Annotated in this window: 50 protein-coding genes (1 of these 50 cut by a window edge); 28 read left to right on the forward strand and 22 right to left on the reverse strand. The window is 42.4% G+C overall.

The annotated features are described in order from the left end of the window. Positions 1-109 precede the first annotated feature (109 nt). Positions 110-1,393 carry an ankyrin repeat domain-containing protein gene (locus FD724_RS00385; RefSeq protein WP_179071210.1) on the reverse strand — a complete coding sequence of 428 codons (1,284 nt, stop codon included), beginning with the start codon at positions 1,391-1,393 and terminating at the stop codon, positions 110-112. Positions 1,394-1,668: 275 nt separating this feature from the next. On the opposite strand from FD724_RS00385, the gene FD724_RS00390 reads away from it, so the two are divergent. Continuing rightward, on the forward strand, positions 1,669-2,139 hold the full coding sequence (locus FD724_RS00390; RefSeq protein WP_179071211.1) for a DUF4079 domain-containing protein: 471 nt from the start codon (positions 1,669-1,671) through the stop codon (positions 2,137-2,139). Positions 2,140-2,244: 105 nt separating this feature from the next. Here FD724_RS00390 and FD724_RS00395 read toward each other — a convergent pair whose 3' ends face one another. Next, on the reverse strand, positions 2,245-2,916 hold the full coding sequence (locus FD724_RS00395; protein ID WP_179071212.1) for a DUF1997 domain-containing protein: 672 nt from the start codon (positions 2,914-2,916) through the stop codon (positions 2,245-2,247). A gap of 178 nt (positions 2,917-3,094) precedes the next feature. Between FD724_RS00395 and FD724_RS00400 the strand changes: the two genes are divergently transcribed. Together FD724_RS00400 and FD724_RS00405 are read left to right on the forward strand one after the other, a co-directional pair. Beyond that, positions 3,095-3,754 carry an NAD(P)H-binding protein gene (locus FD724_RS00400; protein WP_179071213.1) on the forward strand — a complete coding sequence of 220 codons (660 nt, stop codon included), beginning with the start codon at positions 3,095-3,097 and terminating at the stop codon, positions 3,752-3,754. A gap of 235 nt (positions 3,755-3,989) precedes the next feature. After that, entirely contained in the window at positions 3,990-4,640 is a 651-nt protein-coding gene (locus FD724_RS00405) for a glycoside hydrolase family protein (RefSeq protein WP_256874409.1), read from the forward strand. A gap of 14 nt (positions 4,641-4,654) precedes the next feature. On the opposite strand, the gene menH is transcribed toward FD724_RS00405, so the two are convergent. From menH to metG, 5 genes are all read right to left on the reverse strand, one after another. Further along, the gene (gene menH, locus FD724_RS00410; RefSeq protein WP_179071214.1) at positions 4,655-5,473 is read right to left on the reverse strand and encodes a 2-succinyl-6-hydroxy-2,4-cyclohexadiene-1-carboxylate synthase; all 819 of its coding nucleotides are present in this window, start codon (positions 5,471-5,473) and stop codon (positions 4,655-4,657) included. Positions 5,474-5,711: 238 nt separating this feature from the next. Further along, positions 5,712-6,113 carry a metal-sensitive transcriptional regulator gene (locus tag FD724_RS00415; protein ID WP_114080231.1) on the reverse strand — a complete coding sequence of 134 codons (402 nt, stop codon included), beginning with the start codon at positions 6,111-6,113 and terminating at the stop codon, positions 5,712-5,714. Between the two features lie 120 nt (positions 6,114-6,233). Beyond that, positions 6,234-7,445: an LPS export ABC transporter periplasmic protein LptC gene (gene lptC / locus FD724_RS00420; protein ID WP_179071215.1), complete on the reverse strand. Its 1,212-nt coding sequence runs from the start codon at positions 7,443-7,445 to the stop codon at positions 6,234-6,236. After that, positions 7,445-8,074, reverse strand: coding sequence for an NYN domain-containing protein (locus FD724_RS00425; protein WP_041565095.1), 630 nt, complete (start codon positions 8,072-8,074; stop codon positions 7,445-7,447). Before FD724_RS00425 ends, lptC begins: the two co-directional genes overlap by 1 nt. A gap of 166 nt (positions 8,075-8,240) precedes the next feature. Then, positions 8,241-9,845 carry a methionine--tRNA ligase gene (metG, locus tag FD724_RS00430; RefSeq protein WP_179071216.1) on the reverse strand — a complete coding sequence of 535 codons (1,605 nt, stop codon included), beginning with the start codon at positions 9,843-9,845 and terminating at the stop codon, positions 8,241-8,243. A gap of 379 nt (positions 9,846-10,224) precedes the next feature. Here metG and FD724_RS00435 point away from each other — a divergent pair, with 379 nt between their 5' ends. From FD724_RS00435 to fabD, 9 genes are all read left to right on the forward strand, one after another. After that, entirely contained in the window at positions 10,225-10,950 is a 726-nt protein-coding gene (locus FD724_RS00435) for a 1-acyl-sn-glycerol-3-phosphate acyltransferase (protein ID WP_114080229.1), read from the forward strand. Between the two features lie 89 nt (positions 10,951-11,039). Continuing rightward, positions 11,040-11,867, forward strand: a complete 828-nt coding sequence (locus FD724_RS00440; RefSeq protein WP_179071217.1) for an alpha/beta fold hydrolase — start codon at positions 11,040-11,042, stop codon at positions 11,865-11,867. Between the two features lie 94 nt (positions 11,868-11,961). Next, a complete protein-coding gene (locus FD724_RS00445; protein WP_179071218.1) occupies positions 11,962-12,558 on the forward strand; it encodes a Uma2 family endonuclease in 597 nt (198 codons plus the stop codon). Positions 12,559-12,714: 156 nt separating this feature from the next. Beyond that, positions 12,715-13,881: an EcsC family protein gene (locus tag FD724_RS00450; RefSeq protein WP_179071219.1), complete on the forward strand. Its 1,167-nt coding sequence runs from the start codon at positions 12,715-12,717 to the stop codon at positions 13,879-13,881. A 795-nt stretch (positions 13,882-14,676) separates the two neighbouring features. Further along, a complete protein-coding gene (locus FD724_RS00455; protein WP_179071220.1) occupies positions 14,677-16,158 on the forward strand; it encodes a leucyl aminopeptidase in 1,482 nt (493 codons plus the stop codon). A 121-nt stretch (positions 16,159-16,279) separates the two neighbouring features. Then, positions 16,280-16,612: a hypothetical protein gene (locus tag FD724_RS00460; protein WP_179071221.1), complete on the forward strand. Its 333-nt coding sequence runs from the start codon at positions 16,280-16,282 to the stop codon at positions 16,610-16,612. Positions 16,613-16,668: 56 nt separating this feature from the next. Next, a complete protein-coding gene (plsX, locus tag FD724_RS00465; RefSeq protein WP_179071222.1) occupies positions 16,669-17,691 on the forward strand; it encodes a phosphate acyltransferase PlsX in 1,023 nt (340 codons plus the stop codon). 119 nt (positions 17,692-17,810) lie between these two features. Beyond that, positions 17,811-18,803, forward strand: a complete 993-nt coding sequence (locus tag FD724_RS00470) for a beta-ketoacyl-ACP synthase 3 (protein WP_179071223.1) — start codon at positions 17,811-17,813, stop codon at positions 18,801-18,803. Between the two features lie 81 nt (positions 18,804-18,884). Continuing rightward, positions 18,885-19,781, forward strand: a complete 897-nt coding sequence (fabD, locus tag FD724_RS00475; RefSeq protein ID WP_114080221.1) for an ACP S-malonyltransferase — start codon at positions 18,885-18,887, stop codon at positions 19,779-19,781. On the opposite strand, the gene FD724_RS00480 is transcribed toward fabD, so the two are convergent. Together FD724_RS00480 and FD724_RS00485 are read right to left on the reverse strand one after the other, a co-directional pair. Beyond that, positions 19,747-21,942, reverse strand: a complete 2,196-nt coding sequence (locus tag FD724_RS00480; RefSeq protein ID WP_218651489.1) for an ATP-binding protein — start codon at positions 21,940-21,942, stop codon at positions 19,747-19,749. The two genes, fabD and FD724_RS00480, sit on opposite strands and share 35 nt — an antisense overlap. A 163-nt stretch (positions 21,943-22,105) precedes the next feature. Further along, positions 22,106-27,484, reverse strand: coding sequence for an ATP-binding sensor histidine kinase (locus tag FD724_RS00485; RefSeq protein WP_179071224.1), 5,379 nt, complete (start codon positions 27,482-27,484; stop codon positions 22,106-22,108). 132 nt (positions 27,485-27,616) lie between these two features. Between FD724_RS00485 and FD724_RS00490 the strand changes: the two genes are divergently transcribed. From FD724_RS00490 to FD724_RS00520, 7 genes are all read left to right on the forward strand, one after another. Further along, positions 27,617-28,255 (forward strand): 1-acyl-sn-glycerol-3-phosphate acyltransferase, encoded by a 639-nt coding sequence (locus tag FD724_RS00490; RefSeq protein ID WP_179071225.1) that lies wholly within the window; start codon positions 27,617-27,619, stop codon positions 28,253-28,255. Between the two features lie 156 nt (positions 28,256-28,411). Then, complete coding sequence (locus FD724_RS00495) at positions 28,412-29,449, forward strand: AI-2E family transporter (RefSeq protein WP_114080358.1); 1,038 nt, start codon at positions 28,412-28,414, stop codon at positions 29,447-29,449. A 107-nt stretch (positions 29,450-29,556) separates the two neighbouring features. Beyond that, entirely contained in the window at positions 29,557-29,856 is a 300-nt protein-coding gene (locus FD724_RS00500) for a DUF2288 domain-containing protein (RefSeq protein ID WP_179075364.1), read from the forward strand. Positions 29,857-30,053: 197 nt separating this feature from the next. Continuing rightward, complete coding sequence (locus FD724_RS00505; protein WP_179071226.1) at positions 30,054-32,453, forward strand: endonuclease MutS2; 2,400 nt, start codon at positions 30,054-30,056, stop codon at positions 32,451-32,453. A 626-nt stretch (positions 32,454-33,079) separates the two neighbouring features. Beyond that, positions 33,080-33,685 carry a DUF3038 domain-containing protein gene (locus tag FD724_RS00510; RefSeq protein WP_114080213.1) on the forward strand — a complete coding sequence of 202 codons (606 nt, stop codon included), beginning with the start codon at positions 33,080-33,082 and terminating at the stop codon, positions 33,683-33,685. A gap of 251 nt (positions 33,686-33,936) precedes the next feature. Continuing rightward, positions 33,937-35,598, forward strand: a complete 1,662-nt coding sequence (locus FD724_RS00515) for a DUF4335 domain-containing protein (protein ID WP_179071227.1) — start codon at positions 33,937-33,939, stop codon at positions 35,596-35,598. A 367-nt stretch (positions 35,599-35,965) separates the two neighbouring features. Continuing rightward, positions 35,966-36,250 carry a YiaA/YiaB family inner membrane protein gene (locus FD724_RS00520; RefSeq protein WP_114080211.1) on the forward strand — a complete coding sequence of 95 codons (285 nt, stop codon included), beginning with the start codon at positions 35,966-35,968 and terminating at the stop codon, positions 36,248-36,250. A gap of 124 nt (positions 36,251-36,374) precedes the next feature. Here FD724_RS00520 and FD724_RS00525 read toward each other — a convergent pair whose 3' ends face one another. From FD724_RS00525 to FD724_RS00545, 5 genes are all read right to left on the reverse strand, one after another. After that, the gene (locus FD724_RS00525) at positions 36,375-36,836 is read right to left on the reverse strand and encodes a ferredoxin (protein WP_114080210.1); all 462 of its coding nucleotides are present in this window, start codon (positions 36,834-36,836) and stop codon (positions 36,375-36,377) included. Then, the gene (locus FD724_RS00530; RefSeq protein WP_012406942.1) at positions 36,836-37,222 is read right to left on the reverse strand and encodes a DUF1257 domain-containing protein; all 387 of its coding nucleotides are present in this window, start codon (positions 37,220-37,222) and stop codon (positions 36,836-36,838) included. The genes FD724_RS00525 and FD724_RS00530 overlap by 1 nt, the downstream gene beginning before the upstream one ends. 39 nt (positions 37,223-37,261) lie before the next feature. Then, positions 37,262-37,471 carry a DUF2997 domain-containing protein gene (locus FD724_RS00535; protein WP_114080209.1) on the reverse strand — a complete coding sequence of 70 codons (210 nt, stop codon included), beginning with the start codon at positions 37,469-37,471 and terminating at the stop codon, positions 37,262-37,264. A gap of 703 nt (positions 37,472-38,174) precedes the next feature. Further along, positions 38,175-38,519: a type II toxin-antitoxin system PemK/MazF family toxin gene (locus FD724_RS00540; protein WP_256874410.1), complete on the reverse strand. Its 345-nt coding sequence runs from the start codon at positions 38,517-38,519 to the stop codon at positions 38,175-38,177. After that, on the reverse strand, positions 38,492-38,752 hold the full coding sequence (locus FD724_RS00545) for an AbrB/MazE/SpoVT family DNA-binding domain-containing protein (protein WP_179071228.1): 261 nt from the start codon (positions 38,750-38,752) through the stop codon (positions 38,492-38,494). The genes FD724_RS00540 and FD724_RS00545 overlap by 28 nt, the downstream gene beginning before the upstream one ends. A gap of 470 nt (positions 38,753-39,222) precedes the next feature. Here FD724_RS00545 and FD724_RS00550 point away from each other — a divergent pair, with 470 nt between their 5' ends. Then, on the forward strand, positions 39,223-40,227 hold the full coding sequence (locus FD724_RS00550; RefSeq protein ID WP_179071229.1) for a saccharopine dehydrogenase-like oxidoreductase: 1,005 nt from the start codon (positions 39,223-39,225) through the stop codon (positions 40,225-40,227). Between the two features lie 127 nt (positions 40,228-40,354). Here the strand turns inward: FD724_RS00550 and FD724_RS00555 are convergent, their stop codons facing one another. From FD724_RS00555 to FD724_RS00570, 4 genes are all read right to left on the reverse strand, one after another. After that, complete coding sequence (locus FD724_RS00555; protein WP_179071230.1) at positions 40,355-40,915, reverse strand: hypothetical protein; 561 nt, start codon at positions 40,913-40,915, stop codon at positions 40,355-40,357. A 128-nt stretch (positions 40,916-41,043) separates the two neighbouring features. Next, positions 41,044-42,267 carry a type II secretion system F family protein gene (locus FD724_RS00560; RefSeq protein WP_179071231.1) on the reverse strand — a complete coding sequence of 408 codons (1,224 nt, stop codon included), beginning with the start codon at positions 42,265-42,267 and terminating at the stop codon, positions 41,044-41,046. Positions 42,268-42,371: 104 nt separating this feature from the next. After that, the gene (locus tag FD724_RS00565; protein ID WP_114080205.1) at positions 42,372-43,499 is read right to left on the reverse strand and encodes a type IV pilus twitching motility protein PilT; all 1,128 of its coding nucleotides are present in this window, start codon (positions 43,497-43,499) and stop codon (positions 42,372-42,374) included. A gap of 114 nt (positions 43,500-43,613) precedes the next feature. Then, positions 43,614-45,620, reverse strand: a complete 2,007-nt coding sequence (locus FD724_RS00570; RefSeq protein ID WP_179071232.1) for a GspE/PulE family protein — start codon at positions 45,618-45,620, stop codon at positions 43,614-43,616. 457 nt (positions 45,621-46,077) lie between these two features. Here FD724_RS00570 and grpE point away from each other — a divergent pair, with 457 nt between their 5' ends. The 5 genes from grpE to rsgA all read left to right on the forward strand — a co-directional run bounded on the left by grpE (position 46,078) and on the right by rsgA (position 52,177). Then, the gene (grpE, locus tag FD724_RS00575; RefSeq protein ID WP_114080203.1) at positions 46,078-46,827 is read left to right on the forward strand and encodes a nucleotide exchange factor GrpE; all 750 of its coding nucleotides are present in this window, start codon (positions 46,078-46,080) and stop codon (positions 46,825-46,827) included. A gap of 226 nt (positions 46,828-47,053) precedes the next feature. Beyond that, positions 47,054-49,012, forward strand: a complete 1,959-nt coding sequence (gene dnaK / locus FD724_RS00580; RefSeq protein ID WP_114080202.1) for a molecular chaperone DnaK — start codon at positions 47,054-47,056, stop codon at positions 49,010-49,012. A 683-nt stretch (positions 49,013-49,695) separates the two neighbouring features. Beyond that, entirely contained in the window at positions 49,696-50,823 is a 1,128-nt protein-coding gene (gene dnaJ / locus FD724_RS00585) for a molecular chaperone DnaJ (RefSeq protein ID WP_114080201.1), read from the forward strand. Then, the gene (locus FD724_RS00590; protein WP_179071233.1) at positions 50,823-51,080 is read left to right on the forward strand and encodes a sulfurtransferase TusA family protein; all 258 of its coding nucleotides are present in this window, start codon (positions 50,823-50,825) and stop codon (positions 51,078-51,080) included. The genes dnaJ and FD724_RS00590 overlap by 1 nt, the downstream gene beginning before the upstream one ends. Continuing rightward, positions 51,077-52,177 carry a small ribosomal subunit biogenesis GTPase RsgA gene (gene rsgA, locus FD724_RS00595; protein WP_179071234.1) on the forward strand — a complete coding sequence of 367 codons (1,101 nt, stop codon included), beginning with the start codon at positions 51,077-51,079 and terminating at the stop codon, positions 52,175-52,177. The genes FD724_RS00590 and rsgA overlap by 4 nt, the downstream gene beginning before the upstream one ends. 43 nt (positions 52,178-52,220) lie before the next feature. Here the strand turns inward: rsgA and FD724_RS00600 are convergent, their stop codons facing one another. Further along, the gene (locus FD724_RS00600) at positions 52,221-52,439 is read right to left on the reverse strand and encodes a hypothetical protein (protein ID WP_179071235.1); all 219 of its coding nucleotides are present in this window, start codon (positions 52,437-52,439) and stop codon (positions 52,221-52,223) included. A 663-nt stretch (positions 52,440-53,102) separates the two neighbouring features. Between FD724_RS00600 and FD724_RS00605 the strand changes: the two genes are divergently transcribed. Then, positions 53,103-54,692, forward strand: coding sequence for a glycoside hydrolase family 57 protein (locus FD724_RS00605; protein ID WP_179071236.1), 1,590 nt, complete (start codon positions 53,103-53,105; stop codon positions 54,690-54,692). A 118-nt stretch (positions 54,693-54,810) separates the two neighbouring features. Further along, entirely contained in the window at positions 54,811-54,945 is a 135-nt protein-coding gene (locus tag FD724_RS40495; RefSeq protein WP_256874411.1) for a hypothetical protein, read from the forward strand. 227 nt (positions 54,946-55,172) lie between these two features. Here the strand turns inward: FD724_RS40495 and petA are convergent, their stop codons facing one another. Together petA and petC are read right to left on the reverse strand one after the other, a co-directional pair. After that, positions 55,173-56,174 (reverse strand): cytochrome f, encoded by a 1,002-nt coding sequence (gene petA, locus FD724_RS00610; RefSeq protein WP_179071237.1) that lies wholly within the window; start codon positions 56,172-56,174, stop codon positions 55,173-55,175. A 106-nt stretch (positions 56,175-56,280) separates the two neighbouring features. Then, the gene (petC, locus tag FD724_RS00615) at positions 56,281-56,820 is read right to left on the reverse strand and encodes a cytochrome b6-f complex iron-sulfur subunit (RefSeq protein ID WP_114080194.1); all 540 of its coding nucleotides are present in this window, start codon (positions 56,818-56,820) and stop codon (positions 56,281-56,283) included. A 228-nt stretch (positions 56,821-57,048) separates the two neighbouring features. On the opposite strand from petC, the gene FD724_RS00620 reads away from it, so the two are divergent. Further along, a complete protein-coding gene (locus tag FD724_RS00620) occupies positions 57,049-57,357 on the forward strand; it encodes a DUF3067 family protein (protein ID WP_114080193.1) in 309 nt (102 codons plus the stop codon). Between the two features lie 72 nt (positions 57,358-57,429). Here FD724_RS00620 and FD724_RS00625 read toward each other — a convergent pair whose 3' ends face one another. Beyond that, positions 57,430-57,671: the 3' portion of a tRNA-binding protein gene (locus FD724_RS00625; RefSeq protein ID WP_179071238.1), read on the reverse strand. It continues 91 nt past the right edge of the window; 242 of the gene's 333 nt are visible here — the last part of the coding sequence; its start codon lies beyond the right edge, outside the window — the gene reads right to left on this strand; its stop codon occupies positions 57,430-57,432.

Raw genomic sequence — 57,671 nt, forward strand, 5'->3', positions numbered from 1 at the left:
AACTTGGCCGTTTTCAACTTACTTGGTCTTTAAGTTATTAACCTTCATTTAATCATTTGTCAAGATATTTCTAAAAAGATTTTAGGTGAAAAATTCCGAATTAAAATAGCTATTCTTGCGCTCCAGCTTTTTGCAGACTCCGCACTACATTTTTATAACCATTAAATTCTGCAATCATCAAAGCAGTATAACCACCACGGTTTTTTAAATTCACATCTGCCCCAGCTTGGAGTAATAACTGCACAATTTCGCCATAACCTGCTGAGGCAGCCCACATCAATGATGTTGCCCTCGCTGAGTCTTGAAAATTCACATCTGCCCCCTTTGCCAGCAGCAAATGTATGATCTCTGTGTGCTTGCGTTCGGTTGCTTTAATCAAAGCAGTTTTGCCATCGTCCCCCAGAGTGTTGGCATCAGCACCATAGTCTAATAACACTTTCACTGTTTGAGTATGTCCTTGTGATGCAGCCAACGTCAAAGGTACTTCACCAAGATTTTTCCCATTAATATCTGCCTCAGAACACAGTAGGGCCTCGACAATTTTGCTATGTCCCTGCAACGCTGCTACAAGCAGTGGCGTATCACCCAGACGGTTCCTAATTTGGACATCTGCACCCCTGTTAAGTAATACTTGCACGACATCAATGTAGCCTTCCACAACGGCAAGGTGTAGGGCAGTTTCACCATCTTGGTCTTGGAGATTAATTTCAGCACCTCGATCCAGTAAAGCTGCTGCGATCGCACTATGTCCCCCTGCTGCTGCTGCCAATAATGCAGTTCCACCATCAGCATTTTTCAGATTCACATCAGCCCCCGCCGCTAGCAGTGCTTCCACAACCTCCAGATGCCCCAAGTCTGCGGCTAATGTTAAGAGTGTCTCACTCTCTTGATCTGGGATATTGACATCAACACCAGTTTGGAGAATTGCTTGTAAAATTTCTATGTTTCCCTGCTTAATGGCGAGTTTCAAGGCAGTATCATCATCTTTATCGGCAATACTCACCTCCGCACCAGCAGCCAATAAGACTCGCACTACATCGATATGACCTTTGAGGACTGCGGCCATTAAAGCTGTGCTGCCATCTTCATTAATGGCGTTGACATCAGCACCTTTGGATACTAAAAGTTTCAAAATGTCAAGTTGTTTAGCACTAGCGGCTAACATCAAAGCCGTCAAACCATAGAGTTTTCTAGGCAAGTTGATATTTGCCCCGGCATCTAGGAGCGATCGCACAATTTCGGTGTAGCCTAAATTGGCAGCAAACATTAACGCCGTAGTACCTTGGCGATCGCACGCATCTACCCTCGCGCCAGCAGCCAGTAGCGCACACAGCCCCTTAATATCACCACTTTTAGCAGCTTTTAGCAGCAAAGTATCGTTGTTTTCAGTCATGAATGAGATCCCACACAGGGGGTTTTGTTCGTCTACCCTCAAAACTCAGTCTGAGATTGTTTATGCACTTTGGCAAGAGGGTTATGCAATTAAAAATTGAAAATTAAAAATTAAAAATTAAGAAATGCAGTCTTGGCAAGCATTCTAAGGTAAGGGAGGCTTAACTCTTGTCTTCTCTCCTCATCCCTTAGACTCTTTTAATTTGTGCAACTTGAAGCACAGAGAATAGAGTTATGCTAATTTTTATGAAGATTTAATAATTAGGCGAGAACACTATGAGCTTGGAACTTTCTGCGTCGGTGAAATATTGGCTGAATTTTTTCCATCCGGTGCTGATGTGGGCGCTATTAGTACTCTCAATTTATGCTGCCTACTTGGGGCTGCAATTACAGCGTACCAGAAATGCTCAGGGGGAAGAAAAGAAAGAACTGATTAAAGGTAGATACAACGTCAGACACTACCAAATCGGGTCTATACTCTTAGGTTTGATGGTAGCAGGTGCAATTGGAGGGATGGGTGTCACTTACATCAATAATGGCAAGTTATTTGTCGGCCCTCACCTGCTGGCAGGACTGGGTATGACGGGTCTGATTGCATTTTCTGCTGCTTTGTCCCCTTATATGCAGAAAGGGGCAAACTGGGCACGCGCAACCCATATTTTGATAAATTTCACCCTTTTGGGACTTTTTGCTTGGCAGGCTGTTACTGGCGTGCAAATTGTCCAAAGAATTCTTACTAAAGCTTAGTCATTTGTCCTCTCTGACAAAGTTCTGAGCGTAGAAAACCTCCGCTCGGACTTTGCGCTTTGTCCTTTGTCATTAGTGTATGAGAAATGACAAAGGACTGTTGACTTAGCGCTTTTGTTTGGAATTCCCAGAAAAGGGTATTTCCAAAGATTTCTGAAAATCTTGCTGAACTTTGCGTGTTAAGCGACGAGAAACTTGGCGGACGATTTGGTTAAGTAAGCGATCACCTGTAGATTGAATTATAGACTTGGGTAATCGCTGAATAAAGCGGGGAAAGTGCAAATCAACTACTAAATCTAATTCCCATTCAACTCTCGTAACCTCACCGCTACTGCAAACATCGTTTTCTATTAGCTGTAGAGATGCCCGATAGTCTACGTCATAACCAGGCGCTTGGTAATCAGGAATGGGGATTGTACGGATGCGGTAAATACCCTCCTCTGGGGGCAACAATTCCAAACCAATTTTCGGTTCTACTTCATAACCGAAAGCACCAAAACGACCAATTACTAAAGCATAGCCATTTTCCCCAAGTAATTGCACTTTCATGGGTTCAGCACAACGAGAAAACCATAAGGCGTGAGCATTAAGATACTCAGCAACCTTCTCTGCTGGGGCAGGCATTTCCATACAATCTTGATAACGACCGTAAAATTTTGTAATCGTCGCTACATTTATGTCTGTTAATGTGTCCTTCGCTTCTTCTTGGTTGGACGCTACAGGTAAAACTGCTTCTGTTATTTCCCAGGATTTATATTCGCCTTGTCTTGAAAGCATAAATGCATTACTGTATATTTTGGCGTTCTTCTATACTAATAATTCCCCACATTCCTGGGTCATTTCGCATCAATATCCCATTTTGACCAAAACCTCATTAATCTGCCATCAACTCCATAGAATTACTAAAATAAAGAACTGAACAAGCACACAATAGTTTTCCAGGATAGCATTTCTCATGAAAGCATTTGTAGCAGGGGCAACCGGTGAAACAGGTCGCCGGATTGTGCAAGAGTTGATAGCGCGGAATATTCCCGTTCGTGCTTTGGTGCGGGATATAGAGAAAGCTAAGGGTATTCTGTCTCCTGAAGCTGAGTTGGTTGTAGGTGATGTGTTACAACCAGAAAGTTTAAATGCTGCGTTGGGAGATAGTACAGTTTTGTTCGTCGCGACTGGTGCAAAACCTAGTTTTGACCCCACTGGCCCTTATAAAGTAGATTTTGAAGGGACTAAAAATTTAGTAGAAGCTGCCAAAGCAAAGGGGATTGAGCATCTTGTCTTGGTTTCTTCTTTGTGTACTTCGCAGTTATTCCATCCACTGAATTTGTTTTGGCTGATTTTGGTGTGGAAAAAGCAAGCTGAAGAGTATATCCAGAAAAGTGGTCTGACTTATACGATTGTGCGACCTGGTGGATTGAAGAATGAAGATAACTCAGATGCGATCGTGATGCAGAGTGCTGATACACTCTTTGACGGTAGCATCCCCAGGCAGAAAGTCGCCCAAGTTGCTGTTGAGGCGCTGTTTGAAGCAGATGCACGCAATAAAATTGTCGAAATTGTTGCCAAACCTGAAGCAGCCTCAAAAAGTTTTGGAGAATTATTTGCTAACGTTGCGTAATTAAGCAGTTTAACTGCTGTAGAAATCTTGCTTTGATACAACAAGCATTTTGGGCACAGTACTACTGTGCCCTTACAAAAATACTGTATTGGATGGAAGTGAACTTAGTCAGAATGAACTCGTCAATCATTGTTGTTAATAAAAAGAGCAAATTTGAAGGAGTTAGACTCTGAAAGGCTTTGAATTCAAAGGTGTTGAAAAACTGATTGGGCCAATAGCTGCGCTTCTTGGCTTTGTGTATTTGTTGCAATGGTATATTGGAGACTTGCGATCGCCTTCCGATCCCATCTTTGCAGATAAACAGCCGCCCTTGGTGATGAAACAGGGCGATCCCTATATCCGCGCTTTAATGCGAACAATTTCGGCGAGTGAAGCGAGTGGAAACCGTCCCTATTCTCTGTTGTATGGTGGTCAACAAGTTAATGACCTTAGCAGACATCCTGAGATATGCGTCACAATTGTCACAGGCCCAAATACAGGTAATTGTTCTACTGCTGCCGGCAGATATCAAATTATCAACATTACTTGGTATCGTTTAGCCCCACGTTATCACCCAAAGCCGATGCAGATGATGTTTTGGACTGCTTATAGTTTTGAAGCAGAATATCAAGATATAGTCGTTTACCGTTGGTTAACTGATTCTAAAGTTTGGGGAACTGATCTTTCTCAATTGCTGCGTCAGGGAAAGTTAAATGATGTTTTGCGGCGACTCTCTCCGACTTGGACGAGTCTAGGATATGGTATAGAAACTAATTCTGTTAGTAGCTCTTTGCCTAAAGTTTATCAGAAAATGTTGCAAGAGGAATTAACCACAGCTAATCAACCAACTGTCCAGAATTTGACACCATCGCCAACTCCTTCTAGGAAGCCACTAAAGAAGCCGTGAGATTATCTTAGTTTCTAACTTACTGTAGACAGAAAATATTTTATATTTTCCACAAATGCCAAGGTATTTTCAAAGTGAATATTATGTCCAGCATTTTTAATTATTTTTAGCTGTGCAAATTCACATAGTTTAGCCATTTCTGTATGAATAAATATAAATTTTTCATCATATTCACCAGCTAGTAAGAGTATATGAATACTATTCTCTTGTAGCTTCTCCCACAAAGAAGGTTGACATCCATTCCCCATGAAGCGCAATGATTTATCTAATTCCTGCGGATTGTTTTGCAAGCGACTTTCTATCATGCGATCGTATTCTGGATGATTTTTTATATAACCAAAAATTGGTTGATTGTACCAATTGGACAAAAAATCAGCAAAATCAGTTTGAATAATACTTCTGCTTAATTTTCTAGCTATTTGAGCATCATGCCTAACTCGTTCTAATCGTTCTGCTTTTGTTGCTAAACCTGGAGAAGCTGATTCTAATACGACTTTAATAAAACGTTCTGGGAAATTTAGAGTTAGGTATAAACCTAATCTTCCACCCATCGAATAACCAATTAAGTAGCATTTATCTATTGTTAATTCATCTAATAAATTAATTATTGCTTGAGCGATGGGTTCCATTCCATAGTATTCATCACCTCCGACAACTTCAGTTTTCCCATGTCCTGGTAAATCAAGGATAAGATAAGAAAAATCTTCTGCTAGAAATTTTATAGCTTCATCAAATTCATTAATGTTTCCCATGAAGCCATGTAACAAAAGAATTATAGGTTTGTTAGTATTTATATTTATACAATAGTTAAATTTATATTTATTTAAAATCATTCTTGGAAGATATCTATAAAATCCAAATGCAAAAACTTCCCTACCGTACTCTAATATAATTTCAAGGGTATAAGTTACCCCCTTATGACTGCTTTGAAACTACCTAGACTATCAACTATGACTGTGAAACACTTATGCTAATTTTGGTATAAAAACCCTTTGTCTGAGTCAATACACCAAATATTACATCTCTACCAAATATCTTGTAGTGCTAGTCAATTTCTGATTTTTGTAATTTTTAAGGTAAAAATCGATCTAAAGCAGCTTTTAACTGTTTAATTTCAACTTCAATATTACCCTCTTGTGCGGCTCTCGCAATACATTCAGTCAAATGTTCATCCAAAACAATTCGCGCTACCTTATCTAATGCGCCACGCACTGCGGCAATTTGCAGTAGAACATCAGGACAAGGGCTATTTTGCTGCACCATTGTTTTAATACCACGAACATGGCCTTCTATACGCGATAATCGATTGGCAATTCGCCGTAAAGACTCTTCGCTATGGACATGAGGATGAGCAGGCTCTTCAGTCCCATGAGTATGATCTGTATGCTCGTGGTCTGTATCATGATGCTGGGAATGTTCTGCTTGCTGGGATATTGGCAAGGATTTCTTGCCTAATTGATTTGATCCATTCATGGGTTATCAAAGGACTTGTAATACTAAGATCCTAGCCTAGAGCGTTACAGGGAGTGGGGAATGGGTAAGAGGACTTGGGGACAAGTCCCCCCTACTCCCCACTCCCCATTTCCACTAACTCTACTGCTGACGATTGGCTCTTTGTTGGGGAATAATTTCTGTTACTACCCTACCGGTAGAACTGCCACCTTTGACAACAATATTTTCTGTTTGCAGATTACCAACGGCCGTTTCACCCATAAAATTTAACGGTGGGTCAACTTGCCGATAAACTACATTTCCCTGAGCTTCAACTAACTTATTGTCTAAATACCAAGTTAATATATTAGATTTCAAAGACTGGCGACGCTGACCAATGGCGTTGACGTTACCTGTTAAATAAACCGTTTTTTGCGGGATTTTCATTTCACCTTGATTTGCGGTTACGGTAAGATTTTCAGCCCGTTGGAACATTCGTACAGGGGAATTTGTAGTAACAGTTTCTGCGTTCATGTTCCATGTCATAGAGTTACTAGCTATTTGCACTGGTGGGTCTAGTAAATCTAATTGAGCATTTTGTTTAATAGTGGCAATTTTTGTTTTTAAGTTGACTTCGGCAGAATTACCCTTACCGCGATCGCTAATCTTATTATCTTTGTAGCGATCAATTTGTATGGGGCGATCGCCAATTAGTTTTTCTTCTTTAATATTCCAGATTAAATGCTCGGTTCTTACTTGTAATTGGGGATCAGCAGAATTGGCTATTACTCGTCCAGAAAATTCCATGCGCTGTTCGCGGGTTTTAACTCGCGCTTCTTGCGCTACAGCTTGTAGTTGTTTGTGAGTACCGTTAATTTGGTTGCGGACAATCAACAAATCTTCTTTGGGCCGCCATTCTAACTCATTGCCTTGCAATACAATTCCATTACTAGGGTCTGTGGCAAATATCTTACCTTTAAGAAACAACTGCTTCCCATCTTGTTCAATATCTGCAACATCTGCCTTGATTTGGTAAACTACTTTACCATCTTGATATAGTTCACCATAAGGACTTTCAGCTTGACCAATTTGTTTTTCTTTGGTGTATTTTGCGGTTTTAGCCCTGACTTTCCAAATTGGTCTTCCCACTTCATCTGCCTGTTCTAGGGTGACATCAAAGAAGGTTAAATCGCTATCTTGCTTAGATGAAGCCGCAGGATTTTCTTGAGAAGCTATAGGGGATTTACCCCCACAACTTACTAAACCAAATATCAAGAAAAAAATCAAAGGTAAAAAAAGGAAGGAGGGAGTGGGGGAGTATTTTTGAATTTTTTTCTCCCCCTGTCTCCCTCTTTTATGAAATTGATACGCCATTATTCTTGGATTTCTAGGTGTCCATCACTAGTTCTTGGGTCTTCCAAAAAGCCGATACCAGATAACGGCCGGTATGGATAGCTTTGGCGAGGGGTTTTTTGAATGTCTTCTTTGATGGCTTCTAAATCGATGTAGCGATCGCTTACATTAATTAAGCTGTCACTGGTCATCGAACGCAAACTTACCACTTCTACCCGCACGCCGCGATAGCTAACTGAATTGACCGCATAAGCCAAATCCCCATCACCGCTGACTAAAACTGCGGTATCATAAGAATCGACTAGCGCCATCATGTCTACTGCTATTTCTACATCCAGGTTAGCTTTTTTAGAGCCATCTGGTAGCTGGACTAAATCTTTAGCAATGACTCGATAGCCATTGCGACGCATCCACAGCAGGAACCCCTGTTGCTTCTCGTTCGTCCGGTCTACACCAGTGTAGAAAAAAGATCGCAGAAGTCTAGAACCTCCAGTCAATCGACACAATAGCTTCGTGTAATCGATCTCAATCCCTAGTTGTAGTGCAGCGTAAAATAGATTTGAGCCGTCAATAAATATGGCGACCCTGCCCCGATTCTCCAAAACTTGTTCTGGCGTAAATATTGAATCGGTTTCAAAATTATTCAACATCATTGTGATACCTCGATTTTTATCCCTGTTATTTTTGATACAAATTACGAACTTTTAGATGCTAGTCACAGCGGCTTATGATAATGTTCCGGGGCTAATATAAATTAAGCTCCGATAAATTTTTTGAGAAAATAAGAAATTGAACAAAATCAGAGTTTGATAAGGACTAATCGTTTTTCGGGGGTTCTATTCGCTTAAAAACTGGTTGGAATGTACCCAACTGTTGTTTACTAGATAGTATCCCCCATGTCGCATGGGTGGCAAAAGGAGCGGTCACTGAACTTTGTATTTGATCGTTGAAGTCTATTCCAAAGCCCAGTTGTTGATAAATATCGCTACTGATGTTTGGAATAATTGGGGAAAGCAGATAAGCTGCCAGTCTAACTGATTCTAGAACTGCGTAGAGAACTTTTTCCACGGACTCTTGCTGTCCCTGTTTATATAATGACCAAGGAGCTTGTTCATCAATAAACTTATTACTGGCTTGTGCCAGTGAAAGGATAGCGCCGCAGGCTTGACTGAAAGCTAGTTCCTTATATGCTTCTTTCACCTGTTCCCCTAGACGTAAACCTATTGTTTTCAAAGGATTTTCGTCAGGAATTCCTTCATTGCCGATTGATGGAACATTATTGTCAACGCAGTATTTCTTCACCATGCTCAAGGTGCGATTGAGCAAATTACCTAAATCATTTGCCAAATCTGCATTCAGAACATTAATGAACCTTACTTCATTAAAATCTCCATCTTTGCCAAATTCGATTTCCTTAAGGAAGTAATAACGAACGGCATCACTACCATAGCGTTGAACTAACGAAACAGGATCAAGGGTATTACCCAGACTTTTACCCATCTTTTGACCATCTTTAGTCAAAAAGCCATGCCCAAATACTCTTTCTGGCAAGGGTAAGCCAGCTGACAACAACATTGCCGGCCAATAAACTGCATGGAAGCGTAAAATATCTTTACCAATTAGGTGCAGGTTGATTGGCCACCATGTTTCTAAAGCATTTGCTAAAGTTGGTTCTGCATCTGGTTCGAGTAATGCCGTGACATAACCTAACAGCGCGTCAAACCAAACATAAAGGGTGTGTTTGGAATCAACTGGTACGGGAAAACCCCAATCTAGATTTACCCGTGAAATAGAAAAGTCTTGCAGCCCTTGATTGACAAAGCTGAGGACTTCATTGCGCCGACTTTCTGGTTGAATAAAATCGGGTTTAGATTGATAAAATTCTGTCAGCTTATTTTGATATTTAGATAAGCGGAAAAAATAGTTTTGCTCGTCTCGCCACTCAACTTCTTTGTTAGTATGAATCGGACAACGATGTCCTTCTAGTAGATCCCGTTCTTCTTTGAATTCTTCACAAGATACGCAATACCAGCCTTGTTGTTGTCCTTGGTAGATATCACCAGATTCCCAGACTCGCTCAAAGAATTCTTTGACGATCGCTTCATGACGAGGTGCAGTTGTCCGACTAAAGCGATCGTATTTAATGTCTAGTAACTGCCACAAACTAACGAAACTAGGGACAACTTCATCGCAAAACTCTTGTGGCCCTTTGCCTAAACTTTCCGCCGATCGCTGAATTTTTTGCCCGTGTTCATCTGTACCTGTAATTAGTAATACCCGATATCCTAGTAATCTATGAAATCGTGCTACTACATCTGCTGCGATCGTCGTATAAGCACTGCCTATATGGGGGACATCGTTTACATAATATAGTGGTGTTGTCAGTGCAAATGTTTTTTCTGTTTTATTCACTAGATTCATACAAAATAAAAATTAACTTATTAAAACCTTTTGCTTCTTACTTTTGTGGGAAAAACCACGCAATTATACAATAATATTTCCATTTTTTCCAATAACACCTTAATAGTAGCAAATTTATCAGGTCAAAAATTGTTTTGTAATATGTATCTATTCAAATCATTTTTGCCTATATGAGGAAAAGTAACTAATCATAATTTTTTTGAATACTTTCTATTAGAAATTATTGTGATCGAGAATACATAATGCAGAATGCAGAAAACTTAGCTGGTTTTGTAGATCAGATATTTCTATCTTAAGACGGTCATGGCAGTAGTAAAGAAATGTAAAAATTAAGTTAAGATAAACCGCCATATTTACCGGAAAAATATATTGATTAGGTATGAGTCGAAATAGCCCCCTAGAGATTTCTCGCGCTTTGGTGGCGGCACTCTCAACACAAATGTTTCGCTATTATGAGGATCGCATTCCCCAGGATGCTAGCGTTTTGGTAGTCAGCAATCACCGCAGCTTCATGGATGCACTGATATTAATGGCAGCGTTATCAAGTCCGATTCGCTTTGCTTGCCACCACTATATGGGACAAGTGCCAGTAATGCGGGAGATTGTCACCGATCAATTGGGGTGTTTTCCTTTGGAGGAAACTCAAAACCGCCAACAAAGCTTTTTTTCGCAGTCGCAGTTGCTATTGCAGTCTAAGCAGATGGTGGGAGTATTTCCAGAAGGGACTGCACCAATGGTGAAATTTACTCAGCCAAACCAGGTGGGTGAGTTTCAACGGGGATTTGCCCATTTAGCATTGCGAGCGGATGTGCAGGATTTAGCAATTTTGCCGATCGCGATCGCTTCCCTAGAAGAGGTAAACACGAATGGTTTTCCCTTAAGGCTTTTGAGTGTATTTGACCCTTCAGAACCTTTATTTAATCAAGCTGGTTGGCATCCTTTGGTAATTTATCGTCGGGTTGCGGTGTTAATCGGTCGCCCTTATTGGATAACACCCCAACATCAAAAAAAATATCACGGGAAACAAGCCAGAACTGTTGTGGCTGAACTGACAGAACACTGTCATGGTGAAATTAGCCATTTACTGCGTCAAGGTTGCTATTAGAGCTATTCGATTTTGGATTTTGGATTGTCGGAACAATTAACAGTTCAAAAGTTTTATACCATTGACTAATGACCATTGACCAATGACCAATGACTATCTCTGAAGTTGAGTTAAAGCCTTGTTTCCTGACTCCTAAACGAGTACAGCCAGAGTATCCGCTATTGGTATATTTACCGGGAATGGATGGAACAGGTCAATTATTGCGATCGCAGACTGCTGGATTAGAAACTGGCTTTGATGTCCGTTCTTTGGCACTCCCCCGGAAAGACCTTAACACTTGGGATGTGCTAACAAAAAGTGTATTGGACTTAATCGACGCTGAATTAGAAAAAAGCTCTCACAGGTCAGTTTATTTGTGTGGTGAGTCCTTTGGTGGTTGCTTGGCAATGAAAGTAGCGATCCAAGCACCCCATTTATTTAAGCGAACTATCTTAATTAACCCAGCTTCGTCCTTTCGTCTTCGCCCTTGGTTGAGTTGGGCATCTCAACTTACTTACTTAGTGCCATCAGAATTGTATGATGTTGGCGCACTGGGGTTGTTGCCGTTTTTGGCATCTTTGCCTCGCATTTCTCGGAGCGATCGCCATGAACTGCTGAAAACCATGCGTTCTGTACCAGCAGAAACTGTTCTGTGGCGATTGTCTTTACTGCGAGAGTTTGAAGTTGATGAGGAAAAGTTAAGTCGCTTAACTCAACCAGTTTTGTTAATTGCTGGTGGTAGCGATCGCCTTTTGCCTTCTGTAACAGAAGTGAAGCGGATAGGGAATATCTTACCAAATAACAAGATTGTGGTGCTGCCTGAGTGCGGACACGCTTGCTTGCTAGAGCAAGATATTAATCTCTATGAAATTCTTAAAGATAACGACTTTTTAGAAAATAATGCTGATATCAGTACAAGGCTAGAGGTGAGAGGATAGGGTGAGCGCCCTGCTCCCAAAAAGAAGTTAAAATCAACAAACTGCTTTTCTACGCCGGAATTATTTCTCATCTGGAAACAGACTGGAGACTCAAATGACCCCAGCAGCCATCGCTACACCCCGTCAGGAATCACCCCTGTTGTTTGAGGGACTGACTTGGAGAGAATTCAAAGCAGTTGAGCAGTTGCTAGACCGTCCAGGATATAGGCTCTCTTTCCTGAATGGAGTTTTGGAGATCCGAAGAAAGCCTGGAGAACCACACGAAACCGTTAAGAAAAGAATTGCTGCATTAGTGGAACTGTACTTGCTTGCGGCTGGGTTTGACTTTATTCCCACTGGCTCAATGACCTTGGAAAGTGAAGTGGGTGCTGTCAAGCGTGAGGCGGATGAATCTTATAAACTGGCTCCAGATCGAGTGCGTCCCGATCTGGTGATTGAAGTGGCGTTTACAAGTGGCGGTATCGACAAGCTGGAGGCATATAAGCGGCTCTTGATTCCAGAAGTGTGGTTTTGGGAAGATGGTGTGTTAGAAGTTTATCACCTGCGGAAAGAGGACAAGGCACTTCACTATGAGAGGGTTTCCAGTAGTGAGGAGGTCAAAGGAATCGATCTGGATTTGTTGTTACGTTGCATTCTTATGGTGAATCATGTGGATGCCATCAAGACTTTTCAGCAGGCGCTGCAAAAATAGCTGGCGATCTGCTTTAATTTCTAATTGTGTGATGCCTGCGGCAACCCAGAAGAAAATAGTTAATCTTCAACTGATATTTACGTTTATAGAGAGATGTAGAGCCGCTCATAATTCGCTACAAGTTTAGAAAGAGGCTTTACAGCATGGTGTCAAGTAATGGCAGACAAATCCCCACAAGAAATAGTAGTGAATAAATCAGTTAATTCACCTAATGAAACTTCAGAAATAGAGATCCAGGCTCAATCATCAGTAGAAAATGAACCGTCTGTATTAGAGTCTTTTGTTCAAACTGTTGCTCAAACTGGCAAAGCAGTTTTAGATACAGCATTAGAGGTACGAGAAGCGACAGCGAAACAAACACACAAGTTAATTGAGCAAACAACTCAAACCAGTGGTCAGGTTGTGAATCGCCTCAGCGAGAATTGGTTGATTAGAAAACTATCTGGAGTATTAAATCTAAATTGGCTAATTGGTACTACTGATGCTGTTGATTTGGAAAAAGCAGAAGCTGCGGTAAACAAGCTCAAACAAAAGTATCCAAATGAATCACCTAGTGAGATTGCTCACCGAATCATGGTGGAAAAAGCGACTCAAGCAGGCACTGTTGGACTAGCCACTAGTATTTTGCCAGGAGTAGCAATTGCATTGTTGGCAATTGATTTAACAGCGACAACAAAATTGCAGTCAGAAATGCTTTATCAAATTGCATTTGACTACGGGCTAGATTTAAAAGATCCTGCCCGTAAAGGAGAAGTCTTAGCAATTTTTGGTCTGGCTTTGGGTGGAGGTCGTCTTTTGAAAGCTGCGGGATTAGGATTACTGCGAAATGTGCCTTTAGCGGGTGCTGCGATCGCAGCTAGTTCAAATGCAACAATGATCTATTCATTGGGTTATGCTGCTTGTCGATTTTACGAAGCCAAGCTAGATGAATCAACTTCCCTAGCATCGCCACAGACTCTGGCAACATTAAAAGCAGAAAGTGAAAAGTATCTCGAAAGTGCGATCGCTCAAGAAGCCGTCATGGATCAAATCTTAGTTCACATGATTCTGGCTAGCCATCCAGATAAGACTTTGGAAGAAATTTTGCCAGAATTACAAGCTGTAAAACTCAGTCCTACCTCGTTGGATGCCATTGCCCAAAATATCAAATCACCTAAGTCTTTAGATATACTGCTCAATCAGCTGAATCGTGATTTTGCTATACCCTTGCTCGTTCAGTGTGAAAAAATTGCCCAGCTTGACAATAAGACTACACCTCTTGAGCAAGAAGTAATAGCAGCGATCGCCAGAAAATTTAACATTGATACAAGAATTGGGGCATAGAGAATGGGGAATGGGGAATAGGGAATAGGGAATGGGGAATAGGGAATAGGGAATAGGGAATAGGGAATAGGGAATGGGGCAAGAAGCAGGATGTAAAAGAATCTGACTTTTTGCGGCATCTGGAAAACCTCTCTCTAAATCTCTCTCCTAAAAGGAGAGAGACTTTGAATTTTCCCCCTTCCCGCGTCGGGAAGGGGGTTAGGGGGTTAGGTTTTTACCTGACTTTTCCACATAACGCGAAAAGTCAGGTAAAAGAATGGAGATCATAGCTTCATTAACGAGTATAAAAGCCTCGTTAATGGAGTTCTGAGGTGGATTCACGAGGATAAAAGCCTCGTTAACGGAGTTCTGATATGGATTCACGAGTATCAAAGACTCGTTAACGGAGTTCTGATGTGGATTCACGAGGATAAAAGCCTCGTTAACGGAGTTCTGATGTGGATTCACGAGGATAAAAGCCTCGTTAACGGAGTTCTGATGTGGATTCACGAGGATAAAAGACTCGTTAACGGAGTTCTGATGTGGATTCACGAGGATAAAAGACTCGTTAACGGAGTTCTGATGTGGATTCACGAGGATAAAAGCCTCGTTAACGGAGTTCTGATGTGGATTCACGAGTATAAAAGACTCGTTAATGAGTACTACTTGCACTAATTCACTAAATTATAGCTACCGCTCCCTGATCCGCAATGCCCAATGCCCAATGCCCCATGCCCAATACCCATTCCCCTCATCCTGAAACAAGAAATTTGAGCAATACTGGTACAGGAAGGAATATTTACATAAAATCCCAAAATGACAATTCAACCTAGTGATAAGCCTTTGCTAGAGTGGGCAGGCGATAGTTTGGCAATAGGATTATTTGAAGATGCAGTAGAGTTAACCGGAGAACTAGCAACTTTAGATCAAAAGTTTTCCGGGGTCTTAAAAGAACTAATTGCGGAAGAAGAATTTAAAGGTAAAGCCAACAGTACAATTTTCACTCGTGTGAATCCTGGTAGCCCAGTGCGTAAATTGATTCTGGTAGGATTGGGTAAACCAGATGCACTCAAACTCGACACTTTGAGACGCGCTGCTGCTGCGGTAGCCAGAGTAGCAAAAAAGCAGAAAAGCAAAATTTTGGGATTTAGTTTCCCATTATGGAATAACGATCCAGCCGCAAGCGCCCAAGCGATCGCAGAAGGTGTTGAATTAGCACTTTATCAAGATATTCGTTTTAAATCAGAACCAGAAGATAAAGGTTCGCAAATAGAAAGCATCGATTTACTAGGTTTCGGTGGACAAGAAGCAGCCATAACTCTCGCCAATCAAATCGTTTCCGGGGTAAATTTGGCACGGGAGTTAGTGGCAGCACCAGCCAATGCGGTAACACCAATTACTTTAGCCGAAACTGCCCAAGCGATCGCTAAAGACCACGGTTTACAAGTAGAAATTCTCGAAAAAGAAGACTGTGAAAAGTTGGGTATGGGTGCTTTTTTGGGAGTATCGCAAGGTTCCGAGTTGCCACCTAAATTTATTCACCTGACTTACAAACCAGAAGGTACACCGAAAAAGAAACTAGCAATTATTGGCAAAGGTGTAACCTTTGATTCCGGTGGACTGAATATTAAAGGTGCTGGTAGCGGCATCGAAACCATGAAAATGGATATGGGCGGTGCAGCTGCTACCTTGGGGGCGGCAAAAGCAATTGCTCAAATTAAGCCAGATGTTGAAGTTCACTTTATCTCGGCGGTAGCTGAAAACATGATTAGCGGTCGCGCCATGCACCCTGGAGACATTCTCACCGCATCAAACGGCAAAACAATTGAAGTGAACAACACCGACGCAGAAGGACGTTTAACCCTTGCAGACGCCTTGGTGTATGCTGACAAATTGGGATTAGATGCGATCGTGGATTTAGCCACCCTAACCGGTGCTAACGTCATTGCCTTGGGTGATGATATTGCAGGTTTGTACACTCCCGATGATGACGTAGCTTCCCAGATCGAAAAAGCTGCCCAAACTTCAGGGGAAAAGATTTGGCGGATGCCAATGGAAGAAAAATATTTTGAAGGGCTAAAGTCTGGGATTGCGGACATGAAAAATACAGGCCCGCGTCCAGGTGGTGCCATTACTGCTGCTCTTTTCCTCAAGCAATTTGTCAAAGAAACCCCTTGGGCGCACATAGATATTGCTGGCCCAGTGTGGGCAGATAAAGAAAATGGCTACAACGGCGCAGGAGCAACCGGCTACGGCGTTCGGACGCTAGTTAACTGGGTCTTGGGGATTGAAGAGTAGGAAATAGGAGGCAGGGGAGCAGGGGACAAGGGGACAAGGGGGAATGGCACGCTTGAAAAGCTGAAACCTCCTTGCTGGCATGGTGTGGGAGGACAGGGAAGGGTGGGAGGTGTGGGAGGCAATGCAGCGTTCATTGATGTGCAGTTATTCAATTTCTCCTCTTTCTCCCCACCCTCCCCACACCTCCCACACTTCCCCCACTCCCCCCACTCTCCACACTCAAAAAGCAAGTTATATCAGGGCTTTGCGATTAACAAGCGTGCCATTCGGGACAAGAGGTGAGAACTTGAAACAAGTCTTTCCCCTTGTCCCCAATTCTCCTTGTCCCCAAGTCCTCTTCCCAATTCCCCATTCCCCATGCCCCATGCCCAATGCCCAAATTCGTGCTATCTTGAGCTTGCCAGCAAAAATTGTTGCAATAGTAACAGAAGTAATTTGGCAGTCAGAAAGTTAAGCTTTTTCGGCAAAGCCATCTGGTAAAATTTATAAGGTTTCTAAAAGCTCTGAGCAATGGGATCGACTCGCGTACGGATCGCAATTGACGCAATGGGAGGGGATCACGCACCCGGTGAAATCGTTGCTGGCGCACTGCGAGCAAAGGAAGAATTGGGTGTAGAGATATTACTTGTTGGTGATCCCCAACAAATAGAAGCTGCCTTGCCGCCAAAAACGAATTTAGCGCAGGTGGAGATCGTTCCTGCTGAGGAAGCGATCGCAATGGATGAGGAGCCTTTAAATGCGGTTAGACGCAAACGCAAGGCTTCTATCAATGTGGCAATGGATTTAGTCAAGCAGCAAAAGGCAGATGCCGTATTTTCTGCCGGTCATTCTGGGGCAGCTATGGCATCGGCTTTGCTTCGCTTAGGGCGATTGCCGGGAATTGATCGTCCAGCAATCGGGACTGTTTTTCCGACAATTGTTGCTGGTAAGCCAGTGTTGGTTCTTGATGTTGGGGCAAATGTAGATTGCCGCCCGAAGTTTTTAGAGCAGTTTGCCGTCATGGGATCGGCTTACAGTCAGTATGTCTTAGGTACAAATGAACCGAAAGTGGGTTTGTTGAATATCGGTGAAGAAGACTCTAAAGGCAATGATGCAGCCGTCCGCGCCCATCAACTGCTCCGCGAAAATTCTCAAATTAATTTTATTGGCAATGCCGAAGGGCGTGATGTGCTTTCCGGTCACTTCGATGTAATTGTCTGCGATGGCTTTGTGGGCAATGTACTGTTAAAATTTGCCGAAGCAGTTGGAGAAGTGATTCTGCAAATTCTGCGGGAAGAATTACCCCAAGGATTGCATGGTCAAATCGGTTCAGCATTCTTAAAACCAAACCTGAAGCGAGTTAAGCAACGCATGGATCATGCAGAACACGGTGGTGCTTTGTTGTTAGGCGTGGCAGGAGTTTGTTTTATCGGTCACGGTAGCTCACAAGCACCTTCAATTTTCAATGCTATTCGCATGGCCAAAGAAGCTGTTGACAACCAGGTGCTACAACGAATTCAGTCCCAATATATCCTAGAGCGCGAAAGCGGTTAGTCATTAGTCATTAGTCATTAGTCATTTGTCAAAGACAACTGACACAGGACAAATGACACAGGACAAATGACAAAGGACAAATGACAAAGGACAAAAGCTGATAGCTTGGGAGATTAGGAGTGGAAAACTTAGGCATAGCAATTACCGGAAGTGGCTCGGCAGTACCAGCAACTTCCCTACACAACCAGACATTAACTGAACTAGTTGAAACATCAGACGAGTGGATTGCCACAAGAACGGGAATTCGCCAACGACGATTAGCGGTGTCATCTGAGTCCTTAAGTGGACTAGCTGCTGCCGCCAGTAGTCGCGCGATCGCAGCTTCAGGAATTAGACCAGAAGACCTAGACCTGATTTTGCTAGCGACTTCCACCCCTGATGATTTGTTTGGTAGTGCTTGTCAAGTACAGGCTCAATTAGGAGCTACCAACGCAGTCGCCTTTGACTTGACAGCAGCCTGCTCTGGCTTTGTGTTTGGTCTGGTTACAGCAGCCCAATACATTAGAACAGGTGTCTATAAAAATGTACTGTTGATAGGGGCAGATATCCTCTCTCGCTGGGTAGATTGGCAAGATCGTCGCACTTGTGTATTATTCGGCGATGGTGCAGGAGCAGTAGTATTACAGGCTTCTAAAAGCGATCGCTTATTAGGATTTGCCCTTAAAAGTGATGGCACTCAAAACCATCACCTTAACCTTGCTTATGCAGCAACTTCCCAAGAATTACTCCTCGGTGTAAATATCACTAAAGGTACTTATCAACCTATTACCATGAACGGCAAAGAAGTCTACCGCTTTGCTGTGCAAAAAGTGCCAGAAATTATAGATAAAGCCTTATTTCAAGCTAACCTCAAAGTTGACCAAATAGATTGGCTAGTGTTACATCAAGCTAATCAGCGCATTATAGATGCCGTTGCTCAACGCCTAAATATCCCAGAACATAAAATCATAAGTAATCTCGCCCAGTATGGTAATACCTCTGCTGCTTCCATTCCGTTAGCTTTGGATGAAGCAGTGCGACAAGGTAAAATTAAACCCAATGACATCGTTGCGACATCCGGCTTTGGTGCCGGTCTTACTTGGGGCGCGGCAATCTTTCAATGGGGAAGATAAATATTTTGTCATTTGTCATTAGTCATTTGTGAATGACCAATGACCAATGACAAATGACCAATGACCACTGACTATTGACAAATGACAAAAACTGCATGGGTGTTTCCCGGACAAGGTTCCCAAGCGCTGGGAATGGGAATGGATTTATTAGATATACCGTCCGCTAAAGACAAGCTTGCCAAAGCTGAGGATATTTTGGGCTGGTCTGTAACTGAAATTTGTCAAACTCAAGAAGAGAAGTTATCACAGACGCTATATACTCAGCCAAGTCTTTATGTGATAGAAAGCATTCTTGCCGATCTTCTCCGAGAACGAGGACACCAGCCAGATTTAGTTGCTGGTCACAGTTTGGGGGAATATACTGCTCTTTATGTAGCGGGTGTCTTTGAGTGGTCGGCTGGTTTATATCTAGTAAAGCGTCGTGCAGAACTCATGGATAATGCCGTCGGTGGGATGATGGCAGCTTTGATGAACTTTGACCGCGAACAGTTGGAAAAAGTCATTGCCCAAACGCCTGATGTGGTTCTAGCAAATGATAATAGTTCGGCTCAGGTGGTAATTTCAGGCACGACTGAGGCTGTACAAGCAGTGATGACTCAAGTTAAAGCCAAGCGTGCTATTCCCCTAAAAGTTTCTGGAGCATTTCACTCACATTTAATCGCACCAGCAGCTGCGGAATTCCAAGACATTTTAGAATCTGTGGAATTTCAACCAGCTACTGTGCCAGTCTTATCTAATGTAGAACCAATTCCGTCTATTGATGCCGAGATTTTAAAGCAGCGCCTCAACAAACAAATGACCGGTTCTGTAAGGTGGCGAGAAATTTCTTTGCAATTACCAGCTAACGGTATCCAGCGAGTAGTAGAAGTTGGCCCAGGTAAAGTCTTAACTGGCTTGATTAAACGTAGTAGCCCTGATTTGATTTTACAAAATATCCAGAGTGCTACTGATTTACCTGTTGCTGTTGAATCTTTTTAGCTTTTAGAGGTAGGGTGACAACAAATTCTGCACCCAATCCTTGTGTGGAATTACAATTAAGTTTACCTTCATGCAGTTCAGTCACAATTTGATAGCTGATAGTTAAACCTAATCCAGATCCTTTACCCACATTTTTAGTTGTAAAAAAGGGGTCAAATAACCTTGTTATAATTGTGTCTGGAACTCCAAGACCATTATCTGCAATGGAAATCATGATTTGGTTTTCAGATACCAAGCAAGTATGAATCCAAATTGTGTTGGGATGCGAAGCAATTTCTGTAGGCGTGCGCTGCTGATTTGCATCTTCTAAGGCATCAATAGCATTAGACAGAATATTCATAAATACCTGATTGAGTTGTCCAGGGTAGCAGATCGCCGGAGGCAATTTACCATAGTTTTTTAGCACTTCTATTGCTGGACGGTGTGGTTGATCTTTCAGACGATGTTGCAAAATCAATAACGTACTATCAATGCCCTCATGAATATCAACAGCCTTAAATTCAGCTTCATCTAAACGGGAGAAATTGCGGAGTGATAGCACAATTTCGCGTATGCGATTGGTGCCAATTTTCATCGAAGACAGCATCTTGGGTAGATCATCTCGAATAAATTCCAGATCAACTTCTTTAGCCTCAGTTTGAATTTCAGCGACTGGATTGGGATAGTGATACTGATACAGTTGAATAAATTCCAACAAATCTTGGGCATAATTTTGTATATGGGTGAGGTTGCCGTGAATGAAGTTGACAGGATTATTAATCTCATGTGCCACACCTGCCACCAGTTGCCCCAGGGCTGACATTTTTTCACTCTGGATCATCTGGGCTTGAGTCCGACGTAGTTCTTCAAGTGTCTTTTGTAACGTTGTTGTTCGCTCCTCAACCCGTAGCTCTAACGCATTGTTTACCTGTTCTAATTGAATGAAAGAAGTCTTTAACTGACTTGCCATACTGTTGAAAGAACTAGCAAGTCCTCCCAGTTCATCCTGTCGCGTGGTATCAAGAGCGATCGCAAAATCACCGTTAGCAAGTTGGTTACTAGCGGCGGTTAATTGCTGGAGGGGTTTAGCGATTTCTTGGTGCAACACCGACAAGAGCAACAACACTTCAACCAGCAGCGCCACTGCACCAGAAATTAAGATAAATTGAGCCATATCCCATGCTTCCCCCGATAGCAGTGATTTGGGATAGACTGTGACAAAATACCAATCTGGGCCTTGTAAGCGAGTCACTGCTAAGTATTCACGGTCTTGGCTATTTTCCAGGACGTGGGTTTTGGATTTAGTGGTTGTCACTAGCTGAAAAATGCGGTTGAGATGAGGATCGTTGATTGTATCGATTTTTAATTGACCCTGAGCTTGCTGAATTTCCGCAGTGCGTTGGGGGTGGACAATTAAACGACCGTCTGAGCGAAAAATTAGATTGTAGGTGCCCGGTAATTGATCCTGGATCGTATGCTCCATCAAATCGGTTAAGACCACATCATGTCCTACAACGCCCAGGAAGCGATCGCCATCATAAACAGGTACACTTGCCGAAATCATCCAGACTTTAACACTGAGATCGAGATAAACACCTGTCCACTTCGGCGATCGAGACGGGTTATGCTGAGGATCGGCAATATAGAAAAATTCCTCTTTCGGCATATAGAAATCAGGCGGTGTCTCCAACAAGATCGGCATACCTTTCCAATAGGTTGTCGTTGCATTTTCTCGTCTCACGAAATAAGTATCAACAAACTGATTAGACCAAGCAGATCCGTAGGCACTAATCAGCGTGTTAGCCGTTAGTAGTTGCTGCTTTAGTTCTTTAGTAATTTGCACATTTTGACCAATGAACGATCCAGCATATCGAGTAGAATCAAAGTCTTTGCGCGGTCGATTTTGGGGAAAATTGCGTTTAGTACCATCGTTCCAGGAAAAATATTGCCGCTCAAATTCAGCCTGAAAATCATTAGTGGGTTGCTTGAATTCCTGCAAAAGGCGATCGCGCAGCAAAGTGAGGTTATCCTGTGCAAGTTTAAAGATGTTGCTTTCATACTGTCCTCGAGCGCTGATGTACTTTTCTAGCTGGACTTGGGTCTGGGCTTCCAAGCGGGACATGACATGGATATAGCTCACCCCAGCAGAGACGAGTACCACCACAGTTACTCGCAATGCCATATTGATTAGTGTTTTGTAGGTAAGTGAGGTAGGGCGATTCTTAACGAAACGGACAAACCTAAAAAGCAACTGTTTCTGAAGTGTTTGTCTAAATTGGGTAAGCATAAAGCAGAGATAAATATTTAGGCTGAAGATTTCCTGAAAGTTCGTATGGATGTATCTGCTACATCGGTAGCTGGATCACAAATTCAGTACCTTCGTCTGGTGTAGAATCTACCTTAATTACTCCGCCATGTTTTTCTACAACGATTTGACGAGCGATCGCTAATCCTAATCCCGTACCTTTACCCACAGCTTTTGTAGTAAATAAGTGGTCAAAAACCTTTTCTTCCACTTCTTCACTTATCCCATTGCCATTATCAGCGATCGCAATTTTCACCCCTTTATTTTCTACCGAGGTTTTAATTGTAATTCGGTTGGGATTTTTCTTAATCTCCTCAAAAGTCCGTCCCGTATTTGATTCATCTAGCGCATCAATGGCATTTGCCAGAATATTCATAAATACCTGATTTAATTGCCCAGGAAAACATTTAATCTGGGGCAAATTACCGTAATTAGTGACCACTTCAATTTCTGGACGTTCTTCATTAGCTTTCAGACGATGTTTGAGAATTAAAATAGTGCTGTCAATACCTTCGTGGATATTAAACGGCACTTTGTAATCTTTATCAGCACGGGAGAAAGTCCGAAGACTGGTGCTGATGTTGCGGAGGCGATCGCACGCCATAGTCATGGAATCAATGATCTTGGGTAAGTCTGATAAACTATAATCCAAGTCAATATCTTCGGCATGGTCTTTAATTTTATCGCTGGGATTTGGTAGACTTTCTTGATATAGTTTTAAGTGTTCAAAAATATCTGCAATAGTGGGTTTAGTTTGTTGGAGACTGGCATAAATAAAGCCCAAAGGATTATTCATTTCATGGGCTACCCCAGCAACCAAATTACCTAATGCAGACATTTTTTCACTTTGAACAACTTGTAATTGTGCTTGTTGTAAGTCTTGTAATGCTTGCCCAGCTTGTTGATAAAGTCGAGCATTCTCTAGAGATATTGCAGCTTGAGATGAAAGAAGGTTAATGACGCTGAGGCGATCGTTAGTAAAAACTCCTTGAGTCAAGCTATTTTCTAAATATAGAATACCTACCAAATATCCTTGATTAATAATCGGGACACACAACACACTCTGAGGTTGATGTTCCAACATATACTTCCCAATTACCCCAGGAATATCTGTTTTGCAATTGTCTATAACAATTGTTTTTTGAGTATTTTTGACATAATTGATAATTTTTACGGGAATATCTTGACAATTATCTAGTAATTGTGAATTGAGGATAGTTTGTATTTCTTCATGCTCGATAAAGGTAATTGCTTTAACTTCCCAAGTGTCCTCCTCTTGGGGAAGAATTAGTACAACTTTTTTCGCGCCAGAGTTTTCTAGGATAATGCGAGTGAGGCTGGCAATGAGTTGATCTGATTTTAGAGAACTGGAAATAGCTTGAGCAGCTTTGAAAACACAGGTAAAATCCAGAACATCAGCAATACTAGTGCTGCCAGTACTAGAAGATGAGGCTGTACCACGAAAAGCAATGGTTTCTAAGGGATTGAGATTGATTCGTTGGTGTTGCAAGATGGGTTTGAGTAGTTGGGGATAAGTTTTTTCTAGGTGATTAACTTTGGCTTTGGCTCCCCAACGGGCGTAGCAGTAGTATGCTTCTTGTATATAGACTTGGGCGATTTTTTCTTTACCCCAGTCGAGGTAGAATTTGGCTGCTAGTTCGTTGCTAAGTGCTTCTTCTTGAATGTAGGCGTTTTCTTTGGCAAGAGATATGGCGCGATCGTACAATTCTATTGCTTCGATTTTTTGTCCTAATATCCGAAACCTTTCAGCTTCTACCAAGTTGCATTTGTGGGCATAATTCTCTGGCGCACTTTCTGCCCATTTTTTGAGTTCTTTATGAGCTTCTGCTACTCGTTCAATAATTATTTTTTGTTCAGCTACTGAGCAGTCTTTATATAAGGCTAAATTAGTCAAAGCCTCATAAAAATAAAAGGTTGGAATTAGCACTAATCCAGTCACGCTGGTTAAATATTTCTCGACAATATCAGCATTTTTTAGTGCTTCTTGATAGTTGCCAAAGAGATAACACAAAAGCAATTTACAAAAATGAAGTTGACAAATAATGCTAGTTTGATTGGCAGCTTGATGCAGAGGCAACATTACGACTTCATCATAAACTTCGCCAATTAAAAAACAAGGATTATCTGACATTCCCAACAAATTCACAACTGATTGATAATAGATTCTATTGAAATTCAAATAGGTAGTTTGCTTAAACTGGTGCATAATTGCGCCATAGTTTCCCATAGCTTGGGCTAATTCCTCTAAACCGTAACCACTTAAATAGGCGTATCTGCCAAAAACATAGGCAGACATTACAGCATATTCAATATCTCCAGTTTCTAAACCACTTGTATAGGCTTGTAAAAGAGGATTTAAAGTATCTTTAAGAGGCGATTTCCAATGTCGAATAAAACAATTTACTGCAAATAGAGTTTTTGATTTAACTTTGAAAGCATTTAAACGTTCAAGTAACAGTAATGCCATTTCCCCAAATTCATATCCTGTATCAATTTCTCCTAAAACACCGCAGAGTATAAGTCCATAGCTAGCATAAGCATAGGTAGATTCTGGAGCATTACCATAGAGGATTGACAATTGAACTTGTTTAAATACAATTATTCGAAACAATGGGGGATTTGCTTGGTAAGCTGCTGACATAATGCTTGACAAAATTCGCATTGCTGCCAGAATATTCTCATCAGTCATTTTTGGCAGTTCTAGTAAATCCATCACTGCTTTATCTGCCAAAAGACATTTTGTTTGTTCTAGTTCAGAGTTGATATCAGTTTGATTGACTTGTTGAGGCAATTCCACTCCGATTGATTGAAGAACAGTCAGTGCAATTTGCAAAGCATTCTTGTGCTGTGCCTGTGCCATGTAAGCTTGAATTTTGACATTGTAGATAGGAATTTGTTCGAGGAGAGTTTTTGCTTGTTGGATAACGATAGTTGCATAGCTTTCCATGCGTTCAAAGTCACCACTCAGACAAAGTACTTCTGTAATTGATTGATATAGTAATAGTGTTAGCTCATACTGGCTATACCAACCCTCATCAGGTAAAAGTTCTAAACCTATGCTTAAATATTCAACTGCTAATGTATAAGCAGTTGCCAATTGTGCTTTTCTACCTGCTTTTAAATTCAATTTGAGCAGTTGTTCTCGTTCAAGCGGATCAATAATCAGTGTTAATGCAATATTTAACTGATTAACAATTTCAAAAACTTTTTCTTCTTTTTTGATTTCAGGTGTGTTTTTAAGTAATAGTTTACCTATTTGTAGATGGGTAGCTTTTTTCTGTTCTTCAGGGATAAGAGAGTATGCAGCTTCTTGGACGCGATCGTGTAAAAATTTATAGTTAACAATTTCAGAACTTTCTTCAGCAATAGCTTGATTTCCCTCAGCAAGATAAAATTTATACACCTCACTAGTAGGTAAAATTAAACCCTCATGCAATGCGTTCCACAAATTAGTTGCGGTTTCTACTTGCGATTGTTCTGAAACAACTGCTAATGTTTTCAAATCAAACTGATTTCCAATACAAGCAGCTAATTTCAAAACATCTTGAGTTGCTTGTGGTAGCTTTCTCAATTGCAATACCATGAATTCAACTACATCATTTGTGAGTGCTTGCTGATTAATTTCAGTGATGTCACATTGCCAGCAACCCTCTGTAAAGTTAAATTTAATTAGCCCATCTTGGTATAATGATTTTAGAAATTGAGTATCAAAAAATGGATTGCCAAAAGTTTTTTGATAAACTATCTGTGAAATTGGTAATGCTAAAGCTTCTGAACATTTAAGCGTTGCAGCAATTAATTGATTGACATCTCCTTGACTTAATGGTGCTAAAGTAATTGTGTTAATAGTTGCTGCTGTTTTTTGCATCTCACTAACAGTCAACATCAAGGGATGTACTGGATTTACTTCATTATCTCGATAAGCACCAATTAATAAAAGATGTTTTGTATCAGCTATTAATAACTGCATTAATTTCAGTGATGCCAAATCAGTCCATTGCAAATCATCTAAAAATATTACTAATGGATGTTCAACGCTAGTGAAAACTTGAGTAAATTTTTGAAATAATAAATTAAATCTATTTTGGGATGCGCTTCCTGATAATTCTATGGCTGGTGTTTGTTTGCCAATAATTCTTTCTAATTCGGGAATAACTTCAATAATAACTTGTCCATTTTCACCTAAAGCTTCTAAAATTTGACTTTTCCATTGTTGAATTTGAGAAGTACTTTCTGTTAATAATTGACCGATTAAATTTCGGAATGCTTTTACAAAGGCGACAAAGGGAACATTTCTTTGAAATTGGTCATATTTGCCTTTGATAAAATAACCGCGTTGGCGCACAATCGGTTTATGAACTTCGTTAACAACAGCAGTTTTACCAATACCTGAAGAACCAGCTACCAGAATCATTTCAGTTGCACCTTTGCTAACTCTTTCAAAGGCTTCAAGGAGGGTGGCTATTTCGGCTTCTCGTCCATAGAGTTTATCGGGGATAATAAAGCGATCGCACACATCACTTTGGGCAATTTCAAAGTTATCAATTGTGCCAGTTTCTTTTAGATGATGTAAACATTTTTCTAAATCAAGTTTTAATCCTAATGCACTCTGATAGCGATCTTCAGCATTTTTGCTCATCAATTTCATGACAATATCTGAAATCACCTGCGGAATTTCTTCGCGTTTAATTTTTTCTGGAACTTTTGCAATATGACAATGCAGCAACTCCATTGGATCGTTTGATTTAAATGGTAATCTTCCAGTTAGTAGTTCGTAAAAAGTTACACCTAGAGCATAAAAATCAGTTCGATAGTCAATCCCCCGATTCATTCTGCCTGTTTGTTCTGGGGAAATATAAGCAAGTGTCCCTTCTAACACATTGGGACTGATGAGCGTTTGGGTTTCTCGTGGTAGCAGAGATGCAATACTAAAGTCAATTAATTTAACTTGTTTGGTTTCTGGATTAATTAGAATATTGGCGGGTTTGATATCTTTATGAATAATCCGTTCGCGGTAGAGTATATCTAAGGTATTGCACAGTGCGATCGCAATTCTTAAAAACTCTTGTAGAAAATCGGTATGTCGCGTCTGGTCAGAGATGAAATAATCTTTAAGAGAAATCCCGCCAAAATCTTCCATTACCAACGCATAGCCATTTTGATACGGTTCCAAGCTGTAGGTTTGGATGATTAGAGGTGAGTTGATATTTTTAGCTATGGTGTACTGATTACGAAACGATAAGAGTTCGCTGAAACTTGGATAAGGATTTTTCAGCAATTTAATCACTACAGGTAATAAGTCAGTTTCTCGATAACCGCGATAAACCACGGTTCGAGAACCGTTGTAGAGTTGTTCGCTAACCTTGTATCCAGAAATACTGACTGTAGTGAGAAACATACTGTTAAATTCTAAGGATTTCTAGATTTAGTGTTCCCCGATGTAAAGCAATTCATCTCTATAGCTTTTTTGCGTTTGATCTGGGTGTTGCGATCGCTTATGCTAAATTCAGTTTGATTTGCATTATCTTCTGTGGACAAAAACCGCGAACCGTTTATCAGTCTGGCACTTTACCACGCCTTTAAATGGTCAGTCGTCAGCCCCATGCTTCACACTTACTTTCGGGGCCAGATTCATGGTACGGAAAATGTCCCCCAATCAGGGCCGTTATTAGTAGTAAGTAATCACGCTAGTTACTTTGACCCGCCGATTGTCTCTAATTGTGTACGTCGTCCTGTGGCGTATATGGCTAAGGAAGAATTATTTAAAATCCCAGTTTTGGCGCAAGCGATTAAATTGTATGGTGCTTACCCGGTGAGTCGAGGAAGTGCCGATCGCAATGCTATCCGTTCCGCCCTAGAATATCTCAATAAAGGTTGGGCTGTCGGTGTTTTCTTGCAAGGTACTCGCACCCCAGATGGTCGAATTACAGACCCCAAAAGAGGCGCACTGCTGCTGGCTGCGAAAGCAAAAGCCCCAATATTACCAGTAAGTGTCTGGGGTACTGAAAAGATTTTACAAAAAGGCTCGTCTTTACCTCGCGCAGTTCCCATCACTGTAAGAATTGGTAACTTGATTGATGCGCCTAGTTCCAGTAATAAAGAAGAATTGGAAGCGTTGACACAAAAGTGTGCCTCGGTAATTAACGAGATGCATGATTTAGGACGATGAATCTAGAGATACAACAGATATATGCTTTAGGGAGGTAGCGATCGCCCCTTAACCTCTGTATGTTTAAGGTCAATCTGCTCTAGCAATGACATCAGACTTTGTGCTTAAATGCAACTGCTAGGCAAATCTACCAGCAATTTCACCCTAAACAGCATTATGAGCGGCTTTGAAGCCAAGAATTTTTGGGAGCGATTAAATAATCTGGCATTAGTCCGCTTTTTGCTCTTAGTTGCTTCTGGCTGGGCAATTGTACAGCTTTTAGCTTACTTTGAAGCAGTCATTGTTATTTTTACATTTGCGGCAATTTTGGCTTTTTTACTCAGCTATCCCGTACAAGGGCTGCGGCGTTTTTTGCCCCACGGTGTAGCTGTTAGCTTAGTTTTCTTACTCAGTATTGTGATTATAGGCGGTCTGATAATTACCGTGGGCTTAACGGTTTTATCTCAAGGACAAGAATTAATTGATAGTATCACTGTGTTTTTAAATTCTTTAGCACCTTTATTAGAAGGACTAGAAGCATTTTTGCGAAGCCGTAATTTACAAATAGATTTAAGTTTTATTGAAGAACAATTGCGTAATCAAGCTGTATCAAGTCTTGTGACTAGTTTGGCTATTTTGCAAGGGTTCATGACGAATTTTGTGACTTTTATCTTGATTGCAGTTGTGGCTTTCTTCATGCTATTAGATGGAGACAAATTGTGGAATCTGATTTTAAAAATAGTCCCCAAACATCGCCGCAATAGATTTACAAATATAATCAGACGGTCTTTTCTAGGATTTTTTAGAGGACAGTTATTATTAAGTGCATTTCTCACAAGTACAACTTTTCTAGTTTTCTTAATATTAAAGGTACCTTTTGCTTTGATATTATCAATAATAGTTGGTTTTCTTGATATTATTCCTGGTATTGGAGCGACATTAGGAGTAAGCACAGTGACATTATTTGTGTTGTCTCAAGGTGTTTGGTTAGCATTGAAAGTCTTGATAGCTTGTATTGTCCTCCAGCAGATACAAGACAATTTGATTTCGCCTCGAATTATGCAAGATGCGCTGAATCTTAATCCTGTAGTGATATTTTTTGCTTTGCTAGTAGGTGCTAGAGTAGCAGGACTCTTAGGTGTTTTTATATCTATTCCAATCGCAGGAGTAATTGTATCTTTATTTGAAATTGATGAAATGAAATCTGAAGTTTAGAGACGCGATTCATCGCGTCTGTACAAAAGGTGGAGTAGAAATGCGATGAATCGCGTCTGTAGTAATTAATGTAAAATAGTTTGTTAGCCAAGACAAATTGAAGAATGATGTCGGATTTAAAAGCGGAATTGACAGAAATTTTGGATGAGGCAGAGTGGGAGTGGCTAATTCCTCATGTACAACGAGATGCAGTAATTTTGGTAGCACCAGAGTTAAACTTGGTGGATGTTGGAGTAGCGATTGCCAGTGATAACATTCCATCAGTAGAACAGTGGATTGATGAGCAATTAATTACCAAACCCACAACAGTACAAGTGGGAGAATGGAATCTTGAGCGCAGTAAGCGATTTAATACTCTCATCGTTCAGCCTTACGTTTTGGTGAAGGAAATAGTCGCTACTTCTTAAATTAGTTTCTGTATTGTTTTCGATGACAGTTTGTGTTAAGGTAATTTTTCAGTAAAGATAGCTTGACGTGCCCTTTATTACTTGGTGATTACCACACACTGTCTGGCTGATTTGAATAAAGCGAAATTTTCTCCTTTAAGATTTAGCCATCTAGGAGCTACAATTGTTACGATAATTTCAGATTAGATGTTGAAACCTTGATCCAATCTGAAACCTTAGAATTATTAGAATGGCATCGCCTCTGCCAGCACCTTGCCACCTTCGCGGCAACTAAGCTGGGAGCGACAGCTGCGCGTCATCTGAAAATACCCGATTCTCAGACCCAAAGCGAACAGTTGTTAGAGCAAACCAAAGAAGTCTACCAACTGGAAAGTCGCCTGACTACGGGACTGTCATTCGAGGGAATTCAAGATATTGGCGATTCCTTAGAACGGGCAGAACGCAGTGGAGTTTTGGCAGGAGAGGAACTGTTAGCGATCGCCACCACCCTCGCTGGTGCTAGAAGTTTGCGCCGTGTCATCGATAATCAGGAAGATTTGCCAATACTGACTGAGTTAGTTGCCGATTTACGGACTTATCCAGAACTAGAACAAGAAATTCACCGATGTATTGATGAACGGGCCCAAGTAACTGACCGCGCGAGTCAAAAACTGGGAGAAATTCGCACAGATTTGCGGCGATTACGCAGCCAAATTACCCAAAAGCTGCAAAATATCTTACAGGCAAAATCTGGGGCAGTTCAAGAACAACTAATTACCCAACGGAGCGATCGCTTTGTCATCCCCGTAAAAGCACCCCAAAAAGATGCCATCCCCGGTATTGTTCACGACACGTCTACCAGTGGCGCAACCCTTTACGTAGAACCGAATTCGGTAGTGCCTCTAGGCAACCAACTGCGGCAAATCATCCGAAGAGAGCAAGCGGAAGAAGAAACGATTCGCCGCGTTTTGACGGAACAAGTCGCCGCAGTCAAACCAGATTTAGAGAGATTATTAGCGATCGCCACCACTTTAGATATGGCAACCGCTAGATCCCGCTATAGTTTTTGGCTAGGAGCGAATCCTCCGCGATTTATCCAGCGTGAAGACAAGGAAATCATTACCTTACGGAACTTACGACATCCTTTGTTAGTGTGGCAACAACAGCATGAACAAGGGCAACCAGTAGTTCCTGTAGATTTGCTGATCAATCCGCTAATTCGGGTTGTAACTATTACCGGACCAAATACTGGCGGTAAAACTGTAACCTTAAAAACTCTGGGGTTAGCAGCGTTGATGGCCAAAGTGGGTTTATTTGTCCCCGCGCGCGAACCAGTGGAAATACCTTGGTTTGATAAAGTGCTGGCAGATATTGGCGATGAACAATCCTTACAGCAAAGTTTATCCACATTCTCTGGTCACATCCGCCGAATTAGTCGAATTTTAGAAGCATTGGGAAATCAAGAAGAAGAAATTCCTAATCCCCAATCACTCGTTTTACTCGATGAAGTCGGCGCAGGAACCGATCCAGTTGAGGGTAGTGCCCTAGCGATCGCCTTATTGCAATATCTCGCTAACCATGCCCAACTAACGATCGCCACCACTCACTTCGGGGAACTAAAAGCTCTGAAATACGAAGATGAGCGGTTTGAAAATGCCTCTGTAGAATTTGACGAAAGTACTCTCTCGCCTACTTACCGTCTGCTGTGGGGCATCCCCGGACGTTCTAACGCTCTGACAATTGCCCTGCGCCTGGGATTAAAACCAGAAGTGGTAGAAGAGGCAAAAATCCAAGTGGGAGAGGCCACAGATGAAGTCAACCAAGTGATTGCTGGCTTAGAAGCCCAACGCCGCCGCCAGGAAACCAAAGCAGCCGAAGCCCAAAGTTTGTTGCAGCAAGCGGAACGTTTATACAAAGAAGTATCCGCAAAAGCCGCAAGCTTGGAAGAAAGGGAAAGTAGTTTGCGGGCTTCACAAGAAATAGCAGTCCAACAAGCTATCGCTCAAGCAAAAGGTGAAATTGCCCAAGTGATTCGGCGCTTGCAGAAGGGTACGCCCACAGCCCAAGAAGCGCAGCAAGCAACTAATGCTTTGAATCAAATTGGCCAGCAATATCAGCCAGCAACGCCAGCAAAACCAAAAGCTGGGTTTATGCCCAAAGTAGGCGATCGCGTCCGCATTCCAAAATTGGGACAGATAGCAGATGTGATCACCGCCCCCGATGAAGATGGCGAGTTAAGCGTTCGCTTTGGGCTAATGAAGATGACGGTGAAGTTGCAAGATGTAGAATCTCTAGATGGTCAAAAACCCGAACCAGTTGTTAAAGCCAAACCAGCCCCAGCAGCAGTAACCCCACCGCCACAAAATGTCCCAGAAATTCGGACTTCCAAAAATACCATCGATTTGCGTGGTAAACGGGTAGCTGATGCCGAATACATTTTAGATAAAGCCATCTCGGAAGCTACAGGCCCAGTCTGGATTATTCATGGTTACGGTACTGGTAAACTGCGGCAAGGAGTTCACGCATTTTTGCAACAGCATCCCAGAGTGAACAACTACGAACCAGCAGAACAAGCAGATGGCGGCACTGGTGTTACCGTTGCTCACATCAAAAAGTAGCAATAAATGTGAAAGTAGGGGCGCAAGGCATTGCGCCCCTACTTAGGCAAACAAACAATGGCTGAAAAGAAAGATTTTAATCTTAGGGAAATTCATAAATTGCCCCTACCGCGTGTAGTTTTGCGTAAGTCCTAATTAGTTTCAAGAAGGTATAAATCATCCTGATGTTACCCAGGATGTGATGAAATCAAACGCTACACATAGATGGGATGATAGAAAGGGAAAGCAGTAAGAAGCGCCTTTAGCAAACAGGTAAAAGATTTGTATAGTAATTATGTATACATTAAGAACAAGTAATAAACATCAAGAAATTTCAAAATCTCAAACCGCAAATAAATGTAGGAGGTATTCTACATAATTAGCAGTTAGCATTCAAAACAATAGTTTATTTATACTCTTGTACGGAATTAACAGTGAAAGTCAGGTAAACCTTAATTAGAATTGATACTTTTCTACTTTGTTGAAAATAAATTTTCATCTAGAGTAGGACAAAGATACATGCTGTTTACCACATAGAAAAATCTAGCTGAAGTCTCTGGCTCATAGCTATGGGAAACCAAGTTTGATGCTTGAGAGTCTGGTTTCAAAATGGGTAACAGCAACATCCCCTATCAGCTTGATCACCTATGCTAAAAGTTATGCACTCGGCCGCCAACTCAGCCACGCCAAATTCTCAGTGGGAGGATTTAATCAAGCTTCCAGCCCCAAACACAGTTCAATGGGATAATATCAAAACCCAATTAGACTTGGTGCTGTTGGCGCTAGAAACCTTAACTGGGATTGGTTCAGAGGCTATGCTTTCGGCGGCAACTGATCTGAATTTAGAGTCAAGAGTGCCAGACCGCGTAGCTTTATGGCGACTGCGCCAATCAAATCCCCTACGTAAAGGTCAAGGAGGGCGAAAAAAGCTAGATGTCGAAGAAGCGCGATCGCTTGTTCTGATCATCTGCTACTTAGCCAAACAGCACCAGGAATTGATTCGCCGCGCTGTCGGTCTGTTGGAGCAAATGGCAGAAAATAACCGGGAACCTCACCAAGCTGCCTTACTTGGAGACTATATTGATGCTTTTTGCAACACCTACCAAGAGCGGATGGAAGAGGATGAGAAAATCTCAACAGATTTGCTTACTAACCTGGCACTAAAACTGCTTGTAGATTTACTTTTTTACAGCGCCCCTGGTGGACATCGCCGTCTCTGGCTAGCACTTATAGACGGTTCGACAAAATTTTAGATTTGAAATTTGAAATTCCTCAATCAAAATTTGCTTGTGATTTGTTTGCTAGATCGGGAAACTCTTTTGATCGTCATTAGCTCTTGAGCGATGCACTATCAGCAATGCTTCCTCCTAGTACAAGACTACATAACGAAAGAAACCTGACCAACTTCCTTCACTCAGAAGGAATCCACCGTTTAACTTTTCTTTGCAAGCAACTGGCTTAACTTTTTGCAAAATCCCAAATAGTCTTCCTCGCAGTTCCTGCCATGCCTCTATCAAATTCTGTAATTCGTCGCTACACACCACCTACTTGCACGCTAGAAGTATTCGCCCAAAGCTCGCCTCTGTCCCGTTGGATGGGTAAAACTGTCCTCAAACACCTAAGCTTTGAACTACGCTTTGATGATCCCCGGCTCCCAGAAGAACACAGAGTTCCAATTCGGGGCGATCGCGAGCAGCTTGAAGCTTTATGTGATGCAGTCACAAACTATGTACAGCAATTCCTTCAACAGTCTCCAGAAAGCTTTTGGGTAAGTTTCTCCGGTACCCAGGAATCAAGCACAGCAATAGGTGAGCCGGAATTAAAGTCCTCAACAAAAACATTAAATTCCTTTAGCACCCAGTTTCCTGGGGCAAATATCCGCTTAGAACCAAGCAGCTATTTAACTCACAATTTATTTCTCGGTTCTCTGGCCAACTTCTCATCTGGCCCCGTCATTAAGCTCAGTCTGCTGCAATTATTCGATTTGGCAAGTGCTTTAGATGAATACTCAACTGATGTCATGGCACTCCCAACTCTTAATAGCACAAGTTCGACTCTGAGGTTCCCTGCCTGGGCACCTGTTGCCGCAGTATTAGTGTTAGGTATAGGTTTCTTACCAGTTACTTGGCAATATGCTAACAGCATTAGGGGAAAGGAACAGCAGACAGCCAAAACATCAGATTCAGCAGCAGTAAAGACAGCTTTAGAACCTTCAACTTCACTAAACTTTCCTACACCTGAACCTGGAATTATCCCTCCATCGGATAATTTGCTAGGTTCCACTCCTCCACTTTCCACATCTACTTTGCCCCAAGCACCTTTAACAGCCCCTAGTTCTAGTTTTTCTGTACCGCAACCTCTATTTCCCAATAATTCACTGACAACAACCCAGGGCAAGACTGCAACCCTTCCTAATAATCAAGCGATGCCTTCTCTGCGAGACGCTACGCGTAGCTTGCTTCCACGAAGTGGTACGGCGAGCCTTGCTAACTCACCATCAAGTAAAATCCCAGGACAGGAAATAGCCATCGTACCAAATCTTGCACAGAACCCTACAGGGTCAAATCCCCAAGCTGGAACTCTCCCCCAGTTGCGGAATTTGCCACCCAGACTATCTTCTAACCCAGGCAGTTTACCAACTAATATCTCACCAGTTCTCCCTCCGTCTCTTGAGAGCATACCCAATAATAATCGTGGCAATACCTCTGCACTAAACTCACAACAGCTAGACGAAAGAATCAATTCCCTACGGCAACCTTCTACTGGAGAAAAACCCGCTTCACAACTTCCTTCGTCTAGAACTGCGGAGAACAATCCATTCATCGACCAATTAGGAGATGCACGCAAAACCCCTAAATCCACAGAAGTGGCTACTGGTACATTATTTGATACACCTCAAGTAGCAGAAGCTAGAGAATACCTAAAAAAGCGTTGGCAACCACCTACTGGGCTAGGACAAACATTAGAGTACAGTCTGATAGTCAGTGTTGACGGCACAGTTGAACGAATTTTTCCTCTTAATAAGGCAGCAAGAGAATTCGTTGATAGTACTGGGATGCCTGAAGTTGGTAAACCTTTTGTTTCCGCCAATACACGCGGACAAGATGTCAGAATTCGAGTTGTTCTTAGTCCTGATGGCAAGGTACAGACTTTTCCAGATGAATAAGTAAATTAATCTGTTTAATGCCACTTAGAAAACTGGTACAAACTTTGTGCCAGTTTCTATTTACTTCAATTGCTCTTGAGCTTATCTTTCGGAGCCCAGTTACCAAACTGGTCTTACTGTTGATAACAGTAAACCTACCAATGAATACAATTCTTTTAACACCACTTTTTCAACATTAAACTACAGATACAAGTCTGGAAACCCAGATAAAATCTGATGCCTTTTACAGCAGCTTTCATGTATTTGAAGCACATCTGACGCAGAGGCATAGCAATGCTATACCCTAGCGCGTGGTCTATTTACCTGAAAATAGCTTTAATTACGAATTAGTATAAATCACTCATATCAAATATCAAAGTTAGGAAATATGCAAACAATTGGTACTCAAAAAGACAGTCCAGCTTGGGTTATTCAAACTTGGGCAGCTTTTGTGATTTCTATTTCTATGACCAGCTTCGGCATTGTAAACTTACCTGTAAATGGTTGGGTCAAGGGCTTTATGGGTATGGGTATGGCTTTCTCTGTTGGCTCAACTTTTACGTTGGCGAAAACTACTAGAGACTTGCATGAAAATAGAAGATTAACCGCTAGGTTAGACGAGGCTAAAGTAGAAAAATTACTTTCACAACACGATCCTCTAAATTTCAAATAAAGCCAACCATAACGATTTTGGATTAAAAGACTTTACCAAAAAGCTGTCAGAAATTAACTATATTACGAAAAGCAAAAGGACTGGATATACCCAGTCCTTTATTATGTTGATTTAATGTTTTTTGTTAATAACGAGATTTTTTTGTCTTTAACTTTTGCTTTTTACGCCGACGTTCGCTAGCAGCAACGGCCTGTTCTACCGGATAACCCACTACGGGAATTACTTGATATTTGCGCTCTGCTTCTAAGTTTTTCAATTCAGTGTAATCAACCCAGTGAATACAATCAACCGGGCAAGTATCAATTGCTTCTTGGATAATTTCTTCAGCGTCTCCATCTTGCCGAACCACGCGCGATCGCCCGTAATCTGGTTCAATATAAAAGGTGTTACGTGCAACATGAGCGCAATGCTTGCAACCAATACAGGTGATTTCATCAACATAAACACCATTTTGGCGCAGCAAACCACCCAATTCCGGCTCTAAACCAGAACGTTCTGGGGCATCCCTTAAAAAACCCCCTAATTCTGGTTCCAAACCGGAACGGTTATCTTCTTGTTCTTCCGGCGACGGCAGAAAATCAGCCATTACGCACTCCAGCGCTGTACTACCAGACGAATCGAACCATCTTCATTTTTTTGTTGTTCAGAGACTTGAAAACCAACACGAGCGGTTTCTTTCACAACTGTTTGGTAAGCATAGCGCTGTGTTACCTGGCGCAAAAATCCATCCACAGAAAGGTCTTGCTGCCAATATTGCAAATCAGCTACTAATTCATATTCCTTGCCATTCCATCTAAAGCCGATATCATAGCCATTTTCCTGCTCAATACTAACTTCCGCAGGATGGGTTTGACCGCGATAGCCACGGACTTCGCGTGGGCCAGGTTTCCAGTCTACGCCCAATTCAGTCAAAGCATCTTTCAAAGAATCAAGGTTACGGATTTGAGTCTTAATTTGGCTAAAGTGTGACATGGTGGTTGTGAATTAATAACACTAAACTACTGTGAAAACTTACCACTCGCTGTAAGTGGTGTGCGTATTCGCCACATTAGATTGCTGCAACTTCGCGGCGAAATATTCTGAGGTTGGCTCATGATTAAGTACTTGCCCCAATTGCGCCTCTATTGCTGCTGTAACCTCAGCGCAAGAAGCACCCACAATACCAGTGACTTTCTCTTGTACCCGACCGTCTGGATAGATTATGAACTCTAATGTCTCCATGCTCTTGGCCAACCAGGATAAGTACGCTTAAATTGTACTGCCTTAGCAGAAGGCTATAAATATAGCCGTAGGAACATTTTTACTTAGATACAAACTTGCCATTTGTTAAATAATGTTCCATCTTTCAACATATATATCTCAGAATCTTTACAAAACTTATTAAATTTATAAGCAGTCACATCAGTATTTAGTTAGTCTCTCTTAACCTCATCGATTAGTCAAGGTAACAACCAAGCCTGCCAATTAAGCGGCAAAAGTCCTAAAAATAAGCATTAGACGTTAGTATAGCCAGCTAGTTGAGTTACAAAAATATAAAAATTCTTGAAAAACTTGATCATAATGATAAAGTTTGCCCTATTCCCCCAGGGTTTTCTAAAAGATAGTAGCTATTATGAACGGCGTACATCCTCCGGGTTCACCAGTCATAATGTGATCGCTAGCTTTATACCTATTGCAACATCTCTTTGATGTAGCAAAATGTTATTCTGTTTGACTACGTAACAACCTCGAATCACCTTCCGCAGCAATTATCTCAAAACAAGAATCCATTTCAAGAAATAATTCCCAGTAATCTTTTCTACACTGGGTAGCCAACTTTTTAATTACAATATCTTCAAGTTGAGTATTGCGCTTACCTGTAAAAGCTAACCTTCAATCGTACTATGTTTACCCTGTGGTATGGATTTTTGGATAATTTTACCCATTATTCAGCAAACATTTCAGCCAAAGTATCCAAAACTGCTTTTTGTTCGTCAGAGTCAATCTGACCTAGCTTTTTGACTAATCGATTTTTGTCAACTGTACGAATTTGATCTAGAACAATTTGCCCGTCCTTGCTCTGAAACTGACAAGCAACACGAGTTGGATAAGACTGTCCTTTAGTTGTCATGGGAGCAATAATGACCGTGGAAATATATCTGTTCATCTCATCTGGTGAAATTACTACACAGGGTCTTGTCTTCTGAATCTCACTGCCAATCGTCGGGTCGAGGTTAACCAAAAACACATCAAATCGATTGACTACCACTCCCACTCTAGATGCTCCCACTCTGTAGTTACCGCATCATCGAGCAGTGCATCATCGTGTTGCTTTGCCATAGTAGCAAATGCTTCTTCCCATCCCTGACGCGATTGAGAGGCTGCACGGACAATTAGGTGACAATCTTGAATTTCAATTTCTACCTCTTCACCAATACCACTTTGTTCTAGCAAAAGTTTAGGAATGCGGATACCTTGAGAGTTCCCGATTTTAATAATACGGGTTCTAATTGCTGTCCCCATGAGGATAGTTATCCTTAATTGTAATTACATTGTGATTACAACTCAGGGTTTTGTCAACAAGCGTTTAATTTTTCAAGAATTTTGGTTCTTCAGTAAACAGTATGCCAAATACGTCTGTAAATAAGCTTGAAACCTTTGCTGGGCAATAATAACAGTTGTTATCCTTAGCGTTTGAGGTAATATTTCTGAAATTAATGCTAAAGCGGACTCTAAGTCCTGATTTTCAAGGTATTTTACGGAATTTAATGAAAATTTCAGCATAATATATACTGAAGATCCCAAAAAGAATACGGTTCTTGCCCAAGCCTAAATCACTCAGCAAGAATTTCTGGTGAAAAAACTGATTTGCTTAGAGAACAAACCAGGATAATGAAGCATAATTAACCTTTATAGCTAAAAGCTGTCAGCCATCAGCCACAAGCTGAGATGGTAAAGTTTGAAGGCTTGTGATTCAACTTCAGTAATTGACTATGAGTACAGCAAATATCTTGTCAGCGATACGTATAGGAGTACTAGGTTTCGGTGGACTCGGACAAGCCGCCGCCAAAGTACTTGCTGCTAAACAGGAAATGGTTTTAGTCGCAGCCGCAGATCAAAAAGGTTACGCTTATGCTGCTGAAGGTTTAAATACTCAAGAATGCATTGCAACCTACCAATCCCAAGGTTCCGTAGGTTATTTGGAGCCAGTTGGTACATTAACAAATCAAAGTATTCAAGATGTAATTAAAATAGCTCAACCCGTGGATGGGTATTTTCTGGCTTTACCCAACCTACCAAACGATTTTATCCCCTCTGTAGCGAAAGAGTTTATTAAATCTGGTTGGCGTGGGGTGCTAGTGGATGCAATTAAGCGCACCACTGCTGTAGAACAATTACTGGCGATGAAAGAAGAACTACAAGCCGCCGGGATTACCTATATGACAGGCTGCGGTGCTACACCCGGATTGTTAACCGCCGCCGCCGCATTAGCAGCCCAAAGCTACGCCGAAATTCATCAAGTCGAAATTACCTTTGGAGTGGGAATTGCCAACTGGGAAGCTTACCGCGCCACTGTTCGGGAAGATATTGGGCATATCCCTGGTTACACAGTGGAAACCGCTAGGGCAATGACTGACGCAGAAGTAGAAGCACTACTAGATAAAACTAATGGCGTGCTTACCTTGAAGAATATGGAACACGCTGATGATGTGATGCTAGAGGTAGCGGGAATTTGCGATCGCGATCGCGTTACTGTTGGTGGTGTAGTCGATACTCGCAATCCTAAAAAGCCCCTCAGCACCAACGTTAAGGTAACAGGACGCACCTTTGAAGGTAAGATTTCCACCCATACCTTTACTCTAGGAGATGAAACCAGCATGGCAGCTAATGTCTGCGGCCCTGCATTTGGCTATCTCAAAGCTGGTAGACAATTGCACCAACGTGGCATTTATGGAATATTCACTGCTGCTGAAATTATGCCCCAATTTGTGAGGTAATAATTAGGAGAGACGCGATTAATCGCGTCTGTATAGGAGTTAGGAGTTGAAAAACTAGACTTGAGACTTAAAAATCTCTGGTTTTGTTTAAAAGTTGCAATTGAAAACTCTTAACTCCTAATTTTTTCTAAGCTGGTGGGATTTCTGGACAAAAAATATCTGTCACATCCTCTTCCAGCAGCGAATCTGGTGTTTGTATAATAAATGGAAGTTCGGCCCCTACGAGTCCTCGTTGGATACGTTCTAAAGTATCACTAAACACAACGAACAAAGGATATATAATATTAGCCCCCTCGCTCAAAATATGACTGTGACGCAGAGGCATTAACCATTCATAATCATTGTCCAGGAAAACTTGGGTTTGTCGCCAACGTCCTAACAAATCAGAAAAGTCTTCGTGAGCGCGATGAATAAAGACTAAAATTTCGGCTCCAGTTTTGATCTTCCACTCTGGATCGCACATCAAAATTGCTACATCACAGGGTAAGCAGATTGTTTGTGAAGTTGTTGTCGCAGTATTGCGAAGACGGACAATTGGCAAGGGGATAGTGATAACACTTTCATCTGGACGGCGCAGACTGGGAATCATCTCTAAGTATGGCCGATATTGCTTTAGTAAGGCGATCGCAGCTAGATGATTGCTGTACTCTGCCAAACTCGCTTCGTAGTAAGATTTTTGCACAGTCATAGTTTATTAAATAGTGAGGACTTAGGAGTTAGGAGTTAAGAATAAAATTAATCAGTTAGGAGTTAAAAGCGAGAAATAAAAAGTTTTAATTCCTAACTCATAACTTATAAGTCTTAACTTTTAATCCTCTATCCCAACTTTTCAAATACCGCAAACATAGGCAAATACATTGCTAGCAAAATAGTTCCAACCATACCCCCTACAAATACAATCATAACTGGTTCCAAAATACTGGTCATTGCTTTTACTGCCTGCTCGACTTCATCTTCATAGAAATCGGCAACTTTCATCAACATTCCATCTAATTCTCCAGTTTCTTCTCCGATACTAATCATCTGAATTGCCATAGCCGGAAAAACACTATCTTTTTGTAATGCAATGCTAATCATACCTCCTTGTTGAATCTCTATACGGGCTGTGTCTATCGCATTGGCAATAACTACGTTTCCTGATGTATCTCGGACAATTTCTAAGCAAGTTAAAATCGGTACACCTGAACGAGTTAAAGAACCAAAAGTTCGGCTAAAGCGGGCAACCGCAGATTTTTGAATTAAGTCACCAAACAACGGCATCTTGAGAGAAAAACGATCAATTGTTAAGCGACCAACAGGAGTTTTACCGTATTGTGTGAAGCCAATTTTTGCTCCTATAAGAGCAGCGATAAGCACGAAAACCTTCGGACTTCTCAAAAATAGACTAGCATCCATCAAAAATTGCGTTAGAGGTGGTAATGTAGTTCCGATTTCTGTAAAAATCTTCGCAAAAACGGGAATCAGAAAAATGGTCATACCCAAAAAGATAGCAAGTGCAATAAAACCTACAACACTTGGATAAGACAATGCTGATTTAATTTGATTTTGTAAGCGGGCAACATCTTCTAACAACTTGGCTAAACGATTCAATACTTCGTCTAGAACACCACCAACTTCGCCAGCTTGAATCATACTCACATATAATCCATCAAAACAGTCAGGATGCTTCCGCATTGACTCTGAAAGATTCATTCCGCTTTGCACATCGTTGCTAATCTCAATTAGGGCTTGTTTGAGTTTAGTATTACTACACTGTTCGGAAAGTACCCCTAGACTTCTAACGATCGCAACTCCCGCATTCATCAAAACGGCAAATTGACGCGAAAAAACGGCTTTGTCTTTCACAGAAACCTTAACAAAGGAATTCTGGATTTTTTTTAAATCAAAATTTGGCTGAAATCCTTGAAATTGTTTGAGTTCTTGGATTACAAAACCTTGATCTCTCAGATTAGTACGAGCTTGTACTAAGGATTCGGCAACAATTTTTTCTGTTCGAGATTTTCCTTGAGAATCCCGAACACGGGCAACAAAGGTTGGCATAAATAAATTCAAAATAGTTGTTATTCATTGGGTATGAGACATAAGGGAAAGACTTACTGCAACTTCATCTTTATTTCCTCATCTCCCTGATTTCCCCAGTTCCTTTAATGCGCTTTGGCAGCCGCACCGGATTTTGCACCTGCGCCTGCTTGCGGTGTAGAATTCCCGATGAGACGTTGGATTTCATCTGGCTTAGAAGTTTTAGACATCGCGGCTTCAAAGGAAATCGTTCCTGATTTGTAAAAATCAGCTAAAACTTTCTCCAGAGTTTGCATCCCCAATTTGCCGCCAGTTTGAATAGCTGAGTAAATTTGAGATGTTTTGCCTTCTCGAATCAAGTTGGAAATAGCAGGAGTGACAATCAGAATTTCTTGAGCCATCACCCGACCATATTCACCAGGTTTCGGGTTTTTCTTGGACACCAACGTTTGGCTAAATACTGCCACTAACGAGTTAGATAACTGCACCCGCACCTGGGTTTGTCTTTCATGGGGGAAAACGTCAATAATCCGGTCAACTGTCTGGGCGGCAGAACTGGTGTGCAGAGTACCAAATACCAAGTGTCCTGTTTCTGCTGCGGAAATCGCCAAAGAAATCGTTTCCAAATCGCGCATTTCTCCCACCAGAACAATATCTGGATCTTCCCGCAAAGCTGCTTTCAAAGCGTTAGCAAAGCTCTTAGTATCTTCACCCAGTTGTCGTTGGTGAACCAAGCTTTTAATTGGTTCGTAGACAAATTCAATTGGGTCTTCCACCGTTAAAATATGCTCTGCTTTAGTGCGGTTAATCAAGTCGATCATCGCTGCTAGGGTAGTTGTCTTCCCGGAACCTGTAGGCCCTGTCACCAGAATCAGTCCTCTGGGCTTATCTGTCATTTCCCTTACGATATCTGGCAGACCTAATTTTTCAAAGTTAGGAATCTTAGAACTTAATGCCCGTAAGCAAGCAGCATAAGAACCACGTTCTTTATAAACATTGACCCGGAAACGTGCCAAACCTTTAACCCCATAAGAACAATCCAGTTCCCAGTTTTGCTCTAAGGTTTTACGCTGGGTGTTGTTGAGCATACTAAAAATCAGCCTTTGACATTGATCGGCTGTCAATATATGCTCACCGATGGGAGTGAGTTTGCCACTGATGCGGAAGTAGGGAGGCAAACCTGCGGATAAATGCATATCCGAGCCACCCAGTTCAATCAACTGTTCCATCAAATCTTCAATCATCATTTCCATAGTTCTGCTTCCTTTTAATGTTTATTGTTTGTCCTTTGTCATTTGTCCTTTGTCATTTGTTTAAAGTTACTAAGCATCAACTAGTGACCAATAACCAATGACTAATGACTAGTCTCAAAACCGAGATGTCATACAGTAAGGACAATCCAGCCATTCTTGTTTCAATGTGGCATCACAACTGCGGCAGGTAAGGCCAGTCTTGCGTTTGGCTTTTAACTCGGCTTCCAAACCAGTATCAGTAAACGTCACTCGTTCCACTTCTTCTAAAGTGGTAGAACCCTCGCGCACTAAGTCCAAGCTGTAAGCCAGCAAAGTTTTCATGCCCTCTTCTATTGCCACTTCCTTGATGCGTTCTGTGGGTGCATCTTCGTTGATAAGAGTTTGCAGGGTTTCGGTGACTCGCATGACTTCATAAACACCACAACGACCTTTGTAGCCAACACCATTACATTTTGAGCAAAGCTGATTTTTGCCTTTGGCTTCGGCGATCGCATCTAATGTCAAGGTGTTAGCCTTATAGAAGGTAATTGCGACATCAGAAGAAGCTGATAGACCATAACGAGCCAGTTCCTCGGTTGTAGGAGTGTAGGGAATACGACATTCCGAACATACACGCCGCACCAAACGTTGAGCTAGAACGCCAATTAGCGAACTAGAAACCATGAAAGGCTCAATCCCCATTTCTCCCAAACGAGCGATCGCACCTGGGGCATCATTGGTATGTAAAGTAGTTAATACTAAGTGACCAGTCAAGGCAGCTTCAATAGCTGTTTTTGCCGTTTCCTTATCCCGCGTTTCACCCACCAGTAGCACATCTGGATCTTGTCGCAAGAAAGCCCGCAGAGCAGTAGCAAAATCTAGCCCTTTTTCCCGAATCACCTGTACTTGCGTAATCCCTGGAAGACTGTACTCAATTGGGTCTTCCACAGTACTGATATTAATTCCGGGATCGTTCTTTTCTGATAGTGCAGAATACAGCGAAGTTGTTTTCCCAGAACCAGTTGGCCCAGTTACCAAAATTAGCCCAAAGGGACGGCTAACCATATCCTGGACAATATGTAAAGTCTCTGGATCGGTAATTAACTTATCTAATCCCAGTTGGGTGGAGGAGTTATCCAAAATCCGCAGTACCACCTTTTCCCCGTAGCGGCTGGGCAAGGTATTCACCCGGAAGTCCACCTTACGTCCCTCAAACATCCGGCGGATACGTCCATCTTGGGGTAGACGGCGTTCAGCAATGTCTAGATTGGCGATGATTTTAAATCGGGCTGTCACCGCCGGGATGATTTTTTTCGGTAGGGGATCGAAAGCTTCCTTCAGTACCCCATCCTTCCGAAAGCGGATGCGTAAGTTTTCTTCTTGCGGTTCGATGTGAATGTCAGAAACGCCCTCATGTAAGGCTTTAGCCAGGATTCTGTTGACTAGGTTGATGACTGGGGCATCCTCCGCACCCTTCATCGCTGCTCCTAAATCAGCCTCCATTTCTTCAGGAGCATCTGCAAGATCAAGATTTCCGAGGTTTTCTAAATCCTGATTAATATCTGTAAACTTTTCTTGTTCCAGGTGTTTTTGCCGAACAGCCATTTCATCCAGATATTGGTTGATTAGCTGCTGGTAGTCTTCCTGTGTAATCACCATGCGCTGTAATGCCAGCCCTTGGGGACGCAAGATGCGGTTCAGGTCATCAGAAGCCTCTAGATTATCCGGAGCGACCATCGCCACTAAAACTGAGGGCGGGGTTTGGTCTTCGTGTTTCGATAGTGGTACTAAACGATGGCGACGGCAGATATCCACTGGGATGAGGGTTTCAATCAGGTTCCCCATCATCGTGTTGCCAATGGAGTTGACTTCCGGATCGAGGAATTCAACACCGTATAGTATTTTAAGTTCAAATAGCTGCTGTTTTTTGTATTGCCTGAGCAACTCAGGTGATAGTTGTTGCCCAGTAATTGACTCTAGTACTTCCGTTAAGGGTCGGCCAGATTTGCGGCTTTCAATTAGTGCCTGCCTCATCTGTTCGGTATTGACATAGCCAGATTGCACTAGCTTGTTGCCAAAGGGCGAAAACTCTGTTCTGGTAGTTAGAGCGGTACTGCGCCGTTGTGGTGACGAGTAAGTCATAAATGAGCGAATGAGTAGGGGAACCTCTGCTTAAAGTATTCCCAGCCTGTGAGATAGAATTCTCATTTCCCAAAAAAGTCCTGAATCAAGTCGCTTGCTTCGCCAAAGAGTACGCTCGGAATTCAAAATGACGCTTTCTACGAGACGCTAAAAGCGTAGCTTGCAACTCTTACAGAGTACGCGGGCTCACTAATGCTGCGCTAACAAAATTAAAGATACTGCCTCCTACCACTCTTCCAAATTACTTACTCCTAGAGGTAGACTACTCGTTCGGGTTCCCGCCTTAATAGTGCCTACGCGAACGTGTTCACCATTTGTCACAATAAGAAAATGGTTACATCACTTCCAGAAACTTGTCGGCAAAAAAATCAGCCTCAGTTGCAAGTCGTGGATGACGACGGTTGCAAACAATGGAGATACACTGCCATAAATAGCAAGCATCTGGAATGAGTGGACAATGATGGATGAAAATAAACAGATAAACAATACTAGCCAGCAATTGGGTGAACCAACAGAGGTAAAGCAAGCAATGAAGAGTGACTTCCCAGCCCAAATTAATTTCAATGAATCTGATAGCGAGGTGACAGAGCAAGTGTCAGCCCAAACTAATGTATCGGGAGATGCAGCTACTTTCAATCCAGAAACTGGTGTTGCCGCAACCGAGAACACTGGAGTGGAAACGGCAGCTTTGGCAGAACTCACTCAACAAATTGAGTCTCTCAAAACGCAGCTAGAAGAGCGCAGTACTCAATATATGCGGATTGCTGCTGATTTTGAGAATTACCGGAAACGTACTAGCAAAGAAAAAGAAGAGCTAGAGACGCAGATGAAGCGGAACACGATTCTAGAATTGCTGCCAGTGGTCGATAATTTTGAGCGGGCGCGATCGCACCTCAAACCTCAATCTGATGGCGAAATGACCATGCACAAAAGCTACCAAGGTGTTTACAAACAATTAGTAGATAGCCTGAAGCGGTTGGGTGTGTCACCAATGCGTCCTGAAGGTCAAGAATTTGATCCTAACCTGCACGAAGCAGTAATGCGGGAACCTACGGATGAACATCCTGAAGGAACAGTGTTAGAAGAGTTAGTGCGCGGATATTACTTGGGCGAACGTGTGCTACGCCATGCAATGGTCAAAGTAGCTGCTCCAAAAGAAGATACACCTTCTACGGAGGAAGATCAGTCGAGTCCAGCCAACAGTTAAGCTGTAGTCGCTCGTCTCGCTGACCAAAAGTGCCTGGGTTCTAGCAAGGACGAGCATCGCGTACCTAAAACTTGGACAAGGCTTTGGATAACTTTCTGTGTTTCAACTTCCTCTTGCTACCAGCAAAATGGGTTCCACAGACGTTATCCGCTAGCCTTAGTTCGGAGCTAAAAAGTTAGTCCGCGACATATTACAGCAGGAAGACTCAGTAAAAATACTGGCGAATATGGGAAAAGTTATTGGAATCGACTTAGGCACTACTAATAGTTGCGTCGCAGTTTTGGAGGGCGGTCAACCACTGGTGATCTCCAATTCTGAAGGTGGACGAACTACTCCGAGTATTGTGGGATTTGGCAAAAGTGGCGATCGCTTGGTTGGTCAATTGGCAAAGCGCCAAGCCGTAACCAATGCCGAAAACACAATTTACAGTATTAAACGATTCATCGGGCGGCGTTGGGAAGAGACTGATATAGAACGCGAACGTGTACCCTACAACTGTGTCAAAGGTCGAGACGATACCGTTGATGTCCAAATCCGCTCAAAAAATTATACGCCACAAGAACTATCCGCCATGATCCTGCAAAAGCTTAAGCAGGATGCGGAAAACTTCTTGGGTGAAGAAGTCACTCAGGCAGTGATCACCGTACCTGCATATTTTACAGATGCTCAAAGACAAGCTACTAAAGATGCAGGCACAATTGCAGGATTAGAAGTTCTGCGAATCATCAATGAACCAACAGCTGCGGCTTTAGCTTTCGGATTGGAAAAGCAAGACCAAGAGCAGCTAATTTTAGTATTTGACTTGGGAGGCGGTACTTTTGACGTATCGATCCTACAACTTGGGGATGGCGTTTTTGAAGTTAAGGCGACTTGTGGTAACAACCACTTAGGTGGAGACGACTTTGATAATGCGATCGTGCTTTGGCTGATGGAACGCTTTCAGCAAGACGAAAAAATCAATCTTTCCCAAGATAAGATGGCACTGCAACGCCTACGGGAAGCAGCAGAAAAGGCGAAAATTGAACTCTCCAGCATGGTTAATACCTCCATTAACCTGCCTTTTATCACATCTGATGAAACCGGTCCAAAGCATCTGGAAATGGAACTCAGCCGCTCTAAATTTGAAGAGCTTGCAGGACAATTAATTGAAGCCACCATCGAACCGATGATCCAAGCACTCAAAGATGCGGATCTCAAACCATCAGCCATAGATCGGATTATTTTAGTAGGTGGTTCTACCCGAATTCCCGCAGTCCAAAACGCGCTGATTAAGTTTTTCAATGGCAAAGCTCCCGATCGCTCTATCAACCCTGACGAAGCGGTAGCATTGGGAGCAGCTATCCAAGCAGGGGTCTTGGGTGGGGAAGTCGATAATCTTTTACTTTTGGATGTCACCCCTCTGTCTTTGGGAATTGAAACCTTGGGTGAAGTATTCACCAAAATTATTGAACGCAACACCACAATTCCTACTAGTAAGTCACAAATTTTTTCCACAGCAGTTGATGGGCAAACCTCGGTAGAAATTCACATTCTCCAAGGTGAACGGGCAATGTCACGGGATAACAAGAGTCTTGGCAAGTTTCTGCTAGCAGGAATTCCCCCATCGCCCCGTGGTGTGCCACAAATTGAAGTATCTTTTGAAATTGATGTCAACGGCATCCTGAAGGTTTCTGCCCAGGACAAAGGCACAGGTAGAGAACAGAGTATCAGGATTACCAATACAGGTGGTTTGAGTACTAACGAAGTCGAACGGATGCGCCAAGAGGCCGAACTGTTTTCTGAAGAAGATAGAAGACGTAAAGAACTGGTTGAACTCAAAAACCAAGCAGATAATCTGTTGTTCAGTTACGAATCTACCATCAAGGATAATAGCAACTTTATCGGCGATCAGATGAAAACCTTGGCCAGTGAAAAAGTTTCACAACTCCAAGCTGCAATGATTGACTCCAGCATCTCCACCGTGGAATTTAAGCAGCGCTTAGACGACTTCCAACAAACCCTGTTTGCAATTGGTGCTGATGTCTATAACCGAGCTAATAGCCAAGCAGATGAGATTGAGGAAGCTTCAGCTAGTCTCTTTACTCCAGAAGTAGACTCACCAATGAACGGTACACTAATACCACAATTCAACTTTGATTTTGACGAAGAAAGTACCGCACAAGTTGATTATGAGGCGATAGATTAGGGATTGGGTAATGGGGAATGGGGAATGGGTAAAAAGGGGACAAGGTGACTTGAGTGAGAACTTACAACAAATCTTTCTCCTTGTCCCCAATTATCCTTGTCCCCTCTTCCCAATTCCCAATATCCTAAGTTGCAGATTTTTATTAAGACATTTTAATATATCTAATATTGATTGTAGGTTTAGCGAAGTTTCACAAGACCCCTGGGGTTTGCTAGATTGTAGAAGCAAATTACTGCTAGGCAGTATGCCGATTCAGATGCACTTCCATTGCATAAGGGTGGTTTTCCACACCGAATGGTGCGGCTAGCACCTCTGGTTAATGGGCGGGGTTTTCCTCTCCTACGTAGCACAATTGTAAAAGAGACAACCGACTCGGCAGTGATGAAGTCTGAGCAGAGGCTTCCCCTGATCATAACTTCTATAGCTTTTGTCGTCTCCCACGAGGAAAGCACCTGTTGCTCAAGATTTGTCGGTGATTTTTGTAAAAGGTAAAGGTTAAAATCAGTTATTAACAAAAATTAATTTTACCTTGTGCCTAACCTCCGGCAAATCGCCCTTTAAAGGATAGTGTGTTGCTCTTACATATTCTGTAAAGCAAAACGCCTTACCGTAAAGTAGCAAGTGACCGTGAGTGACGTTCTGCTGACTTCTGCTTTCTTCCTTCTAACTTTTACCTTTGCTATATGGCCCGCGACTATTATGAAATCCTGGGTGTCTCTCGTGACACCGACAAAGAAGAACTCAAGCAAGCTTATCGCCGTTTAGCCCGGAAGTATCACCCAGATGTGAACAAAGAGCCGGGGGCGGAGGATCGCTTTAAAGAAATTAACCGCGCTTATGAGGTACTCTCGGAACCAGAAACCCGCGCTCGTTACGATCGCTTTGGGCCAGAGGGTGTGTCAGGTGCTGGCGCTGGCTTCCAAGATGTCGGCGATATGGGTGGTTTTGCCGATATTTTTGAAAGCATTTTTAGTGGCTTTGCTGGCGGTATGGGTAGTCCCACGCAACAAAGACGGCGCAGTGGGCCTGCGAGGGGCGATGATCTGCGGCTAGACCTGAAGTTAGACTTTCGGGAAGCGGTATTTGGTGGCGAAAAAGAAATTCGTATTTCACATTTAGAAAATTGTGAAGTCTGTAGCGGTTCTGGTGCTAAACCTGGAACCCGCCCCCGGACTTGTTCGACTTGTAGCGGATCTGGTCAAGTCCGCCGTGTCACTAGAACACCCTTTGGCAGTTTCACCCAAGTCTCGACTTGTCCCACCTGTAATGGGACAGGGATGGTAATCGAAGACAAGTGTGATGCCTGTGATGGGAAGGGCGCAAATCAAGTCACCAAGAAACTCAAAATTACCATTCCAGCTGGGGTGGATAATGGTACTCGCTTGCGGATTTCTAGTGAAGGAGATGCCGGTCAACGTGGTGGCCCTCCTGGGGATTTGTACGTTTACTTGTTCGTAAATGAGGACGAAGAATTCCAACGGGATGGGATTAATATTCTTTCGGAAATCAAAGTTAGCTACCTACAAGCGATTTTAGGTTGTCGGTTAGAGGTAGACACGGTAGATGGCCCTGTAGAACTGATTATTCCAGCTGGAACTCAGCCAAATACGGTAATGAAGTTAGAAAATCGCGGCGTACCTCGCTTGGGTAATCCTGTCAGTCGTGGGGATCACATGCTGAACGTATTAATTGATATTCCCAACAAAGTAACCCCAGAGGAGAGGGAACTTTTGGAGAAGCTGGCTAAAATTAAGGGAGATCGTACTGGTGAAGGCGGTCTAGGAGGATTTTTGGGAAATTTATTTAAGTAATGATACCCTCTTCTCTCTTAACTCCCGATGCTCAACTTGATTTACGTGGCACCCCTTGCCCAATTAATTTTGTCCGGACAAAACTACGTCTGGAAAAAATGCCATTGGGAGGTTTGCTAGAAGTCTGGCTAGACCCAGGTGAGCCGATTGAGCAGGTTCCCGATAGCCTGACAATGGCAGGTTATGTGGTGGAACAAATTACAGACTGTACTAATTATTTTTCTCTGTTAGTGCGTCGTCCAGTTGCTGGCCAATGACAGGGGAAAATTTTGCTGAAACTGGACAGTTATTGGGTACGGTGCTTGCTGTACAGGCTAATTTTTACCGAGTACAGCTGGATCAAGAGCAGGGGGAGATGAGGGAGATGGGGGATCAAGATTCTCATCTTCCTTATCCCCCTCTCCTCCTCTGTACTCGCCGAACACGGCTGAAAAAAATCGGACAACAGGTGATGGTAGGCGATCGCGTTGTGGTTGAAGAGCCAGATTGGGCTGGAGGACGGGGAGCGATCGCTGATGTCTTACCCCGTCACAGCGAATTAGATCGTCCAGCGATCGCCAATGTCAACCAAATTTTATTGGTATTTGCCGTTGCCGATCCACCTTTGGAACCTTATCAACTGAGTCGGTTTCTGATTAAGGCTGAGTCTACTGGCTTAGATGTGCTTTTATGTTTGAATAAAAGTGATTTAATTTCAGAGCCAGAACAGCAAAAAGTTAGCGATCGCCTTCTCGGTTGGGGCTATCAGCCAATATTTATCAGTGTCAAAGATGGTATAAATACTGACCAAGCAGGCAGATATTTAAGCAATAAAATTACCGTCATTGCTGGGCCTTCCGGCGTTGGTAAATCCAGCTTAATTAATACGTTAATTGACTCGGCAAAGTTGCGCGTAGGAGAAGTTTCTGGCAAACTAGCTCGTGGTCGTCATACCACTCGTCATATAGAATTATTTGAGTTGCCTAGCGGTGGTTTGCTTGCAGACACTCCCGGCTTTAATCAGCCGGATATAGATTGTGTACCAGAAGAATTAATCCATTATTTCCCAGAAGCAAGAAAGCGGTTAGCAGTTGCTAGCTGTCGGTTTAGTGATTGTCTGCATCGAGACGAGCCTGAGTGTGTGGTGCGGGGAGACTGGGAACGATATGAACATTATTTAGAATTTTTGGATGCTGCGATCGCTCATCAAACTCAGCTGCACCAACAAGCCGATCCTGAATCCACCATGAAGTTAAAAAGCAAAGGCAAAGGGCAGAGTCAATACGAACCCAAGCTAGAAAGTAAAAAATATCGCCGAATTTCCCGCAAGACTCAGTTACAGGACTTGCAGGAATTATATCGCGATGAAGAATAAGGAGTGCGATGTCTACGACGGGATGTGCCTAGCCTACGCACTTCTATATAAAGGAAGACTTTACTTTGTCGGCTTTTTGGGCGATCGGTGCAACACTCATCTGGCTGTAAGTCTTGATCCAATATGTAATTATTTGGGTTTCTGGGTTGCGGGAATCACAAGTTTGCGAGTTTAAAGGCTGACTGGCAAACTTTGGGTTAGCACTTACCCGCAGTATCCCTCTTTTGTCACTTTCCGGGAGGGCGATTGTCAGAAGCCTCATGAGGCAATCAATACAACCTATCCTATTAGAAAAAAATGGGTCTTGTATTTGTGATTAGAAAATAATCGTGCGTAGGCGTAGCCGTTGTAGACATCGCCTGCTATGCAAAAGCTCTAGAATTCAGCAATAGCAAATATATAAAAATTATTATTGCAAGATTATCTCATCAGATTTGGATTTATTATTTGCGATCGCGTAGCGTAAAGCCTTCTCTTCTCCTTCTCCTGTCGGAGACGCTGCGCGAACAGAGACGCTGACGTATAGCTTGCTTCCACGAAGTGGTAGGAGAGGCTTGTCTACGATACTTTTAAGCACTATTACTTATTGATAAATTGTTCATGATTCCAACCTGTCACTGATGCTCCTGAAGTAAACTCTCCCAGGAGGAGACACCAAAGGCGATCGGTAATAACTGTCTCTGTTGTTGAACCTGAGTAAATATTTTCAGTACAGGCTTATACAATAAGCAAATAGGCAGGTTTTACAACTAGTTAACAACAACACGCAGTGGGTGCATAACGGCATAACATTGTTGTGTACTTAGACACACTATATTTAACTCAATTGAAAACTATTCTTACGATCCCCATAAAGTCTTAAAATATTGTTAATTTCAGCCAAACCTCTCGACCTTCAACTTACAAGTATCACCCCAAAATCACTATGTCTATCGGCTACGTCGCGCTTGTACTCCACGCACATCTGCCCTTCGTTCGTCACCCGGAAAGTGACTACGTGCTGGAGGAAGAATGGCTCTATGAAGCCATCACAGAAACCTACATTCCATTATTGAAAGTATTTGAAGGCTTAAAGCGAGACGGTATCGACTTTAAAATCACGATGAGCATGACACCTCCTCTCGTGTCAATGCTCCGCGATCCTCTGCTTCAAGAACGTTATGAAGCACACTTAGCCCAACTAGAAGAACTTATAGCACTAGAAGCAGAACATAATGTCAACAACGGGCATCTTCGTTATTTAGCCGAACATTACGCTACTGAGTTTAGCGAAGCGCGTCAGCTATGGGAACGCTACGACGGTGACTTGGTGACAGCTTTTAAAGGGTTCCAAGACAGTAACAACCTGGAAATCATCACTTGTGGCGCTACTCACGGCTATTTGCCGTTGATGAAAATGTATCCAGAGGCGGTGTGGGCGCAAATCCAGGTAGCTTGCGAGCATTACGAGCAAAACTTTGGACAAGCACCTAGAGGCATTTGGTTGCCGGAATGTGCCTACTATGAAGGTTTAGACCGGATGCTAGCCGATGCGGGGTTACGCTACTTCCTCACAGATGGGCATGGCATCCTTTACGCCCGTCCCCGTCCGCGCTTTGGGACTTATGCGCCAATTTATACAGAAACTGGTGTTGCTGTCTTTGGTCGAGATCATGAATCTTCCCAACAGGTATGGTCTTCTGAGGTGGGCTATCCTGGGGCGGCGGAATATCGAGAATTTTATAAAGATTTGGGCTGGGAAGCAGAATATGAGTACATCAAGCCCTACATCATGCCCAATGGCCAACGGAAAAACACGGGCATTAAGTATCACAAAATTACAGGGCGTGGCTTAGGGCTATCAGATAAGGCACTCTACGATCCTTATTGGGCTAAAGAAAAGGCAGCAGAACATGCTGATAATTTTATGTATAACCGAGAGCGGCAAACTGAGCATCTCTATGGTATAATGCAACGCCCGCCAATTATCGTTTCGCCTTATGACGCAGAGTTATTTGGACATTGGTGGTATGAAGGCCCCTGGTTCATCGATTACCTATTCCGCAAGTCGTGGTATGACCAAAAAACATATCAAATGACCCATTTAGCAGACTATTTGCGAGATCAGCCAACGCAGCAAGTCTGTCGTCCTTCACAGTCGAGTTGGGGTTTCAAGGGTTTCCACGAATATTGGTTGAACGAAACCAATGCGTGGATTTATCCGCATTTGCACAAAGCTGCTGAACGGATGATTGAAATCTCGCATTTGGAACCAGAGGATGAATTGCAGTGGAAAGCGCTTAACCAAGCGGCGCGGGAACTGCTATTAGCACAATCTTCTGACTGGGCATTTATTATGCGGACGGGAACAATGGTACCCTATGCAATTAGACGGACGCGATCGCACCTAATGCGATTCAATAAGCTCTATGAAGATGTGAAAGTCGGTAAAGTTGACAGTGGTTGGCTAGAAAAAGTCGAATTAATGGATAATATCTTCCCCGAAATCAACTATCGCGTCTACCGTCCGCTATAGCCTCACATAAAAATAATCAACAGCAGTAGGGTGGGCATTGCTCACCCTATATTAGTAGTGAGGAGCATTTATTTTACCAACAACAGAGCAAGCCTTAGCTTGTGTAAGGGTTTGTCAAATGCTGTCAAATCTTTACAAAGACATCCGCTTATTTCGCTTTGACGACAAAATCGGAAAAATTTATATTTTATCTGCGGATGAACTGCAAATCATTGTTTATCGCAATGGCGAATGGGAGTTTGTCAATAAATAGATTACCAGCGACGTATACATCTGGGTGATTTTGGAAATAAATCCGTAGCGCATTTCTTGCATAAGTCGTTTACTAGCAGTTAATAGCGTTTCATTTTAATAATGATACAAATACGTTGGTAGGCGTACAGCAATTTGTATAAGTCCCAAATTTCTAAATTTCGTGTAACTAACGTTAAAAAAGACAGGCATATTGCCTGTCCTAAAAATAATGATTTAGCAAAGAATTTAGAAATTCATCTCAGCAGCTTGAACTTTCTCAACCTGCTTCTTCTTCAGAACCAGCATAACTTGAGCCAACATCACAAGAGCGGTGAACGCAATCATCCATTTGACTCTAGAGGAATCTTGCAGTACGATTTCTGCATCTATTTGACCGAATCCACCAACATTGGGGTTGCTGGTCAAAGCATCACCAGTCTTAACTGCTTGCCCTTCGGAAACGAGCAGGTCTGGCCCTAAAGGAACCGTATCAACAACAACATCGCCAGATTCAGGTTGGATGTTTACTAGATATTTGACGTTACCATCTCCATCTTCCTCTTTGGCAATCTTGGTAATTGTGCCAGTCGCGGAAGCGTTGTAAACAGAGTTGTTGCTCTTTTCGCCAGTAGGATAAACTTGTCCGCGTCCCCGATTACCACCTACGTGAACTGAATATTTACCGAAGTGGATGTTTTTGTCGGTTGCGGGGTTGGGAGAAAGAACTGGGAAGATGATTTCCTGATACTGTTCACCAGGTAAGGGGCCGACGATGACGACATTTTCTTTGTCTTCGCTGTAGGGTTGGAAGGCAGTGTCGCCAATTTCTTCTTTAAGTTCCTCAGAAATACGGTCTTCGGGAGCAATCTTAAAGCCTTCAGGTAGCATCAGTACAGCACCGACGTTCAAGCCAACCTTAGAACCATCGGCACCAACTTGCTGGGCGGACAGATCGTAAGGGATTTTCACTATAGCTTTGAATACAGTGTCAGGTAGAACCGATTGAGGAACTTCTACTTCTGTAACTTTGGCGGCTAAGTGACAGTTGGCACAAACAATCCGCCCGGTTGGTTCGCGGGGGGTTTCGGGATAGGTTTGCTGTGCCCAAAATGGATAGGCGGCAGCTGATTGAGGAAGGGCTAGATCGCTGGTGAAGTAAAATGTCACAGTGGCGATCGCTATGAGCAATGTTTTTACGATCGCTCTAGCACTGCGAGTTAACCTCGCTGTTCGGAAAACATTTCTCATCTCTAATAAGGGCAACGATTGAATTTGTCATTAGTCATTGGTCATTAGTCATTAGTCATTAAGCCCTGAACAAAGGACGAATGACTAAGAACTAAGGACAAAATTATTAACTCCACCAAGGTGCATCACCGGTGCGGAAGTCGGTTTCTGTCCAAGGGGTCAAAACGATTTTGTCGTCGCTTACATTGGTATGGGCTAAAGCCAAAGACAGTGGTGCTGGGCCCCGAACAACCTTACCGGTTTCGTCATACTGGGAACCATGACAAGGACATTTAAATTTGTTCTCAGCAACGTTCCAGGGGACGACACAACCTAAGTGGGTGCAGATGGCGTTAATGCCATAATCTTTGATCGCCTCTTTGCTGTCTACCACAATATAGGTAGGATCTCCCTTAAGTCCTTGGACTAGGTTGCGATCGCCTGCATTCCGGTTTTCTAGAAATTTGGTGACGCTAACATCGTTACCTAGCTCATCTTTTGCCGTTGTACCGCCACCAGCACCACCAGCAGCTGGTGGAATAAAGTAGTTGACAACGGGATACAATGCACCCAGAGCTACTCCAGTGACAGTCCCAAAAGTGAGCAGATTCATGAACTGACGACGACCCATATCGGGCACGTCTGCTGATTCAGAAAATTGAGCCATAATCTACGCGCTCTTTGTGTATTTTGTTAAGCATTTTGACAAAAGTACTGTACTTGAGGAACTCTTGTCTAAGTCGAAATGCTAGCGCTCACAACGATGCCATACTTCTTTGTTCCAAGATATAAAAAGCATCTTTTCTGTTAGCATTACATTTCTTTATATCCTTATCATACTGGAGTCACGGAACTTAACATCATAACTAAATGTAAAATCTGATTGAGAAAAGCTATGACAGGACAGGAATTACGTCAGATGTTGCTTGATAAGTGGGGATATTCTTATGATGTCCAGTTTCGGCGGGCACAGGGAAAGATATTTTTGCAAGTAATGTGGAAATATCTGGAGCAAGCTTCTTTTCCCTTGAGCGAGGTAGAGTACCAAGAGCATCTTGACAGCATTGCTAATTATCTTCATGCCTTGGGTGGGTCAACGCAAGTACAAACATTTATTGCCCAAACACGCGATCGCCCCCGGCTTGGTAAAGCTGTTAGCATTCCTCTAGATTTGGGTGAACGTTCTTCGGAATGGATATTATGACCCGTTATTGCATTAACATTAATAATTTCTTGGGTAATCACAGTGTTTTTTATACAAAAATACCATAATGTCCTATAAAACTCTTTTGCCTACAGCTACATCTCTATCTGGCTGAATTAATACAACTTCTCCATCATCTAAAACCACTCCCAAGACTAAAACTTCAGAGATGAAATTGGCTATTTGACGGGGTGGAAAGTTAGTCACAGCTAATATTAATCTGTTGATTAATTTCTCTTGGTCATAAAGTTTAGTAATTTGGGCACTAGATTTTTTAATGCCCAAATCGCCAAAATCTATCCACAATTTATAAG

The sequence above is a fragment of the Nostoc sp. C057 genome (assembly GCF_013393925.1).
GTDB lineage: Bacteria > Cyanobacteriota > Cyanobacteriia > Cyanobacteriales > Nostocaceae > Nostoc > Nostoc muscorum_A.

Excerpts from the sequence above, each read along its gene's own strand:
- FD724_RS00500 (WP_179075364.1), top strand. The coding sequence starts at position 29,557 with ATGTCGGATTTAAAAGCGGAATTGACAGAAATTTTGGATGAGGCAGAG.
- FD724_RS00455 (WP_179071220.1), top strand. The coding sequence starts at position 14,677 with ATGACAATTCAACCTAGTGATAAGCCTTTGCTAGAGTGGGCAGGCGAT.
- rsgA (WP_179071234.1), top strand. The coding sequence starts at position 51,077 with ATGACAGGGGAAAATTTTGCTGAAACTGGACAGTTATTGGGTACGGTG.
- FD724_RS00565 (WP_114080205.1), bottom strand. The coding sequence starts at position 43,499 with ATGGAAATGATGATTGAAGATTTGATGGAACAGTTGATTGAACTGGGT.
- FD724_RS00390 (WP_179071211.1), top strand. The coding sequence starts at position 1,669 with ATGAGCTTGGAACTTTCTGCGTCGGTGAAATATTGGCTGAATTTTTTC.
- FD724_RS00600 (WP_179071235.1), bottom strand. The coding sequence starts at position 52,439 with ATGAGGCTTCTGACAATCGCCCTCCCGGAAAGTGACAAAAGAGGGATA.
- FD724_RS00590 (WP_179071233.1), top strand. The coding sequence starts at position 50,823 with ATGATACCCTCTTCTCTCTTAACTCCCGATGCTCAACTTGATTTACGT.
- FD724_RS00560 (WP_179071231.1), bottom strand. The coding sequence starts at position 42,267 with ATGCCAACCTTTGTTGCCCGTGTTCGGGATTCTCAAGGAAAATCTCGA.
- grpE (WP_114080203.1), top strand. The coding sequence starts at position 46,078 with ATGATGGATGAAAATAAACAGATAAACAATACTAGCCAGCAATTGGGT.
- FD724_RS00445 (WP_179071218.1), top strand. The coding sequence starts at position 11,962 with ATGACCCCAGCAGCCATCGCTACACCCCGTCAGGAATCACCCCTGTTG.
- FD724_RS00605 (WP_179071236.1), top strand. The coding sequence starts at position 53,103 with ATGTCTATCGGCTACGTCGCGCTTGTACTCCACGCACATCTGCCCTTC.
- FD724_RS00460 (WP_179071221.1), top strand. The coding sequence starts at position 16,280 with ATGCAGCGTTCATTGATGTGCAGTTATTCAATTTCTCCTCTTTCTCCC.
- FD724_RS00530 (WP_012406942.1), bottom strand. The coding sequence starts at position 37,222 with ATGTCACACTTTAGCCAAATTAAGACTCAAATCCGTAACCTTGATTCT.
- FD724_RS40495 (WP_256874411.1), top strand. The coding sequence starts at position 54,811 with ATGCTGTCAAATCTTTACAAAGACATCCGCTTATTTCGCTTTGACGAC.
- petA (WP_179071237.1), bottom strand. The coding sequence starts at position 56,174 with ATGAGAAATGTTTTCCGAACAGCGAGGTTAACTCGCAGTGCTAGAGCG.
- fabD (WP_114080221.1), top strand. The coding sequence starts at position 18,885 with ATGACAAAAACTGCATGGGTGTTTCCCGGACAAGGTTCCCAAGCGCTG.
- FD724_RS00545 (WP_179071228.1), bottom strand. The coding sequence starts at position 38,752 with ATGGGGACAGCAATTAGAACCCGTATTATTAAAATCGGGAACTCTCAA.
- dnaJ (WP_114080201.1), top strand. The coding sequence starts at position 49,696 with ATGGCCCGCGACTATTATGAAATCCTGGGTGTCTCTCGTGACACCGAC.
- FD724_RS00525 (WP_114080210.1), bottom strand. The coding sequence starts at position 36,836 with ATGGCTGATTTTCTGCCGTCGCCGGAAGAACAAGAAGATAACCGTTCC.
- menH (WP_179071214.1), bottom strand. The coding sequence starts at position 5,473 with ATGATTTTAAATAAATATAAATTTAACTATTGTATAAATATAAATACT.
- FD724_RS00515 (WP_179071227.1), top strand. The coding sequence starts at position 33,937 with ATGCCTCTATCAAATTCTGTAATTCGTCGCTACACACCACCTACTTGC.
- FD724_RS00480 (WP_218651489.1), bottom strand. The coding sequence starts at position 21,942 with ATGGCATTGCGAGTAACTGTGGTGGTACTCGTCTCTGCTGGGGTGAGC.
- FD724_RS00550 (WP_179071229.1), top strand. The coding sequence starts at position 39,223 with ATGAGTACAGCAAATATCTTGTCAGCGATACGTATAGGAGTACTAGGT.
- FD724_RS00450 (WP_179071219.1), top strand. The coding sequence starts at position 12,715 with ATGGCAGACAAATCCCCACAAGAAATAGTAGTGAATAAATCAGTTAAT.
- dnaK (WP_114080202.1), top strand. The coding sequence starts at position 47,054 with ATGGGAAAAGTTATTGGAATCGACTTAGGCACTACTAATAGTTGCGTC.
- plsX (WP_179071222.1), top strand. The coding sequence starts at position 16,669 with ATGGGATCGACTCGCGTACGGATCGCAATTGACGCAATGGGAGGGGAT.
- FD724_RS00495 (WP_114080358.1), top strand. The coding sequence starts at position 28,412 with ATGAGCGGCTTTGAAGCCAAGAATTTTTGGGAGCGATTAAATAATCTG.
- FD724_RS00435 (WP_114080229.1), top strand. The coding sequence starts at position 10,225 with ATGAGTCGAAATAGCCCCCTAGAGATTTCTCGCGCTTTGGTGGCGGCA.
- FD724_RS00415 (WP_114080231.1), bottom strand. The coding sequence starts at position 6,113 with ATGAATGGATCAAATCAATTAGGCAAGAAATCCTTGCCAATATCCCAG.
- FD724_RS00570 (WP_179071232.1), bottom strand. The coding sequence starts at position 45,620 with ATGACTTACTCGTCACCACAACGGCGCAGTACCGCTCTAACTACCAGA.
- FD724_RS00510 (WP_114080213.1), top strand. The coding sequence starts at position 33,080 with ATGCTAAAAGTTATGCACTCGGCCGCCAACTCAGCCACGCCAAATTCT.
- FD724_RS00620 (WP_114080193.1), top strand. The coding sequence starts at position 57,049 with ATGACAGGACAGGAATTACGTCAGATGTTGCTTGATAAGTGGGGATAT.
- FD724_RS00400 (WP_179071213.1), top strand. The coding sequence starts at position 3,095 with ATGAAAGCATTTGTAGCAGGGGCAACCGGTGAAACAGGTCGCCGGATT.
- FD724_RS00535 (WP_114080209.1), bottom strand. The coding sequence starts at position 37,471 with ATGGAGACATTAGAGTTCATAATCTATCCAGACGGTCGGGTACAAGAG.
- FD724_RS00440 (WP_179071217.1), top strand. The coding sequence starts at position 11,040 with ATGACTATCTCTGAAGTTGAGTTAAAGCCTTGTTTCCTGACTCCTAAA.
- FD724_RS00395 (WP_179071212.1), bottom strand. The coding sequence starts at position 2,916 with ATGCTTTCAAGACAAGGCGAATATAAATCCTGGGAAATAACAGAAGCA.
- FD724_RS00520 (WP_114080211.1), top strand. The coding sequence starts at position 35,966 with ATGCAAACAATTGGTACTCAAAAAGACAGTCCAGCTTGGGTTATTCAA.
- petC (WP_114080194.1), bottom strand. The coding sequence starts at position 56,820 with ATGGCTCAATTTTCTGAATCAGCAGACGTGCCCGATATGGGTCGTCGT.
- metG (WP_179071216.1), bottom strand. The coding sequence starts at position 9,845 with ATGAATCTAGTGAATAAAACAGAAAAAACATTTGCACTGACAACACCA.
- FD724_RS00385 (WP_179071210.1), bottom strand. The coding sequence starts at position 1,393 with ATGACTGAAAACAACGATACTTTGCTGCTAAAAGCTGCTAAAAGTGGT.
- lptC (WP_179071215.1), bottom strand. The coding sequence starts at position 7,445 with ATGGCGTATCAATTTCATAAAAGAGGGAGACAGGGGGAGAAAAAAATT.
- FD724_RS00425 (WP_041565095.1), bottom strand. The coding sequence starts at position 8,074 with ATGTTGAATAATTTTGAAACCGATTCAATATTTACGCCAGAACAAGTT.
- FD724_RS00485 (WP_179071224.1), bottom strand. The coding sequence starts at position 27,484 with ATGTTTCTCACTACAGTCAGTATTTCTGGATACAAGGTTAGCGAACAA.
- FD724_RS00555 (WP_179071230.1), bottom strand. The coding sequence starts at position 40,915 with ATGACTGTGCAAAAATCTTACTACGAAGCGAGTTTGGCAGAGTACAGC.